53 protein-coding genes (2 of these 53 running past the window's edge) are annotated in these 56615 nt (G+C 64.5%); 36 read left to right on the forward strand and 17 right to left on the reverse strand.

Annotation, left to right across the window (positions count from 1 at the left end):
- The 3 genes in view from F0185_RS16735 to F0185_RS16745 are tightly spaced (each overlapping or abutting the next) and all read left to right on the forward strand, a layout consistent with a single transcriptional unit that may run on beyond the window.
- A protein-coding gene (locus F0185_RS16735) for an MFS transporter (protein WP_167226276.1) crosses the window boundary here: on the forward strand, window positions 1-1097 show its 3' portion. Its footprint begins 238 nt before the window's first position; only the last 1097 of its 1335 coding nucleotides appear in the window; the start codon falls outside the window, past its left edge; the stop codon is at window positions 1095-1097.
- Window positions 1094-2815 carry a glycoside hydrolase family 9 protein gene (locus F0185_RS16740; protein WP_167226278.1) on the forward strand — a complete coding sequence of 574 codons (1722 nt, stop codon included), beginning with the start codon at window positions 1094-1096 and terminating at the stop codon, window positions 2813-2815. Before F0185_RS16735 ends, F0185_RS16740 begins: the two co-directional genes overlap by 4 nt.
- Complete coding sequence (locus F0185_RS16745) at window positions 2812-3300, forward strand: heme-degrading domain-containing protein (RefSeq protein ID WP_370664025.1); 489 nt, start codon at window positions 2812-2814, stop codon at window positions 3298-3300. Before F0185_RS16740 ends, F0185_RS16745 begins: the two co-directional genes overlap by 4 nt.
- Window positions 3301-3490: 190 nt before the next feature.
- On the opposite strand, the gene F0185_RS16750 is transcribed toward F0185_RS16745, so the two are convergent.
- The 5 genes from F0185_RS16750 to F0185_RS16770 form a co-directional block, all read right to left on the reverse strand.
- Entirely contained in the window at window positions 3491-4552 is a 1062-nt protein-coding gene (locus tag F0185_RS16750; RefSeq protein WP_167226280.1) for an oxidoreductase, read from the reverse strand.
- A gap of 2 nt (window positions 4553-4554) precedes the next feature.
- Window positions 4555-6039 carry a S8 family serine peptidase gene (locus F0185_RS16755; protein WP_167226282.1) on the reverse strand — a complete coding sequence of 495 codons (1485 nt, stop codon included), beginning with the start codon at window positions 6037-6039 and terminating at the stop codon, window positions 4555-4557.
- Window positions 6040-6048: 9 nt separating this feature from the next.
- Entirely contained in the window at window positions 6049-6348 is a 300-nt protein-coding gene (locus F0185_RS16760; protein WP_167226284.1) for a hypothetical protein, read from the reverse strand.
- 289 nt (window positions 6349-6637) lie between these two features.
- Window positions 6638-7108 carry a tRNA (uridine(34)/cytosine(34)/5-carboxymethylaminomethyluridine(34)-2'-O)-methyltransferase TrmL gene (trmL, locus tag F0185_RS16765; protein ID WP_167226286.1) on the reverse strand — a complete coding sequence of 157 codons (471 nt, stop codon included), beginning with the start codon at window positions 7106-7108 and terminating at the stop codon, window positions 6638-6640.
- Window positions 7109-7136: 28 nt separating this feature from the next.
- Window positions 7137-7880 (reverse strand): ComF family protein, encoded by a 744-nt coding sequence (locus tag F0185_RS16770; RefSeq protein ID WP_167226288.1) that lies wholly within the window; start codon window positions 7878-7880, stop codon window positions 7137-7139.
- Between the two features lie 85 nt (window positions 7881-7965).
- Between F0185_RS16770 and F0185_RS16775 the strand changes: the two genes are divergently transcribed.
- The 7 genes from F0185_RS16775 (at window position 7966) to F0185_RS16800 (ending at window position 13988) form a co-directional block, all read left to right on the forward strand.
- Window positions 7966-8889: a methyltransferase domain-containing protein gene (locus F0185_RS16775; protein WP_167226290.1), complete on the forward strand. Its 924-nt coding sequence runs from the start codon at window positions 7966-7968 to the stop codon at window positions 8887-8889.
- 412 nt (window positions 8890-9301) lie between these two features.
- The gene (gene coxB / locus F0185_RS16780; RefSeq protein ID WP_167226292.1) at window positions 9302-10486 is read left to right on the forward strand and encodes a cytochrome c oxidase subunit II; all 1185 of its coding nucleotides are present in this window, start codon (window positions 9302-9304) and stop codon (window positions 10484-10486) included.
- Window positions 10487-10499: 13 nt separating this feature from the next.
- Window positions 10500-12095 (forward strand): cytochrome c oxidase subunit I, encoded by a 1596-nt coding sequence (ctaD, locus tag F0185_RS16785; RefSeq protein ID WP_167226294.1) that lies wholly within the window; start codon window positions 10500-10502, stop codon window positions 12093-12095.
- Between the two features lie 66 nt (window positions 12096-12161).
- Window positions 12162-12266, forward strand: a complete 105-nt coding sequence (locus F0185_RS34440; RefSeq protein ID WP_222852958.1) for a cytochrome oxidase small assembly protein — start codon at window positions 12162-12164, stop codon at window positions 12264-12266.
- Window positions 12267-12272: 6 nt separating this feature from the next.
- Entirely contained in the window at window positions 12273-12833 is a 561-nt protein-coding gene (locus F0185_RS16790) for a cytochrome c oxidase assembly protein (protein ID WP_370664026.1), read from the forward strand.
- 8 nt (window positions 12834-12841) lie between these two features.
- Window positions 12842-13054 (forward strand): DUF2970 domain-containing protein, encoded by a 213-nt coding sequence (locus F0185_RS16795; RefSeq protein WP_167226296.1) that lies wholly within the window; start codon window positions 12842-12844, stop codon window positions 13052-13054.
- A gap of 73 nt (window positions 13055-13127) precedes the next feature.
- Entirely contained in the window at window positions 13128-13988 is an 861-nt protein-coding gene (locus F0185_RS16800) for a cytochrome c oxidase subunit 3 (RefSeq protein ID WP_167226298.1), read from the forward strand.
- 136 nt (window positions 13989-14124) lie between these two features.
- Here the strand turns inward: F0185_RS16800 and F0185_RS16805 are convergent, their stop codons facing one another.
- The gene (locus F0185_RS16805; RefSeq protein WP_167226300.1) at window positions 14125-14325 is read right to left on the reverse strand and encodes a twin transmembrane helix small protein; all 201 of its coding nucleotides are present in this window, start codon (window positions 14323-14325) and stop codon (window positions 14125-14127) included.
- Between the two features lie 36 nt (window positions 14326-14361).
- Between F0185_RS16805 and F0185_RS16810 the strand changes: the two genes are divergently transcribed.
- From F0185_RS16810 to F0185_RS16845, 8 genes are all read left to right on the forward strand, one after another.
- The gene (locus F0185_RS16810) at window positions 14362-15090 is read left to right on the forward strand and encodes an SURF1 family protein (RefSeq protein ID WP_167226302.1); all 729 of its coding nucleotides are present in this window, start codon (window positions 14362-14364) and stop codon (window positions 15088-15090) included.
- Window positions 15068-15685, forward strand: a complete 618-nt coding sequence (locus tag F0185_RS16815; RefSeq protein WP_167226304.1) for a redox-active disulfide-containing membrane protein — start codon at window positions 15068-15070, stop codon at window positions 15683-15685. The genes F0185_RS16810 and F0185_RS16815 overlap by 23 nt, the downstream gene beginning before the upstream one ends.
- A gap of 3 nt (window positions 15686-15688) precedes the next feature.
- A complete protein-coding gene (locus tag F0185_RS16820) occupies window positions 15689-16831 on the forward strand; it encodes a COX15/CtaA family protein (protein WP_167226306.1) in 1143 nt (380 codons plus the stop codon).
- Entirely contained in the window at window positions 16828-17721 is an 894-nt protein-coding gene (gene cyoE, locus F0185_RS16825; RefSeq protein WP_167226308.1) for a heme o synthase, read from the forward strand. Before F0185_RS16820 ends, cyoE begins: the two co-directional genes overlap by 4 nt.
- Window positions 17718-18317 carry an SCO family protein gene (locus F0185_RS16830; protein ID WP_187362564.1) on the forward strand — a complete coding sequence of 200 codons (600 nt, stop codon included), beginning with the start codon at window positions 17718-17720 and terminating at the stop codon, window positions 18315-18317. Before cyoE ends, F0185_RS16830 begins: the two co-directional genes overlap by 4 nt.
- 28 nt (window positions 18318-18345) lie before the next feature.
- The gene (locus F0185_RS16835; protein WP_167226310.1) at window positions 18346-19407 is read left to right on the forward strand and encodes an AI-2E family transporter; all 1062 of its coding nucleotides are present in this window, start codon (window positions 18346-18348) and stop codon (window positions 19405-19407) included.
- Window positions 19408-19836, forward strand: a complete 429-nt coding sequence (locus F0185_RS16840; protein WP_187362565.1) for a GNAT family N-acetyltransferase — start codon at window positions 19408-19410, stop codon at window positions 19834-19836.
- Between the two features lie 452 nt (window positions 19837-20288).
- Window positions 20289-20678, forward strand: a complete 390-nt coding sequence (locus F0185_RS16845; RefSeq protein ID WP_167226312.1) for a pilin — start codon at window positions 20289-20291, stop codon at window positions 20676-20678.
- A gap of 32 nt (window positions 20679-20710) precedes the next feature.
- Here F0185_RS16845 and F0185_RS16850 read toward each other — a convergent pair whose 3' ends face one another.
- Together F0185_RS16850 and F0185_RS16855 are read right to left on the reverse strand one after the other, a co-directional pair.
- On the reverse strand, window positions 20711-22051 hold the full coding sequence (locus tag F0185_RS16850; protein ID WP_167226314.1) for a hemolysin family protein: 1341 nt from the start codon (window positions 22049-22051) through the stop codon (window positions 20711-20713).
- Window positions 22052-22109: 58 nt separating this feature from the next.
- Window positions 22110-23018, reverse strand: a complete 909-nt coding sequence (locus tag F0185_RS16855; protein WP_167226316.1) for a LysR family transcriptional regulator — start codon at window positions 23016-23018, stop codon at window positions 22110-22112.
- 105 nt (window positions 23019-23123) lie between these two features.
- On the opposite strand from F0185_RS16855, the gene F0185_RS16860 reads away from it, so the two are divergent.
- The 10 genes from F0185_RS16860 to F0185_RS16905 all read left to right on the forward strand — a co-directional run bounded on the left by F0185_RS16860 (window position 23124) and on the right by F0185_RS16905 (window position 36078).
- On the forward strand, window positions 23124-24161 hold the full coding sequence (locus F0185_RS16860) for a DUF475 domain-containing protein (RefSeq protein WP_166892813.1): 1038 nt from the start codon (window positions 23124-23126) through the stop codon (window positions 24159-24161).
- Window positions 24162-24270: 109 nt separating this feature from the next.
- Window positions 24271-24846, forward strand: coding sequence for a TerD family protein (locus F0185_RS16865; RefSeq protein ID WP_166892816.1), 576 nt, complete (start codon window positions 24271-24273; stop codon window positions 24844-24846).
- A gap of 57 nt (window positions 24847-24903) precedes the next feature.
- Window positions 24904-25599 (forward strand): TIGR00266 family protein, encoded by a 696-nt coding sequence (locus tag F0185_RS16870; RefSeq protein WP_167226318.1) that lies wholly within the window; start codon window positions 24904-24906, stop codon window positions 25597-25599.
- 18 nt (window positions 25600-25617) lie between these two features.
- Window positions 25618-26199 (forward strand): TerD family protein, encoded by a 582-nt coding sequence (locus tag F0185_RS16875; protein WP_167226320.1) that lies wholly within the window; start codon window positions 25618-25620, stop codon window positions 26197-26199.
- 362 nt (window positions 26200-26561) lie between these two features.
- A complete protein-coding gene (locus F0185_RS16880) occupies window positions 26562-31724 on the forward strand; it encodes a RecQ family ATP-dependent DNA helicase (protein ID WP_167226322.1) in 5163 nt (1720 codons plus the stop codon).
- Window positions 31725-31822: 98 nt separating this feature from the next.
- Entirely contained in the window at window positions 31823-32452 is a 630-nt protein-coding gene (locus tag F0185_RS16885; RefSeq protein ID WP_167226324.1) for a PEP-CTERM sorting domain-containing protein, read from the forward strand.
- A 285-nt stretch (window positions 32453-32737) separates the two neighbouring features.
- A complete protein-coding gene (locus tag F0185_RS16890) occupies window positions 32738-33136 on the forward strand; it encodes a GntR family transcriptional regulator (protein ID WP_167226326.1) in 399 nt (132 codons plus the stop codon).
- The gene (locus F0185_RS16895; protein WP_167226328.1) at window positions 33133-34011 is read left to right on the forward strand and encodes an ABC transporter ATP-binding protein; all 879 of its coding nucleotides are present in this window, start codon (window positions 33133-33135) and stop codon (window positions 34009-34011) included. The genes F0185_RS16890 and F0185_RS16895 overlap by 4 nt, the downstream gene beginning before the upstream one ends.
- On the forward strand, window positions 34008-35393 hold the full coding sequence (locus F0185_RS16900) for a hypothetical protein (RefSeq protein ID WP_167226330.1): 1386 nt from the start codon (window positions 34008-34010) through the stop codon (window positions 35391-35393). The genes F0185_RS16895 and F0185_RS16900 overlap by 4 nt, the downstream gene beginning before the upstream one ends.
- A 145-nt stretch (window positions 35394-35538) precedes the next feature.
- The gene (locus F0185_RS16905; protein ID WP_167226332.1) at window positions 35539-36078 is read left to right on the forward strand and encodes a PEP-CTERM sorting domain-containing protein; all 540 of its coding nucleotides are present in this window, start codon (window positions 35539-35541) and stop codon (window positions 36076-36078) included.
- A gap of 45 nt (window positions 36079-36123) precedes the next feature.
- Here the strand turns inward: F0185_RS16905 and ggt are convergent, their stop codons facing one another.
- From ggt to rpoH, 5 genes are all read right to left on the reverse strand, one after another.
- Window positions 36124-37872 (reverse strand): gamma-glutamyltransferase, encoded by a 1749-nt coding sequence (gene ggt / locus F0185_RS16910; protein WP_167226333.1) that lies wholly within the window; start codon window positions 37870-37872, stop codon window positions 36124-36126.
- A 6-nt stretch (window positions 37873-37878) separates the two neighbouring features.
- Entirely contained in the window at window positions 37879-38313 is a 435-nt protein-coding gene (locus tag F0185_RS16915; protein ID WP_167226335.1) for a hypothetical protein, read from the reverse strand.
- A gap of 155 nt (window positions 38314-38468) precedes the next feature.
- Complete coding sequence (locus tag F0185_RS16920; protein ID WP_167226337.1) at window positions 38469-39191, reverse strand: PEP-CTERM sorting domain-containing protein; 723 nt, start codon at window positions 39189-39191, stop codon at window positions 38469-38471.
- A 157-nt stretch (window positions 39192-39348) separates the two neighbouring features.
- Entirely contained in the window at window positions 39349-39840 is a 492-nt protein-coding gene (locus tag F0185_RS16925) for a PEP-CTERM sorting domain-containing protein (RefSeq protein ID WP_167226339.1), read from the reverse strand.
- A gap of 243 nt (window positions 39841-40083) precedes the next feature.
- Window positions 40084-40983 (reverse strand): RNA polymerase sigma factor RpoH, encoded by a 900-nt coding sequence (gene rpoH, locus F0185_RS16930; protein ID WP_166892849.1) that lies wholly within the window; start codon window positions 40981-40983, stop codon window positions 40084-40086.
- A gap of 485 nt (window positions 40984-41468) precedes the next feature.
- Between rpoH and F0185_RS16935 the strand changes: the two genes are divergently transcribed.
- Together F0185_RS16935 and F0185_RS16940 are read left to right on the forward strand one after the other, a co-directional pair.
- Window positions 41469-45962: a putative Ig domain-containing protein gene (locus tag F0185_RS16935; protein ID WP_167226341.1), complete on the forward strand. Its 4494-nt coding sequence runs from the start codon at window positions 41469-41471 to the stop codon at window positions 45960-45962.
- Window positions 45963-46135: 173 nt separating this feature from the next.
- Window positions 46136-46939, forward strand: coding sequence for a PEP-CTERM sorting domain-containing protein (locus F0185_RS16940; protein ID WP_167226343.1), 804 nt, complete (start codon window positions 46136-46138; stop codon window positions 46937-46939).
- Between the two features lie 194 nt (window positions 46940-47133).
- Here F0185_RS16940 and ftsX read toward each other — a convergent pair whose 3' ends face one another.
- The 4 genes from ftsX to F0185_RS16960 all read right to left on the reverse strand — a co-directional run bounded on the left by ftsX (window position 47134) and on the right by F0185_RS16960 (window position 50940).
- Complete coding sequence (ftsX, locus tag F0185_RS16945; protein WP_167226345.1) at window positions 47134-48054, reverse strand: permease-like cell division protein FtsX; 921 nt, start codon at window positions 48052-48054, stop codon at window positions 47134-47136.
- The gene (locus F0185_RS16950) at window positions 48051-48725 is read right to left on the reverse strand and encodes a cell division ATP-binding protein FtsE (protein ID WP_166892860.1); all 675 of its coding nucleotides are present in this window, start codon (window positions 48723-48725) and stop codon (window positions 48051-48053) included. Before F0185_RS16950 ends, ftsX begins: the two co-directional genes overlap by 4 nt.
- A 6-nt stretch (window positions 48726-48731) precedes the next feature.
- Entirely contained in the window at window positions 48732-49889 is a 1158-nt protein-coding gene (ftsY, locus tag F0185_RS16955; RefSeq protein ID WP_167226347.1) for a signal recognition particle-docking protein FtsY, read from the reverse strand.
- A gap of 109 nt (window positions 49890-49998) precedes the next feature.
- A complete protein-coding gene (locus F0185_RS16960) occupies window positions 49999-50940 on the reverse strand; it encodes a MerR family transcriptional regulator (protein ID WP_167226349.1) in 942 nt (313 codons plus the stop codon).
- Between the two features lie 302 nt (window positions 50941-51242).
- Between F0185_RS16960 and F0185_RS16965 the strand changes: the two genes are divergently transcribed.
- The 6 genes in view from F0185_RS16965 to F0185_RS16990 are tightly spaced (at most 17 nt apart) and all read left to right on the forward strand, a layout consistent with a single transcriptional unit that may run on beyond the window.
- On the forward strand, window positions 51243-52541 hold the full coding sequence (locus tag F0185_RS16965; RefSeq protein ID WP_167226351.1) for an NAD(P)/FAD-dependent oxidoreductase: 1299 nt from the start codon (window positions 51243-51245) through the stop codon (window positions 52539-52541).
- On the forward strand, window positions 52528-53334 hold the full coding sequence (locus tag F0185_RS16970; RefSeq protein WP_167226353.1) for a DUF1365 domain-containing protein: 807 nt from the start codon (window positions 52528-52530) through the stop codon (window positions 53332-53334). The genes F0185_RS16965 and F0185_RS16970 overlap by 14 nt, the downstream gene beginning before the upstream one ends.
- Entirely contained in the window at window positions 53331-54563 is a 1233-nt protein-coding gene (locus tag F0185_RS16975) for an SAM-dependent methyltransferase (RefSeq protein WP_167226355.1), read from the forward strand. The genes F0185_RS16970 and F0185_RS16975 overlap by 4 nt, the downstream gene beginning before the upstream one ends.
- Window position 54564: 1 nt before the next feature.
- A complete protein-coding gene (locus tag F0185_RS16980; protein WP_167226357.1) occupies window positions 54565-55107 on the forward strand; it encodes a chalcone isomerase family protein in 543 nt (180 codons plus the stop codon).
- On the forward strand, window positions 55104-56339 hold the full coding sequence (locus F0185_RS16985) for an MFS transporter (RefSeq protein WP_167226359.1): 1236 nt from the start codon (window positions 55104-55106) through the stop codon (window positions 56337-56339). Before F0185_RS16980 ends, F0185_RS16985 begins: the two co-directional genes overlap by 4 nt.
- Before the next feature lie 17 nt (window positions 56340-56356).
- Window positions 56357-56615, forward strand: partial view of a DUF3833 domain-containing protein gene (locus F0185_RS16990; protein WP_167226361.1) — the 5' end (the start) only. The gene runs 290 nt beyond the window's last position; 259 of the gene's 549 nt are visible here — the first part of the coding sequence; it begins with the start codon at window positions 56357-56359; its stop codon lies off the right edge, out of view.

A 56615-nucleotide genomic window follows, 5' to 3' on the forward strand; every position in this document is an offset into this window, starting at 1 on the left:
CGCAGACCATGCTCGGACTCGGTTTCATCGGCATCGCGCTGGTGATGGCGCTGCCGAACTACATGACGATCCTGATGGCGCTGTTCTGGGCCATGTCCTTCGTCGGGGCGACCCAGGACATCGCCAGCGACGGCGTCTACGTCACCTCGCTCGACTCGCGCGCACAGTCGCTGTACTGCGGAATCCAGAGCCTGAGCTGGAACGTCGGCCCGATCGTGGCCGCCGGCGGCATGGTGTACCTGAGCGGCTGGCTGCACGTGAACATGTTCCACCACGACGCCGCCGTGTTCGGCCCGGACTGGATCGAATCGTGGCGCATTATCTTCTTTCTGGTGGGCGGACTGACCGTGCTGATGGCGCTCTGGCATGCGCGCTTCATGCCCGACGGCGCGCGCGCCGAAAACACGCCGGCCAGCGTCCGCGCGGTCGGCCATTTTCTGGCCGACTCCTTCGTCACCCTGTTCCAGAAGCGCGGCGTGTGGCGCATGATCGCGTTTGCATTCCTGTTCCGCCTCAGTATCGGCTTCCTCGAAAAAATCGGACCATTTTTCATGGTCGATCCGGCCGCCAAGGGCGGCCTGGGGCTGAGCAACGAAAAGCTGGGCGTCATCTACGGCACCTACGGCCTGGCCGCGGTGCTGCTCGGGTCTCTGCTGGGCGGCTGGTACGTGGCCAAAAAAGGCTTGAAGCCGACCTTGTTCGTGCTGTGCTGCGCGGTTAACATCCCGAACGTGACATTCCTGATCATGGCGATCTACCTGCCGACGAACCTGTACCTGATCACGGCCGGTGTCATGATCGAGAAGTTCTTCTACGGCTTCGGTGCGGTCGGCTTCATGATCTACCTGATGCAGCAGCTCGCGCCGGGCAAGTACACCACCACGCACTACGCTTTCGGCACCGGCATCATGGGCCTGTGCGGGCTGGTGACGGGCGCGGTCAGCGGCCACCTTCAGGTCTCGATGGGCTACGTCAGCTACTTCATCTTCGTGATGGTCGCCACCATCCCCTCGTTCATCGCCACCTGGTGCGCGCCGTTCTATATCGATGAAGCGGCAAGCGACGACCCAAAGGGCGTGCAGGCGGTGCCGGCATGAGGCGCGCGCCGGCCGGCCTGCTCTGTGTTTTGCTGGCGGCCGGCGTGTGCGCCAGCGCGGCGCCCGACGCGATCCGCGTCAACCAGGTCGGCTTCGCTCCGCTGGCGCACAAGGTGGCCGTGCTGCCGGCCGGCGCCAGCGGCGAGGTGGAAGTGATCGACGCCGCCAGCGGCGCGGTTGCCTGGCGCGGCCGGGCCGGCCCCGCCGGCGCCTGGCGCGAGTCCGGCGAGTCGGTCAGGCTGGCCGATTTTTCGGCCCTGGCGCGGCCCGGCGAGTACCGCATCCGCGCCGCCGGCGTGGCGCCGTCGGAGCGCTTTGCGGTGCGCGCCGGCGTGTATGCGGAACTGAACCGCGCCGCGCTCAAGGCGTATTACTTCAACCGCTCCGGCACGGCGCTCGACGCTTCCCACGCCGGCGTATATGCGCGCGCCGCCGGGCATCCCGATACGCGGGTGCTGGTGCACGCCTCGGCGGCGTCGACCGCGCGGCCGGAAGGCACCGTCATCGCCAGCGCCAAGGGCTGGTACGACGCCGGCGACTATAACAAGTACATCGTCAATTCGGGTATCTCGACCTGCACTTTGCTGGCCGCGTTCGAGCACTATCCCGGCTATTTCGCGCGCCAGCGCAGCGCCATTCCCGAGAGCGGCAACGCGCTGCCCGACATCCTCGACGAGGCGCTGTGGAACCTGGAGTGGATGCTGACCATGCAGGACCCGCATGACGGCGGCGTCTACAACAAGTTGACCAACCTGCGCTTCGACGGCATCGTCATGCCGGCCCAGGCCGGGGCGGAGCGCTACGTGGTGCAAAAGGGAACCGCTGCCACGCTCGATTTCGCCGCCACCATGGCCACCGCCAGCCGCGTGCTCAAACCCTACGAGAAGCAGTTGCCCGGCCTGTCGGCGAAGATGCTGCGCGCGGCCGAAGCGGCGTGGGCATGGGCGCGCGCCAATCCGGCCGTGGTGTTCCGCAATCCGGCCGGCGTGCTCACCGGCGAATACGGCGACGCCACCTTCGACGACGAATTCGCCTGGGCCGCGGCCGAACTGTATATCAGCAGCGGCAAGGACAGCTACTACGCGGCCATGCGGCCGGCCGGGGTGACCGCCAGCGTGCCGCAATGGGCCGATGTGCGTGCGCTGGCCTGGATCTCGCTCGCGCATCACCGCAACAGCTTGAGCGCGGTGGCCGACCGCACGCTGATCGCCGCGCGCATCGACACCCTGGCGGCGGCGCTGGCGGCCAGGTGGCGCGCGTCCGCCTACGGGGTGCCGATGCAGGGCGACGATTTCGTCTGGGGCAGCAATGCGGTGGCCTTGAACCAGTCGATGATGCTGCTGCAAGCGTACCGCCTGAACGGCAAGCGCGATTACCTCGACGCCGCGCAGGCCGGCCTCGATTATGTTTTGGGGCGCAACGCCACCGGGTATTCGTTCGTGACCGGTTTCGGCGCGCGCCAGGTCATGCATCCGCATCACCGCCCGTCGATGGCCGACCAGGTGGCCGCGCCGGTGCCGGGTTTCCTGGCGGGCGGGCCGCATGCGGGGCAGCAGGACAAGGGCGACTGCAAGGGGCAATATCCGTCGGCGTTGCCGGCGCTGTCGTACATCGACGACGATTGCAGCTACGCCAGCAATGAAGTGGCGATCAACTGGAATGCGCCGCTGGTATACGTGTCGGCGGCGCTCGATGTGCTGGGCGGGACGGCGCCGTGAAGCGGGATGACCCGTATGTGATGCTGGCGATGCTGGTGCGGCAGGAGCGGTTGTTGCAGTTCGATGTATTCAACAGCGATATCGCGCTGGAAATCGGCCTGCGGCTGGTGCGGGCGGCGCGCGCGCGGAACCAGGCGATCACGGTGGACATTACGCGGCACGGGCAGCGCCTGTTTTATCACGCCATGAACGGCACGCCGGCCGATCACGCGCACTGGATCTGGCGCAAGAGTAACCTGGTCAAGCGCACCGGCCACAGTTCTTATCATGTGCATACCCAGGTAACCGTGGGCGGCGGTTCGATCCACGCCATTCCCACGCTCGATCCGCGCCAGTTCGCGGCGCTGGGCGGGGCGTTTCCGCTGACGATACGGGGCAGCGGCGTGGCCGGGACGATCACCGTGGCCGGCTTGCCGGGGGCCGAGGACCATGCGCTGGTGGTCGGGGTGCTGCGTGAATACCTGAAGGTCGATGAAATGCTGTAGCGTTGATAAGAGTACCCCAAACCCGAAACCGCAAACCGTCGAGCCGTCTTCCCCGCGCCAAGGCGGCCCTCGGCGGGGATCCATAGCCCCTATGATCTACGGTGCTATGGATCCCCGCCTGCGCGGGGAAGACGGTTCCAAAGTTGTTGGTCAAAAGGTCGGCCAACTTCGCGCTAAGGCCACGCCGTTCCTATTCGAACGTCACAGTGCGCTGCTGCGCGTGACTTTGCAGCGCCAGGTGGATGATCTTGATCACCGCCAGCGCTTCGCGCGCCGTCACCGGCGGGTTTTTGCCGTTGACGATGGCGTCGAACAGGCCCTTGTAGTAGTCCTGGTAGCGGCCGGGCAGGGAGGCTGCCTTGCCGCTCACCGTCAAACCACCTTTTACAAAACCGATGCGCGCATGCTGCGCTTCGGCTTCCACGCCCCAGCTGGGCGCGCCGGGACGCTCGCCGCGGATCAGCGCCGCCTCCTGCGGGTCCATCCCATGCTTGATAAAACTGCCGGTTTCGCCATGCACCGTGAAGCGCGGGCCGGCCTGCAATACCAGCGACGCCGCGTGCAGGATCACGCGCCGCGCACCGTAGCGCATGGTCAGGTGGAAGTAGTCGTCGGAGGCGCTGCCGCCCGCGGCGCCGCGCTGCACGCCCATGTCGCAGTTGACGCAATCGGGATTGCCGAACAAGACCAGCGCCTGGTCGATCAGGTGTGCGCCCAGGTCGTACAGCAGGCCGGAACCGGGCAAGTCCTGTTCGCGCCAGCGCCCGCGAACGTCCGGCCGATAGCGGTCGAAATGCGCTTCATAGGTGTTGACAGGCCCCAGCAGGCCCGATTCGATGGCTTGGCGCAGGGTCAGGAAATCGCTGTCCCAGCGCCGGTTGTGGAACACGCTGAGCACCAGTTGCCGCTCCTCGGCCAGTGCAATGAGCTCGGCGCCTTCGTCCAGGGTGATGGTGAACGGCTTTTCCACCACCACGTGCTTGCCGGCCAACAGCGCCTGCCTGGCCAGCGGCGCGTGGCTGGCGTTGGCCGTGGCGACCACCACCAGGTCGACCTCGCCCGACTCGATCAGCTCGGCCGGCGCGGCCACCACCGCCACGCCCGGAAAGTCGCGCAGCACGCGCTCGCCCTGGCTGGAGCACACGCGCGTGAGGCGCAGGCCGGGTGTCGTGGCGATCAGCGGCGCCTGGAAGGTGGCGCCGGAAAAGCCGTAGCCGATCAGGCCGACGCGCACTTCACGCGGTGCGTCCATGCTCACGCCTGCAGCCAGGCGGCGTGGGCGTCGACCAGGCCGGCCCCGGTGGCGCCGTCGACGCCCGGCCCGGCCTTCACGCCCAGCCCTTCCGGATCGCTGGACGGGCTGGCCGAGCCGTCATGCACGTCGATCGCGGTGCGCGTCAGCAGGCCCTTGATTTCGGCCGGCGTGAGCTTGGGATTTTTCTGCAGCAGCAGGGCGCACACGGCGGCGATCTGCGGCGCCGAGGCCGAGGTGCCGCTGAACACGGCCCAACCGTCGCCGGGACGGGTGCCGTCATGCGCGGCGTTGCCGGTATCGATATCGGCGCCGGGCGGCACCGGCAGCATGATGTAATCGGCGTTCGGCAGCATGCCGACCAGGCCGCATACATCGGGCACGTGGCGGCCTGAATAGATGCCGCTGGTAAAGGCGGAGGCGTAATCCGACGCTGTCATCGCGCCGTTTTCGGCCACGAAGGTGCCGCCGACGCTGAGCACTTCCGGCATCGAGGCCGGGAAAGCGTAGTGGCCGTTGCCTGCGGAGAAAACCACCACGATGCCGCTGGCAATCGCCGCCTGGATTTCGGCTTCCAGCGGTTTCAGGCCGTTCGGCAAGTCCCCCAGTTCGGAGACGCCATCGTCATCGCGCAAGTCGTAGCACATGCTCACCGTGATCACGTGCGGCTTGTGCTTGAGCGCTTCCTGGAAGCCTTCGAGGATGCTGGCGCCGCCGTTCGGGTCGGCGTCGTCGCCCAGCTTGACGCCGATGAAGGTCACTTTCGGCGCCACCGCGAACACATTGGCCGATTCGCCCGTGCCGTGGCTGCCGGGATCGGTCTGGCGGTTGGTGGCCGAGGGCGCCAGCACCACCGAGGAGGTAAAACCGTTGCGCGTGAAAAATGGGTGCGAATGGTCGAAGCCGGTGTCGATCATGGCCACGCGGATGCCTTCGCCATGGTGGCGTTCCTTGTGGATATTGGTGACGTTCAGCTTGGCCGGCACATCCTTGAGTACGTCGAGATGGTAGTAACCGACCGACGGCGGGCGCGCGCTGGCGCCGGGGTCGGCCAGGTAGATGTGCGGCCACTGGATATAGGCGTCGTCGATCAGCGCCTTGATCGCCGGATCGGGATTCCAGGGGGCGCCCTTGGCCGGGTAGAACACGCGGTCGCTCGAATAGCTTTGCTTCTGGCTCAGGTTGAACGGGGTCAGGCGCGTGCCGAACACTTGTTCGAACTGGGCCACGCTGCCGCGCACCGACACCGTCATGCGGCCGCGCCCGGAGACGATAAAGCCGCGCTGGCGCAGCGCCTCGATGGCCGTTTCCATTTCCCCCGGCGCTGGCTCGAAGCTGAGGATGCTGCGCGAGGACAGGCGCGCCGCCAGCTTGGTCGGGCCGGCGTTGGCGCGGCCCTTGAAGGTAATGGCGATGCGCAACTGCGCTTCCGGCGGAGCCGGTTCGCCCACGGCGGGACGCGGCTGGCTGGGTTTGAAAGGCTGCATGGAATCCCCCTAGGTAGGTTGGCCCGGCGTCGCGTGGCGCGGAGCGATGGTAATCAGGCTGACGGCGTGTTGCAGATCCGCCGGAATCGCGAGCTCTGGTGTAGATGGTATATCGGATGCGAACCCGGATCTTACATTTGGAATTGGTCCGAATAAATTTTCTGCCTGGGCCAGGGAGGTTTCGGCCGAGATGGTGGCCATGCCGCAGGCGGTCACATGCATGCCGTGCGCCTCGAGCAAGGCGCACAGGGCGGGGTCATCGCTGCGATCGCGGGCGCGATCGCGCAGCAGGAGCTGGAGCTTGATCATGACGGTGCGCACAAGGGGACGCTGATGTCATCATAGTAAGGCTTTGGGGAAATCTTTGCCCGGCAGATGCAATCGTGCGCGAGAGGCCGCTTGCCTGCGCCCTGCCCACCGCCGGTGTCAGGTCTGACATTCGGACACAGACTGAACAGGTCCCCGGTGTCTGTCATCCCCGGTGTCAGGTCTGACATTCGGACACAGACTGAACATTGGGTAAAGATTGTTGCCTGATACAGCCGTGCTCGTGTCCGAATGTCAGACCTGACACCGCCTGTGACACTGCCTGGGAGGATCAGGCGCCGCCGGCGTAGCCGTTCTGGCGCCAGGCTTCGAACACCACCACCGCGACCGTGTTGGAGAGATTCAGGCTGCGGTTGTCCGGACGCATCGGCAGGCGGATGCGTTGTTGCGCCGGGAACGATTCGCGCAGGGCCGGCGCCAGGCCGCGCGTTTCGGCGCCGAACACGAACACGTCGCCCGGCAGGAAGCTGGCCCCGGCGAACGGCGCCGAGCCGTGCGTGGTCAGCGCGAACATGCGCGCCGGGTCGGGCTGGCATGCGCTGATATAGGCGTCCCAGTTCTTGTGGACCCGCATGCTGGCGTAATCGTGATAGTCGAGCCCGGCGCGCTTCATCTTGGCGTCGTCCAGCGGAAAACCTAGCGGTTCGATCAGGTGCAGTTGCGCGCCCGTGTTGGCGCACAGGCGGATGATGTTGCCGGTGTTCGGCGGGATTTCGGGTTCGACCAGTACGACGTGAAACAATGTATTCTCCTTGGGTGGCATGTAGTCATTAGTGCGGCGGCGTGCGCGCAAACACCATATTGCTCACGCGCGCGGCGCCGAAGCGCTTGAGGGTGGCCGCCAGCGCATCGAGGGTGTGGCCGCTGGTCATCACATCGTCGACCACGCCGATGTGCCGTCCGCGCACCACCGCCAGCATGTCGGGCGCGACCAGGAATGCATGGCGCATATTGTGCTTGCGCTGGCCCGGCGCCACGCGCGATTGCGCCGGCGTGTCCAGCTGGCGCACGGCCAGCCGCGGGTACAGCGCAATGCCCAGCAACTTTGATAGCGGCCGGGCGATTTCGAGCGCCTGGTTAAACCCGCGCTCGGCCAGGCGCGCCGGTCCCAGCGGCACCGGACACAGCAATTCCGGCGGCGCGAAGCCGGGCGCGGCCAGCACGGCCCGGGCCAGCGCCCCGGCGCACCACGGCGCCAGCGCGAGCGCGCCGCCGAACTTGAGCCGCAGCACTAACTGGTCGAGCGGAACGGCATAGTCGCTCGCGGCCACGGTGGCGTCGTAGGCGGGCGCGTCGGCCAGGCAGGCGCCGCACAGGAGCCCACGGTCGGCGCTGCCGAGCGGATTGGCGCAGCAGCGGCAACGCGCGCCGCCGCCGCCGACGAAGCGGCGCGCGCACGGGGCGCAGACCGGCGCGTCGGCATCGCCTCCGCACAAGGCGCAGGCCGACGGTAGCCATGCGGCGGCGCATGCCCGCATCCGGGGCCGCAGCCAGCGGCGCAGAAATTCGCTCATCGGACAGCCCTTCCAAAATCGCATCGCTGCAAACGGCAAGACGGCAAACGGGTACACTGCCGGCATTATCTCATCTCACAGTCCTATGAACACGCCCGATACCTTGAGCGCGCCGATCGACCTGGCGCGCGTGCGTACCCTGTTCTCGCTCCCGCAGCGCGTGGAACGGTCCGATTTCCTGCGGCGCGAGATCGCCGCCCGCATGCATGAGCGGCTGATGTTGGTCAAAGTGGCACCCAGGCGCGTGCTCGACGCCGGCTGCGGCAGCGGCGCCGACCTGGCATTGTTGCAAAAAGATTATCCCGCTGCCCACATCGTCGGCCTCGACGCCGCCCTTGCCATGGTCGAGGCGGCCAAATCGCCGGCCTCGGCCATCAAGTCCCTGAACCAGCTGCTCAGCCGCCTGTTGCCCGGCAAGGCCGGGGTCGACCTGCTGTGCGGCGATTTCGGCAATCTGCCGCTGGGACCGAACTCGGTCGACCTGGTGTGGTCCAACCTGGCCTTGCACTGGCATCCGCAGCCCGACCGCGTCTTTGCGGAATGGCGCCGGGTGCTGCGCCAGGATGGTTTGCTGATGTTTTCCAATTTCGGCCCGGACACCCTGCGCGAGCTGCGCACGGCCTTTGCCGAGGCCGACGCCGGCGGCCCTGCGTCGCCGCGCGTGCTGCCGTTCGTCGACATGCACGACTTCGGCGACCAGTTGGTGGGGGCCGGGTTTTCCACCCCGGTCATGGACATGGAGGTCATTACCGTCACGTACGACACGGCCGAGGCCTTGCTGGCCGATGCGCGCGCGCTGGGCGGCAATCCGCTGGCCACGCGCGCGCGCGGCTTGCTCGGGCGCGCGGCGTGGAGCCGCATGCTGGCGGCGCTGGAGCGCCAGCGCCGGCCGGACGGCAAGCTCGGCCTGACCTTCGAAGTGATCTACGGCCACGCCTTCCGCCCGGCGCCGCGCGTGACGGCGGCGGGCGAGGCGATCATCCGCTTCGAGCCGCGCAAGGGGCGTTGATGCTCCGTCAATGGTTTTGGCGCCGCGCTCGCCACTTGTACCCCGCATGGTACACAACGGCCGCGAAAGCGGGGCAAACAGGGGGGCGCTGACCCGTTACGGGAGGATTTTCCCTTGATGACGTTGGGCATACTTGAGTATAATCAAGGACTAATTTTATCGGCTGTGTTGATTCTGGTGCCAAGCGCACGAGTTTTTCAACGGTGCAGCAGCCGAAAGCGATAGCAAGTCAGCGTTCATCAGTGTGCTTTATGCGCCAATGGCCGATGTCAGGGTTCCAGTCGGGTCCGCCGTGCCGTGAGCGCGCCGGGACGGTATGGGCCCTTTTTGTGCGATGGTTTCGGAGCGCCGGGATCCGATCAGGATCACTGGCGTAGAAAAAATATTTTAATTTTGGGTGGTTGGGGAAAACATGACATATGCAAAGCGACTTCAGGCCTTGATGTTCGGTCTGGCAATTTCGGCCAGCATCCCAGCGCTGGCCGCACCGGTGGAGGGACGTCCGGTGGATTACCAGCTGAACCTGCAAATGCCAGTGACGAAGATTGCGTCGGAAATCAACGACCTGCACACCTGGATGATGGTCGTCTGCCTGGTGATCTTCGTCGCGGTGTTCGGCGTGATGTTCTATTCGGTCTTCAAGCACCGCCGTTCGCTGGGCCACAAGCCAGCCACCTTCCACGAATCGACTGCCGTCGAGATCGCCTGGACCATCGTACCGTTCCTGATCGTCATCGTGATGGCGCTGCCAGCGACCAAAACAGTGGTCGCAATGAAAGATACCTCGAACGCCGACATCACCATCAAAGCCACCGGCATGCAGTGGAAATGGGGCTACGATTACCTGAAGGGCGAGGGCGAAGGCATTTCCTTCCTGTCGAGCCTGTCCACCCCGCGTTCGCAGGTCGGCGAGCCAGGCATTGCGCCAACCGCACCGCGCGGCGTGAACTACCTGATGGAAGTCGATAACGAAATCTACGTGCCGGTCAACAAGAAGATCCGCATCGTCCTGACCGCCAACGACGTCATCCACGCCTGGATGATCCCGGCCTTCGGCGTCAAGCAAGATGCGATTCCCGGTTTCGTGCGCGACACCTGGTTCAAGGCCGAGCAGATCGGTGTCTACCGCGGTCAATGCGCCGAGCTGTGCGGTAAAGAACACGCCTTCATGCCGATCGTGGTCAATGTCGTCTCCGACGCCGACTACAGTGCGTGGGTCGCCAAGGAGAAAAAGAAAATGGCTGCCCTGGCCGACGATCCATCGAAAGTATGGACCATCGACGAACTGAAGATCAAAGGCGAAAAAGTCTACGCCACCAATTGCGTGGTCTGCCACCAGGCCAACGGCAAGGGCGTGCCGAATGCGTTCGCCGCGCTGGACGGCTCCGCCGTTGTGACCGGTCCGAAAGCGGACCAGGTCAATGTGCTGCTGCATGGCCAGAAATCGGGCAAGTTCCCGACCGAGATGCCAGCCTGGAAACAATTGTCGGATTCCGATATTGCTGCGGTGATTACCTACACCCGCAACAACTGGTCGAACAAGGCAGCGGAAAATATCGTTCAACCAGCCGAAGTCCTGGCTGCACGTAACAAGTAATCGGGAGTAACTCATGAGCACAAGCACACTAGATCACGCACACGGCCATGACCACGATCATAGCCACGATCACCCGACGGGCCTGACCCGCTGGCTGTTCGCCACCAATCACAAGGATATCGGTACCCTGTACCTGTGGTTCTCGCTCATCATGCTGCTCTCCGGCGGCGTGCTGGCGCTGATGATCCGTACCGAACTGTTCAAACCGGGCCTGCAATTCTTCCAGCCCGAGTTCTTCAACCAGCTGACCACGATGCACGGCCTGGTGATGGTGTTCGGCGCGATCATGCCGGCTTTCGTCGGCTACGCCAACTGGATGATCCCGCTGCAAGTGGGCGCCTCCGACATGGCGTTCGCACGGATGAACAACTTCTCGTTCTGGCTGCTGCCGCCCGCGGCGATCCTGCTGGCGACCTCGTTCCTGGTGCCAGGCGGCGCAACCGCTGCCGGCTGGACCCTGTACGCACCGCTGTCGACCCAGATGGGACCGGGCATGGACATGGCGATTTTCGCGATGCACCTGATGGGCGCGTCGTCGATCATGGGTTCGATCAACATCATCGTCACCATCCTGAACATGCGCGCTCCCGGCATGACCCTGATGAAAATGCCGATGTTCTGCTGGACCTGGCTCATTACCGCCTACCTGCTGATCGCCGTGATGCCTGTGTTGGCTGGCGCGATCACCATGACCCTGACCGACCGTCACTTCGGCACCTCGTTCTTTAACGCCGCCGGCGGCGGCGACCCAGTCATGTACCAGCACATCTTCTGGTTCTTCGGTCACCCCGAGGTGTACATCATGATTCTGCCGGCCTTCGGTATCGTTTCGCAGATCCTGCCGGCGTTTGCCCGCAAGCCACTGTTCGGCTATGCCTCGATGGTCTATGCAACCGCCTCGATCGCGATCCTGTCGTTCATCGTCTGGGCCCACCACATGTTCACCACCGGCATGCCAGTGACCAGCCAGCTGTTCTTCATGTACGCCACCATGCTGATCGCGGTGCCGACCGGCGTCAAAGTGTTTAACTGGATCGCCACGATGTGGAAGGGTTCGATGACGTTTGAGACCCCGATGCTGTTCTCGGTCGGCTTCATCTTCGTGTTCACGATGGGTGGTTTCACCGGCCTGATCCTGGCTGTGACCCCGATCGACATCCAGCTGCAAGACACCTACTACGTCGTGGCCCACTTCCACTACGTGCTGGTCGCAGGTTCCCTGTTCGCCCTGTTCGCCGGTTTCTACTACTGGTCGCCGAAGTGGACTGGCCACATGTACAACGAATTCCGCGGCAAGATGCACTTCTGGCTGTCGCTGATCACGTTCAACATCACCTTCTTCCCGATGCACTTCCTGGGACTGGCGGGGATGCCGCGTCGTTATGCCGATTACCCGGCGCAGTTCACCGACTTCAACACGATCGCCACCATCGGCGCCTTCGGTTTCGGCCTGTCGCAGGTGTACTTCCTGTTCTTCGTGATCCTGCCGACCATCCGTGGCGGCGCCAAAGCGGCCGACAAGCCATGGGATGGCGCTGAAGGCCTGGAGTGGACCGTGCCGAGCCCGGCGCCGTTCCACACCTTCGAAGTACCGCCGACGGTTAAGTAAGTTAGTCATACAGCGGCGCGGGCAGCCAGCAAGGGGCCCGCGCTACTGAACTTGTAAGTAAATACCATGTCTGATCCAAAAAAGCCGAACAATGCACGAACGGGCCTGATTCTCGGCGCGCTGGCGGTATTTTTCTTCGCGATGGTGTTCATCAAACGCATCTGGCTGTGAGCTGACGTGGCTAAAGAACAATCCGGCACGTTGAAACTGAATCGCACCATGCTCGGCAAGCTGCTGGTGGTGGCGGTGCTGATGTTCGGTTTCGGTTACGCCCTGATCCCCGTGTACAAGCACATGTGCGAACTGCTCGGTATCAATGTGCTGACCCAGGCCGATGGCACGGTGGCGTACGACAAGAATACCCAGATCGACAAGTCGCGCACGATCACGATCGAGTTCGACGGCAATGCGCAGGGGCCGTGGCGGTTCCGCCCGACCAAGCGCTCGGTCGAGGTCCATCCGGGCGAGCTGACCACCGTGTTGTACGAAGTGGTCAATACGCAGAACCGGACCGTGCAGGCGCAGGCGATTCCCAGCTTCGCGCCGCAATTGGTGATGCAGCATTTTAAGAAGGTCGAGTGTTTCTGCTTCAAGCAGCAAACCTTGCAGGCGAACGAGGCCAGGCAGATGCCGGTGGTGTTCTACATCGATCCGGCCCTGCCGCAGAACGTGAAGACGATGACGCTCTCGTACACGTTTTTTGAAGTTGCCGGCACCCAGGCAGTGGCGGCGAAGTAGGGGCCGCCATGACGGAATTGAACAAAGGTCCCGAACGCAATGCGTCGTTCGGCGCCACCATGAAAGCGGTGTTCTGGTCCTTCCTGGGCATCCGCAAGCGCAGCGATTACGAAAAAGATTCGGCCAGCCTGAATCCGGTGCATGTGGTAATTGCCGGATTGATTGGGGTGATGTTGTTCATCGGCGTGCTGGTGGCATTGGTGAAATTTGCCGTGTCGTAAACCGGCCGCCGGATTGATGTTTTACAAAATTAGCAATAAATTCACCGCATACAGTTTGATTTAGGAGATGAAGATGAGTTCACCACACGCCGCCGCACCGTATTATTTCGTGCCAGGCCCGTCCAAATGGCCAATGGCCGCCGGCTTGTCGCTGCTCATGACGATGATCGGCGCCTCGGCCTGGGTCAATGACGTGTCCTGGGGTCCGGCACTGAATATCGCCGGCATCCTGTCGACCTTGCTGGTCTTCTACTTCTGGTTCGGCGACGCCATCGGCGAATCCGAAGCCGGCCAGTACGGCAAGCGCATCGACCTGTCGTTCCGCTGGTCGATGAGCTGGTTCATCTTCTCCGAAATCATGTTCTTCGGCGCCTTCTTCGGCGCGCTGTTCTACGCCCGCACCATCAGCACGCCGTGGCTGGGCGACCTCGATCACAAGATCATCTGGCCCGATTTCGCAGCCCAGTGGGGCGGCGCCAGCCCGGCCGGCACCATCGAGAGCTTCACGACCATGGGCCCGTTCCCGATCCCGACCATCAACACCTGCCTGTTGCTGCTGTCCGGCGTGACCCTGACCATTTCGCACCACGCCCTGCGCGCCGGCCACCGTGCCAAGACCGCCTTCTGGCTGGCCGCGACCATCTTGCTGGGCGCCGTCTTCATGGGCTTCCAGGCCTACGAATACATGCACGCTTACAGCGAGCTGAACCTGAAACTGACCTCGGGTATCTACGGTTCGATCTTCTACCTGCTGACCGGCTTCCACGGTTTCCACGTGACGCTCGGCGCCATCATGCTGTCGGTGATCCTGTACCGTGTCATGAAGGGCCACTTCACCGCCGACAATCACTTCGGCTTCGAAGGCGCCGCCTGGTACTGGCACTTTGTCGACGTCGTCTGGCTCGGCCTGTACGTCGTCGTCTACTGGCTGTAATGGCGGCAGGCGGGAGGGTGCGCCCTCCGGCAGGCTTGACATAAGAAAAACCGGGGACAGTCCACCAAGCGGTGGCCTGTCCCCGGTTTTTTGCGGCTGGGGTATAACCTTGCCGGGCGCAGGGTCGATCAGTGCGTCAGCGGATGCCGGTCGGCGCGATCCAGCCCATCTTGTAGCTGCCCAGCAGCATCAGGAACAGGGTGATCGACAAGCCCACGCGCAGCGCCAGCGCGTGCACCGTGCGGTTGCTCTTGCCCTTGTCGCGCATCAGGAAGAACAGGGCCGAGCCCAGGCTCCCGAGGATCAGGATGAAGGCACAGGCGACGAGGATTTTCATAATGAGCTCGACTTTTTTGAGTAAGGCACCATTGTAATGCGTATCGGCTTCCGCTTTCGGGCCATTCCCTTCGTGGCGACCGTGCTGCTGGTGGCCCTCGGCATCGTCCTGGGGCGCTGGCAGGATGGCCGCGCCGCCCAGAAAATCGCCCTGCAGCAGCAGATGACGGCGCGCGCCGGCGCCGCCCCGCAAGTCGTGGGCGCGGCCCTGCTGGCGGCGGCCGATGTCGAACTGCGCCCGGTCACGGTGACCGGCACCTTCGTGCGCGAATGGCCGCTGTTCTTGAACAACCGTCCGCAGGAAGGCAAGGCCGGCTTTTACCTGTTGATGCCGCTGCGCATCGACGGCAGCAACACCCATGTGCTGGTGGCGCGCGGCTGGCTGCCGCGCTACACCGGCCAGTTCGACCGCCTGCCCGAGTTCGATACGCCGGCCGGCACGGTGACGATTACCGGCATGGCGCGCGCCGGCATGGGCCATGTGATGCAGCTCGGTACGGCGGCGCCGGTGGCGCCCAAGGCCATCCTGCAAAACCTGGCCCCGGACGAATTCGCCCAGGCCAGCGGCCTGACGGTGCAACCGTTCTTTATCGAGCAAAGCGGCCCGGCGCCCGCCGGCGACAAGCTGGTGCGCAACTGGCCGGCTCCCTCCCTGAATGTGGAAAAACACCAGGGTTATGCATTTCAATGGTATGCGCTGGCGGTCATGGCGCTGCTCTTTTTCGTGATTACAGGATTTCGACGTGGAACAAAACAAAACGACTGAAGCAAATACGAACGCAAATCAGTGGAGCGGCCGCTGGAAACTGCTGGCCGTGGTCTTCGTGTGCGCGGCGCCGATGCTGTTTTCCTATCTCACCTATTACGTGATCAAGCCGACCGGGCGCACCAACTACGGCACCCTGATCGAGCCGCAGAAGCACCCGATCCCGGCCGCCCTCGGCGCCACCACGCTCGACGGCAAGCCGACCGCGCTCGACGCCTACAAGGGCAAATGGATCATGCTGCAGGTGGGCCCGGGCGAGTGTCCGCAAGCCTGCCGCGACCAGCTGGTCGCGATGCGCCAGCTGCGCCTGATGCAGGGCAAGGAAATGGAACGCATCGAACGGGTCTGGCTGGTGACGGACGCCAGCCCGATCGACACCATGCTCATGCGCGTGGTCGACGGCACCCACATGCTGCGCGTGCCGGCCGCGAATGTGGCGGCCTGGCTGCCGGTCGAGCCGGGCGGCAAGATCGAGGACCATACTTACCTGATCGACCCGATGGGCCACCTGATGATGCGCTTCCCCAAGCAGCCCGATCCGTCCAAGGTGAAGAAGGATATGTACAAAGTGCTCAAAGCGTCCGCGATCGGCTAAGCGATGCAGCTCTCGTCCATGGTGCAACTGGGCCTGACCGGCCTGCTGGCGGCCTGCCTGCCGCTGTCGATGGTGTGGATGTCGTCCGACCCGAACAAATACCGCAAGCTGGTCTGGATCACGGTCTTCCTCACGTTCGACCTGATCGTGTTCGGCGCCTTTACGCGCCTGACCGATTCGGGGCTGGGCTGTCCGGACTGGCCGGGTTGCTACGGCGCCGCCAATCCCTTCCTGGCGCACGCCGAGATCATCAAGGCCGAAACGCTGATGCCGAGCGGACCGGTGACGCTCGTCAAAGCCTGGATCGAAATGATCCACCGCTACCTGGCGATGGGCATCGGCGTGCTGATCGTGGCCCTGATGGGCACCGCCTGGAACCAGTGGCGCAAGACGCGCCGCGCCGAATACGCGCCGGCGCTGCCGACCATGCTGTTCGTGTTCGTGCTGGTGCAGGGCGCTTTCGGCGCCTGGACCGTTACGCTCAAGCTGCAACCGGTGATCGTCACCATCCACCTGCTGCTGGGGATGGGATTGCTGGCTATGCTGGTGTGGCTGGGCGCGCGCCAGAACCGCGCCAGCGCGCTGGCGCACGGACGCTTCACCGCGCCCGACGCCAGCGCGGGCGCCGCGCCCGGCATGCCGGGCCGCCTGGCGCTGGCCGCTGCCGTGGTGCTGGCCATCCAGATCGCCCTGGGCGGGTGGGTGAGCACCAACTACGCCACGATGGCCTGCCTTGATTACCCGCTGTGTAACGGCAAGCTGGTGCCCGAGATGGACTTCGGGCACGGCTTCCACCTGTGGCGCGAGCTGGGCAAGACCGCCGCCGGACACTACCTGCCGTTCTCGGCCCTGACCGCGATCCACTGGGTGCACCGCAACTTCGCCTTCGTGGTGCTGGCGGTGCTGGGCCTGGCCGCCTGGCGCGCGCGGGCCCACCCCGGCGTGGCGCGGCATGCGCGCGGGATCGGCATCGTGCTCGCCGTGCAAGCGGTGAGCGGGATCGCCACCGTCTATCTGAACTTTCCACTGACCATCGCCGTCCTGCATAACGCAGGCGCTGCGCTGCTGGTGCTGATGGTGACCATGTTAAACTACAAGATCAAGTACCCCTCCGGACCGGTACTGCAAGCAAGCCACCACCCATGACAACCCAGACCGCAACACATAAATCCGCCAACCGCGTCGCCCAGTATTGGGCGCTGACCAAACCAAGAGTAACCCAGCTGGCCGTGTTCTGCGCCGTCATCGGGATGCTGCTGGCCACCGAGGGCGTGCCGAGCTGGCGCATCCTGGTGCCGGCCACGATCGGCATCTGGCTGCTGGCCGGGGCCGCGTTCGCGGTCAACTGCCTGGTCGAGGCCGAGATCGACGCGCGCATGGCGCGCACCGCGCGCCGCGCCACCGCCATGGGCGAACTGACCAAGACCCAGACCCTGATCTTTTCGGCCATCATCGGCGGCGCCGGCATGGCCGTGCTCTATACGATGGTCAACGCGCTGACCATGTGGCTCACCTTTGTCACCTTTGTCGGCTATGCGGTCATCTACACCATGATCCTGAAACCGGCCACGCCGCAGAACATCGTCATCGGCGGCCTGTCGGGCGCGATGCCGCCGGCGCTGGGCTGGGCGGCGGTCGCCAACGACGTGCCGATGCAAGCCTGGCTGCTGGTGCTGATCATTTTCGTGTGGACCCCGCCGCACTTCTGGGCGCTGGCCATGTACCGGCGCGACGATTATGCGCGCTCGGGCTTGCCGATGTTGCCGGTCACGCATGGCATGAACTTCACCGGTTTCCATGTCTGGCTGTATTCCATCGTGCTGGCGGCGACGACCTTGCTGCCGTACGCGGTGCGCATGAGCGGGCACATCTACCTGGTGTCGGCGGTGCTGCTCAATGCCGTGTTCCTGTGGCATGGCTGGCAGGTGTACCGCCACTATTCCGACCAGGTGGCGCGTAAAGCGTTCACCTGGTCCATCATCTACCTGTCGCTGCTGTTTGCCGCGCTGTTGCTCGACCACTACGTCAAAATATGATCAAGAAACTGCTTGCCCTGTGTATCCTTCCTGCGATGCTGACCCTGGCCGCCTGCGACAAGGCGGCCACGCCGCCTGCGCCGCCGAGTTTCCAGAACACCGACCTGACGGGACTGGACTACGCGCGCGACTTCGCCCTGCTTGATCACAACGGCAAGCCGCGCACCCTGGCCGACTTCAAGGGCAAGGTGGTGGTGATGTTTTTCGGCTTCACCCAGTGTCCCGACGTGTGCCCGACCACCATGGCCGAAATGGCGGCGGTGATGAAGGAACTCGGTCCCGACGCCGACAAGGTGCAGGTGCTGTTCGTCACCATCGACCCGGCGCGCGATACCCAGGCGCTGCTGGCGCAATATGTGCCGGCCTTCGATCCGCGCTTCCTCGGCCTGTACGGCGACGCCGAAGCGACCGCGAAAGTGGCCAAGGAATTCAAGGTGTTCTACGCCAAGGTCAACGGCAAGACGGAAGGCAGCTATTCGATGGACCACACCGCCGCCAGCTATGTGTTCGACCGCAACGGCAAGATCCGCCTGTTCGTGCGTCACGGAAAAGGCCCGGCGCCGATCGTGCACGACATCAAGCAACTGTTGAACTGACCCGCAACACTGACCTGACTGGGTGACCATGGACCAAGAGCGCAGCGGCAAGAATTACGCATTCATGGGCGCGATCGCGCTGCTCACCATCGGTTGCCTGTATGTCCTGCGCCCCTTCCTGGCGGCGATCCTGTTCGCCGCCGCCATCGTCATTTCCTCCTGGCCGATCTACCTGTACGTGCTGGCGCGCATGCGTGGCCGGCGCACCCTGGCCGCGCTGACGCTCACCTTGACCCTGACCTGCCTGGTGATCCTGCCGATCGCGCTGGTGGCCTACAACCTGGCCGACGACGTCGGGCGCTTCTACGATCAATTGAAGGCCGCTGTCGCCACCGGGCATGTGGAGCCGCCGGGCTGGCTGCGCCAGGTTCCGGTGGTCGGCGAGACGCTCTACAGCTACGTGGGCAACCTGGTTTCGAGCCGCGAACAGATGATGGAACTGGCCCAGCGCCTGCTGGAGCCGGCGCGCCACTACCTGCTTGGCGGCGGCATCGTGCTGGGCGCGGGTGTGGCGCAGATGAGCCTGGCGGCCTTTGTCAGCTTCTTCTTGTACCGCGACGGGCCGACCTTGCTGGTGGCCATCGGGGTTGCCATGAAACGCATCATCGGCGAGCGCTCCGAGCGCATCGCCACCACCGTCAGCCAGACCGTGCGCGGGGTCATGTACGGCTTGCTGGGAACGGCGCTGGCGCAGGCCGTGGTGGCCGCGATCGGGTTTGTGATCGCCGGCGTGCCGGGGGTGCCGCTGCTGGCGGTGGCCACGTTCGTGATGTCGCTGGTGCCGGTGGGTCCGCCGATCATCTGGGGCGGGGCGGCGATCTGGCTGTTCAACCAGGGCCAGACCGGCTGGGGCATCTTCATGGTGGTGTGGGGGCTGGTGCTCATCAGCGGGGTCGACAACGTGGTCAAGCCGATGCTGATCAGCCGCGGCAGCAGCCTGCCGTTCTTGCTGGTGTTGCTGGGGGTGTTGGGCGGGGTGCTGGCGTTCGGTTTCGTGGGCCTGTTCATCGGCCCGACCTTGCTGGCGGTGGGCTACTCGCTGATGCGCGAATGGACCGGCATCGAACCGGCCATCGTCAACGATATTTAGATGGTGGAGATCAGGGCTGCCACCGTGGCCGACTATGAATTGCTGGTCGCGCTCGATACGGTGGCGTCCTGCGAACCTGGGCGACGTGCCCAGATAAGACAGTGGATCGACACAGGATGTTGCTATGTCGCCCGGACGGGCGAGTCTGTCGGCGCCTACGGCGTCCTGGGATACCATTTTTTCGGTAACGGCTTCATTGAGATGGTCATGGTAGGCGAAGGTTTCCGCCGCCAGGGATTGGGAATGGCGCTGGTGCGTGATTTTCAGGCGCGCTGCACGACGCCGAAACTCTTTGCCTCGACAAACCTGTCCAACCAGCGCATGCAGGAACTGCTGAAGTCGGCCGGATTTCGACTCAGCGGATTCATCGACAATCTGGACGATAACGATCCGGAAATTGTGTTCTTTTCACACTCCATGCATCATTGATCGCGGCGGGCATATTAATCCTCTAAAGAAATATCGTCTGTCACTATGGCTATTCATGATGATCGGAATGATCCTCATTGTCGCTATGCTCTATGTGCACAACGTGTTCATCGTTTTTTTTATTGCGCATCTTGTTTTCTCGTCGTGGTTTTTAAACAGCATCAAATGTGATCGATGCGGACACGCTTTAGCGCCCGCGATTGGCTCAACAGCGGTCGACGTATATAGGAGTTTTACCTCTTGCCAGTGTCGGAATTGTAAGGTGAACTTCACAGAAACCGACGTTTGACGAGTCATCGTGCAGAGCAATGATGATGGGAGCGTCGATTGCGGGCGGTCCGCCAGCAAGTCGGCCCTATCCAACGACATCACGGCTGCGGCGGAGGCTCGGAAGGTCCAGGCCTGGACCGGGCGATGGCGGTAATACACATCCTATTTCCCAAGGCAACAGCATGAAGTGTTTTCTGAAAGGGTCGCTGGGAGCGCTCTGCGTGCTTGTGCTGGCGGCAGCGCTAATTCCACAGTATTCGGATTATCGTGCGCGCGCAGAGACCAGCAAGATGCTTGCTCAGCTTGGCGCAGTGCAGCGCGCGATCGAGGCCGATGCCGTCAAGCGCGGCACTTTTGTCGGTACGGCAACAAAGCTCGCGCATGCGCTGCCGGTCCCAAGCAATGTCACGCTGTTCGAGGTGAACGACGCAGGCGTGATCGTCGCAAAAGGCGGCAGGAACGGACAGATGATTATTCTGTCGCCCTTATTCGTTGATGGAAAAATCCAGTGGCGTTGCATCGGGGCCCCCGACAAGGATATGCCCGACCGGTGCAAGGCCGTCGCGCGCTAAGCAGGACGCGACAGCCGATCCCCCCGCGACGATCAGTCCTGCTCGTCCGTATCAGGCGTGCGGTGCACCTGCGGAATCACCTTGATCAGCACGATGCGCGGACCGTTCATCTTCTTGACCACAATATCGAAGTGAGGAAACTCGATCCGCTGGCCCTGCTTGGGAATGTCGCCTAGCTTCACCATCAGCAAGCCACCGACCGATTCGACTTCATCCAGGCCGAGCGTCTCGTTATCGATATCGATCCCCAGGATCCGCTCCAGCGAGAAGATCGGCAGGCTGGCCTTGCCGATCAGGGTGCCGTCCGGCTGGCGCAGCCAATCGTTCTCGTTCAAGCGGAATTCGTCGCGGATTTCGCCGACCATGGCGCCGAGCAGGTTGTCGAGCGTGATAAACCCGACCGGGCGCTTGCCCTTTTCGCCAATCAGCGCAAAGTGCGGCGCGCCGTCGCGAAAGCGGCGGAACATCTGCTGCGCCGGCGTGCGCGCCGACATGGTCTCAACCGGGCGCAAAAACTGGGTCAGATCCTTGATCGGCCGCCCGGCCTGCTGCGCAAAGAACAAATCCTTCAAATGGATCACGCCCAGCACGTCTTCGCCATTGCTGTCGAAGTAGGGATAGCGGCTGAAACGGTTCCTCACCACGGTCTGCAAATTTTCTTCCAGCGATTTGTTCGCATGCAGCGCAATCACTTCATTGATCGGGCGCATCAGGTCGGCCACCGACAGCTGGCTGAAGTCGAGCGACTGGGCCAGGATATGGCGCTCGTCGCGGGTAAATTTTTCGCCAGGCTGGCTGGTACGCAAGATCAGCTTGAGTTCTTCAGTCGAATAATGCGCGTCATGCCCGCCCGAACCGGACAGGCCCGCCAGGCGCAGCACCAGGTTGGCGCTGCCGTTGAGCAGGTAAATCGCGGGATACATCGACCAGTAAAAAATATACAGCGCCGGCGCGGTCCACAAACCCACCACTTCCGGATTACGGATCGCCAGGGATTTCGGCGCCAGTTCGCCCACCACGATGTGCAGGAAAGAAATCACGCTGAAGGCGATGACGAACGACACCGTGTGGATGATCTTCACCGATTCGACGCCCAGCAGGCCGAACACCGGTTCGAGCAGGCTGGCAAAAGCCGGCTCGCCGACCCAGCCCAGGCCCAGCGACGCCAGGGTAATACCGAGCTGGCAGGCCGACAGGTAGGCGTCCAACTGGCCGTGGACCTTGCCCAGCAGGCGCCCACGCACCCCCTGGCTCTTGGCAATCGCGCGCACGCGGGTTTTTCGGAGGGTGACGATGCCGAATTCGGCCGCCACGAAAAAGCCGTTGAGCGCCACCAGGAACAGGGCGAGCAAGACCAGTAAGGCATTTTGCATAAAGAGTAGGGTTAGTTTTTCGCTTGGCCACATGGGACCGGGATGGACATTGTACCGTTCATGGCGTGCTGAACACACCTTGATGTACAGCCGAAAGGATTGCTTCGACGGCGGGATGCTTGATTTTGCGCTCGTTCGAGATGGCGTAGACGTGCTCGCGCACCTGCGGCACGTGGCCGGCCAGCACCGCGCCAAACTGGTCGGCCAGGTCGCCGGCCAGCGCCGCCGGCGCGAAAAACAGGCCGGCGCCGCGTCGCCCGAAAGTGTTGAGCAGGGCGTTATCTTCGAATTCGCCCACCACGTCCGGCCGCACATTGTGCAGCTCGAACCATTCGTCGATGCGTCCGCGCAAGGCGTTGTTGCGGGTGGGCAGCAGGAAGGGCGCGCCGTTCAGGCTGCCCGGAAAACCCTCGGCATAGGCCTCGGCCAGGGCCGGCGTGCCGACCACGATGGTGTCGCTTTCGAACAGCATGTGGCTGAACACGCGCAAAGTAGTGCCCGAGCGCACCGCGCGGTCGGTCAGCACCACGTCCAGCTTGTGCAGGGCCAGGTCGGCCAGCAGGGCTTCGAACTGGTCTTCGTAGCACACCAGGCGCACCGGGGTGGCCAGGTGCAGGGTCGCCTCCAACAGGCGGAAGGCGGTCAGCTTCGGCAAGGAGTCGGAAATGCCGACCGTGAGCCGGGTGCGCCCGCTGTCGGCTTCGCCCAGCGCTTCCTGCAGTTGCTCGCCCAGCAGGAAGATCTGGTCGGCGTAGGCCAGCGCCAGGCGCCCGGCCTCGGTCAGTTGCAGGCCGCGGCCCTGCTGCATGAAGAGCGCCTTGCCGACCGACTGCTCCAGCTGGCTGAGCTGGGTGCTGATGGTCTGGATCGCCAGTCCCAGCCGTTCGGCGGCGCGCGTCACGCCGCCCTCCTTGGCCACCACCCAGAAGTAGTACAGATGGCGGAAATTCATTCCAGTATTTTTCATGCTTCGGTTTTTCAGAAGTAATCCTCAGATTATCTCCTATTTTTAAAAGCATTGCTTGCGGCTACACTGCATCCATCAACAATAACAAATGAGGGAAATCAACACATGAAGCATTTCAGAATTTCATTTTTAGTCACCTTCGTCTGCCTTGCGGTGGCCGGATGGTGGGGCTACCAGCACCACGGGATCGGCGGCATGTTCTCGGCGCTGGGCGTGGCGGCCATCCTGGGCATCATGGAAGTGTCGCTGTCCTTCGATAACGCGGTCGTGAACGCCTCGGTGCTCAAGACCTGGGACGATTACTGGCAAAAGCTGTTCCTCGGCGTCGGTATCATCATCGCCGTGTTCGGTATGCGTTTGCTGTTCCCGCTGGTGATCGTGGCGCAAGCTGCCGACCTGGGCATTATTGAAGTGTGGAACCTGGCCCTGTCCGATCCTAAAGCGTACTCGGCGCACCTGACGGCGCACCATGCGGAAGTGGCGGCGTTTGGCGGTATGTTCCTGTTGCTGGTGTTCCTGAACTTCCTGCTGGACGATGAAAAAGAAACCCACTGGCTCGGCCGCATCGAAGAAAAGCTCGGCGCGCTCGGTAAAGTCGGCTCGATTTCGGTGATGATTGCACTCGGTACCTTGATGGCCAGCATGACGATGGTCGCCGAAGCGCAAAAGATGGTCGTGCTGATGGCCGGCCTGTGGGGTATCCTGATTTACGTTGGTGTCGACACGATCAGCAGCCTGCTCGAAGGCGATGAAGCCGAAGGCAGCAATGTCGGCGACATGGTCAAGCGCGGTGGTATCGGTGGCTTCCTGTACCTGGAAGTGCTGGACGCATCGTTCTCCTTCGACGGCGTGATCGGCGCGTTTGCGATCACCACCGACGTCGTGATCATCATGCTCGGCCTGGCGATCGGTGCGATGTTCGTGCGTTCGATGACGGTGTTTTTGGTCAAGAAGGGCACGCTCGACGAATTCGTGTACCTGGAGCACGGCGCACACTATGCGATCGGTATCCTGGCGCTGATTATGTTGGCAAGCATGAAGTTCCATGTACCTGAAATCTTCACCGGCCTGATTGGCGTGGCCTTTATCGTCGCCTCGCTGTGGTCGTCGGTGCAGCACAAGAAACTGCAGCTGGCGGCGTAATTGACGTCGTTAAGCGCTGAGTAATACAAAGGCGGCAAACTGAAGAACACCAGTTTGCCGCGTCATTCCCCCGGTGTTCATTGTCTTAACAACTTTTGGAGAATAAAGTATGCCTATCAGCTTGCAAAAAGGCGGTAACGTCAACCTGAGTAAAGAAGCACCCGGCCTGACCAAGATGATCGTCGGCCTCGGCTGGGACACGCGCGCCACCGACGGCAGCGCGTTCGACCTGGACGGCGCTGTATTCCTGCTCGGCGCCAGCGGCAAGGTCCGTTCCGACGCCGACTTCATCTTCTACAACAACCTGAAATCGGCTGACGGCTCGATCACCCACTCGGGCGACAACAAAACCGGCGCCGGCGATGGCGACGACGAAAACGTGACCATCGACCTGGCCAATGTGCCGGCCGATATCGACAAGATCGTTCTGGCCGTGACGATTCACGATGCCGAGACACGCCGCCAGAACTTCGGTATGGTATCGAAAGCGTTCGTCCGCTGCGTCAACGCCGCCGGCAACGCCGAAATCGCCCGCTACGACCTGTCGGAAGACGGCTCGACGGAAGCGGCCATGATCTTCGGTGAAGTCTACCGCGCAGGCAGCGACTGGAAATTCCGCGCCATCGGCCAGGGCTTCCAGGGTGGCCTGGGTCCTCTGGCAACGAGTTTCGGCGTCAACGTTTAACTTTGCATGGTGGTCCGCGCAGGTAAGCAGCGGCGCGGGCTGCGATAAGGAGCCAGCATGCCAGTTTTTACCATCACAGGCGATATCGATCCTTTCCTGCACGTGTCCATGACGCGCGGCGAGACGATTTACTGCGAATCGGGCGCGATGGTGATGATGGAGTCCGCGCTTGACCTCAAGGGCAAGATGCAGGGCGGCATCGGCAGCGCGCTGATGCGGCGCTTCGCCAACGGTGAATCGTTCTTCCAGCAGCACATCGAAGCGCTGCGCGGCGATGGCGATTGCCTGCTCTCGCCGACCCTGCCGGGCGCGATGCAGATCATCGACGTCGGCCAGCGCCACTACCTGCTCAGCGATGGCGCCTTTGTCGCGGCCAGCGCCAGGGTCGAACTGAAGGTGCGCACCCAAAGCCTCGGCAATGCGCTGTTCGCCGACAGCGGCGGCTTTTTCGTCACGGAAACCAGCGGTACCGGCCAGGTGGTCGTGTCCGGCTTCGGCTCGATGCATGAGCTGGTGGTCGAGAAGGGCAAGGACGTCACGATCGACAATTCGCACGTGGTCGCCTGGGACAGCAGCCTGCAGTACACGCCGTCGATCACCACCGGCGCCAGCGCCGGCTTTTTAGGTAATCTGATCAACAGCCAGACCAGCGGGGAGGGCATCGTGCTACGCTTCTCCGGCAATGGCAAAGTCTATATTTGTTCGCGCAACCGTGCCTCGTTCCAAGCCTGGGCGGCAGGCCGCGCGCGCTAAAAACCAAGGAGTCATACCATGTCAGTCAATCTGCAAAAAGGCCAGAAAATTTCTCTGGATAAAGAAGCCGGCAGCACCCTGACCCGCATTACCATGGGCCTGGGATGGGATGCCATCAAGACCAAGGGCCTGTTCGGCTTTGGCGGCAAGACCCAGTCGGTCGATCTGGACGCTTCCTGCCTCTTGTTCGACGAGAGCGGCAGCCCGGTCGATGTGGTCTGGTTCCGCCAGCTCAAGAGCAAGGATGGCAGCATCGTGCACACGGGCGACAACCGCACCGGCGCCGGCGACGGCGACGACGAGCAGATCCTGGTCGACCTGACCCAGGTGCCGGCCAATGTCAAGTCGCTGGTGTTTACCGTGAACAGCTTCACCGGCCAGAACTTCGCCCAGGTCGAAAACGCTTACTGCCGCATCATCAACGGCGCCGACCAGAAGGAAGTGGCGCGCTTTAACCTGTCGGTGCAGGGCGAGCACACGGCCCAGATCATGGCCAAGCTGTACCGTCACGGCGGCGAGTGGAAGATGCACGCGATCGGCGAAAACGGCAGCGGCCAGACCTTCGATGAGCTGATGCCGAAGATCACGCCGCACCTGTAATTGTTTGCGCCGGCCGGGTTCCATCCCGGCAAGGCGCCTTGCGCGACCGGCGCTCCGCACCAAGCCCATCCGTATGCGATACGGGTTTTTGGCGCGGGGTGCTTTTTTTGCGCATCGATCAACACCACGCTGCTAAGTAAGTGTGCAGAAATTATTGTGATTTATAGCGAACAGAAGCGGATGCCTTGCAAGGCGCACGCCGCGACGCAGTGCGAGCACTGCTAGCGGTGGGCAACACAGCAAGGCGCCGCTTATGGCAGCTATAAATTACAAGAATTTATGCGCACTTACTTAAAATCGCGCTCGGAACAGCAAGCGAGGAACACACCCGCGATGCGACCATTTTCATTGCAAAGCGTTGTATGACCCTTGAAACGATCGGCGCGCCCGCGCGCCAGGAATCGCCATCGACCGGCGCCGCCACCGCCATCGCCCCGCGCTGCCTCTCGATCGACCTGGAAGTGGGCTTGAAAGACGGCCTGATCCACCAGTTCGCCGCCGTGCGCGGCGAAACCGGCGAGGCCTTCGTCTTCACCAACGGTGATTTGGAGCAGGCGCTGGCGCGGCTCGACGACTTTGCCGACCCGGCCGCCTTCCTGCTCGGCCACAACCTGCTCGCATTCGACGCGCCGCACCTGGCCGCCGTGGCGCCGCCACTACGCTTGCTCAAGCTGCCGATGGTCGACACCTTGCGCCTCAATCCGCTCGCCTTTCCGCGCCATCCTTACCATCACCTGGTCAAGCATTACAAGCAAGGCCAACTGCAGCGCGGCAAGCTCAACGACCCGGAGCGCGACGCCCGCCTGACCCTGCAAGTGTTCACCGACCAGCTGGCCGCCTTGCGCGAGATGCAGGACAGCGCGCCCGCCCTGCTGTTGGCCTGGCACTGGCTCACCACTGATGCCGGGACGCTATCGGGTCTCAATTCCCTGTTCATGATGGTGCGCCGCAACACGCGCCCGAACGATGCCGATGCCATTGCCGCCATCCTGAGCCGCCTCGACGGCCAGGCCTGCATGACCGAGGCGGCGGCGGTCGCCGCTGACGCGCCCACCCTCGGTTGGGCGCTGGCCTACGCACTGGCCTGGCTCTCGGTGGCTGGCGCCAGCTCCGTCCTGCCGCCCTGGGTGCGCCACCAGTTCCCGCAAGCGGCGCAACTGGTGCGACGCCTGCGCGACAAGGCCTGCAGCGACCCGGCCTGCGCCTGGTGCGGCGCGCGCCACAACCCGCTGGCGGAACTGAAGCGCTGGTTCCCGAGGATGACCGCCTTTCGCCCCGAACCGTGCGACGCCCACGGCCGCCCCTTGCAGGAAGCGATCGTCGACGCCGCCATGCGCGGACGCCACGTGCTCGGCATCCTCCCCACCGGCACCGGCAAGTCGCTGTGCTACCAGATTGCCGCCCTGTCGCGCTACGACAAGACTGGCGCGCTGACGGTCGTCATTTCGCCGCTGGTGGCGCTGATGGCCGACCAGGTGGCGGGCCTGGAAGCGCGCGGCATCGGCTGCGCGGTGGCGATTAACGGCCTGCTGTCGATTCCCGAACGGGCCGCCGCGCTGGAGCGGGTGCGCCTGGGCGACGCCGGCATCGTCATCGTCTCGCCCGAACAACTGCGCAGTCCCGGCGTGCGGCGCGTGCTCGAACAGCGCGAGATCGGTGCCTGGGTGCTCGACGAGGCGCACTGCATCTCGAAATGGGGCCACGATTTCCGCCCCGACTACCGCTACGTCGGCCGCTTCATCCGCGAGCGCGCCGGGCAGGGCGACATTGCCCCGGTGCTGTGCCTGACCGCCACCGCCAAACCGGACGTGGTGGCCGACATGCTGGCCCACTTTCGCGACAAAGTCGGGATCGACCTGATGGTGCTCGATGGCGGTGCGCGCCGCGTCAACCTGTCGTTCTCGGTGGTGCCCACCACCCCGGCCGAAAAATTCGCGCACATCCATCAACTGCTCGACGCCGAACTGCCAGCGCATGCGCCCGGCGGCGCGATCGTCTACTGCGCCACCAAAAAACAGACCGAGGAAGTCGCCGCCTTCCTGCGCCAGAAAGAGGTAGGCGCGGCGCACTTCCATGCCGGCCTGCGCGGGCGCGACAAGAAAGACCGCCAGCAAGCCTTCATCGCCGGCGAGCTCAAAGTCATGGTCGCCACCAACGCCTTCGGCATGGGCATCGACAAGCCGGACGTGCGCCTGGTGATCCATGCCGACATTCCCGGCTCGCTCGAAAACTACCTGCAGGAAGCCGGGCGCGCCGGGCGCGATTGCGGCGCGGCCCAGTGCGTGCTGCTCTACACGGTGGAGGATGTGGAGCGCCAGTTCGCCATGTCGGCCCGCTCGCGCCTGTCGCAGCAGGATATCCAGGTGGTGCTCAAGGCGATCAAGCGCCTGGAGCGCAAAAAACACGGCGACGCCGACATCATCGCCACCGCCGGCGAGATATTGACCGAAGACGCCGACGGCGACTTTGCGCGCGACTCGGCCACCGACGACACCCGCGTGCGCACCGCCATCGCCTGGCTGGAAGAAGCCAGGCTGCTCACGCGCGAAGAAAACCAGGTGCAGATCTTCCCATCCTCGCTGCGCGTGGCCACGCTCGAGCAGGCGCGCGCGAAGCTGGCCGCCTATCCGCTGTTCCAGGAGCATCGCACGGCCTTGCTGGCGCTGGTGGAGGCCCTGATCGGCGCCGACGCCGACGAAGGCATCTCCACCGACGAATTGATGAACGCTTCGGGCCTGTCGGCCGAGAAGGTGCGCGCCGCCTTGTATGAGCTGGAGCAGTACAAGATCGCCAGCAACGACACCGCGCTGACCGCTTTCGTGCACGTGGCGGTGGAGATGTCGTCCAGGCGCCTGTTCGAACAAAGCTGCGCGCTCGAAGAAGCGTTGTTGGACGCCATGCGCGAAGGCGCGCCCGACCTGGCCAAGGGCGGCTCCTCGGTGCTGCACCTGCGCCACGCCAGCTCGCGCCTGAAAGACGCGGGCCTGGACTGGGCCTTGCCCGACAAGCTGCTGCGCATCGTGCGCAGCATCGCCAACGACGGCCATGGCGACGATGGCGTCGGCAGTGTGGGCGTGCGCCAGCTCGACGCCGAAAACGTGCAGGTCACCCTGCAACGCAGCTGGCAGCAGATCGCCAGCACCGCCGCCCTGCGCCGCGACGGCGCTGGCGCGCTGCTGCGGCACCTGCTCGCCAGCCTGCCGCCCAGCGCGCGCGGCAACGACCAACTGGCCAGCACCACGCTCGGCCAGCTGCTCGCGGCCATCGAGGGCGACCTGGAACTGGCGGGCCGGGCCAAGTCATGCCCCAGGCTGGTCGACCGCGGCCTGCTGTGGCTGCACGAGCAGGGCGTGATCCGCCTGAACAAGGGCATGGCGGTGTTCCGCCCGGCGATGACGATTCGCCTGGCGCCCGAACGGCGCGGCTTCTACAAGGCCGACTTCGCGCCGCTGCAGCTGCACTACAGTGAACAGGTGGTGCAGATCCACGTCATGGCCGAATACGTGCAGCGCGGCCTGCAAAAGATGGCCGACGCGCTGCAACTGGCGATGGATTACTTCGGCATGGAGCGCGATCAGTTCATCGCGCAATGGCTGCCGGCGCGCGAAAAGGAACTGGAGCGCCAGACCACGCCGGCCTCGTGGCGCGCGATTGTCGAGAGCCTCAATAACAGCGCCCAGCAGCGCATCGTGGCCGACGACCGCGAACGCACCAACGTGCTGGCGCTGGCCGGCCCCGGCTCGGGCAAGACGCGCGTGCTGGTGCACCGCATCGCTTACCTGGTGCGGGTGCGGCGGGAGAATCCGCGCGCGATCCTGGTGCTGACCTATAATCGCCACGCCGCCGTCGAAATCCGGCGCCGTCTGGCCGCCCTGATCGGGCGCGAAGCCGCCGGCGTGATCGTACTGACCTGCCACGCGCTGGCGATGCGCCTGGCCGGCATCAGCTTCGACAAGCACCCCGGCGCCGCCGACGACCTGCTCAGGCAAGTCATTCCGCAGGCGGTGGCCCTGTTGAACGGAACCGGCCTGGCGCCGCAGGAAGCGGACGAGCAGCGCGACCGCCTGCTCGGCGCCTTCCGTTGGATTCTGGTGGACGAATACCAGGACATCGGACCGGACCAGTACGCGCTCATCTCGGCGCTGGCGGGGCGCAACAGCGCCGACGAGGATGCGCGCCTGTCCCTGTTTGCGGTCGGCGACGACGACCAGAACATCTACGCCTTCAACGGCGCCTCGGTCGACTTCATCCGCCGCTTCGAACAGGACTACAGCGCCAGGCCGGCCTACCTGACCGAGAACTACCGCTCGACGCGGCACATCATCGACGCGTCCAACCTGCTGATCGCGCCGGCTTGCGCGCGCATGAAAAACCAGAACCCGATCAGCATCGACCGCGCGCGCAGCAAGCTTGACGCGGGCGGTGCGTGGCATGCGCGCGACGCGGTCGGGCGCGGACGGGTGCAGATCATCGACGCCGGCGTGGATAACGCCAGCCAGGCGCTGGCCATCATGGCCGAATTGCAGCGCCTGGCCGCGCTCGATCCCGGCTGGGACTGGGCCGGTGTGGCGGTCATCGCGCGAGAATGGAAAACCCTGGAACCGGTGCGCACCTTTTGCATGATGAACGCCATCCCGGTGCAGCTGGCCAACGAAGAAGCCGCGCAATTCTGGCGCCTGCGCGAAACCCAGGCGCTGGTGCGCTGGCTGCGCCAGGACGCCGCTGCGCTGGTCGACACCGCGGCCATCGAGGCCTGGCTGGACACCCAGCCGCACGGCACCTGGCTTGCCCTGTTGCTCCAGGCGGTGCAGGAATACGCGCTCGAGACGGGCGGCGCCGAACTGCCGGTGGCGCACTTCATCGAATGGCTGGCCGAATGGGGCCGCGAAGCGCGCCGGCGCCAGACTGGCTTACTGCTGCTGACGGCGCACCGCGCCAAGGGGCTCGAGTTCGAGCACGTCGCCGTGGCCGATGGCGATTGGACCGCGCTCAGTAGCAACGACGACGCCGATGCGCCGCGCCGCCTTTACTACGTGGCGATGACGCGCGCACGCCAGACGCTGACGCTGGCGCGCTTTGCGCCATCGCGCAGCCGTCCGGCCAGCCTGCTCGACGCACTGGACGACGCCCCATGCCTGCTGCGCCGCGCGCCAGTGGCGCTGGCTGCGCCGCCGGGTGCGCTGCGGCGCCGCTATCTGCAGCTAAGCTTGGAAGATGTCGACATCGGCTTCGTCGGCCGGATGGCGGCGGGCGACCCGGTCCACCGCGCCATCGGGGCGCTGCGGATCGACGATCCGCTGCTGCTACGCGAGGGCAAAGCCAAGTGGGAGCTGGTCACGCTCGATGGGGTGGTGGTGGGCCAGCTGGCCCGCTCATTCAAGCCGCCGCACAATCTGCGCTGGAGCGCGGGACGGGTCGCGGCCATCCTGGTACGCCAGGCTGCCGACGACGACACTGATTACCGTCGTCTGGCCCGCTGCGACCAATGGGAAGTGGTGCTGCCGGAACTCGTCTTCGACATCTGAACCGGCTGACGTCAAACGCCGGTGCCAGGCCTGACAAACGGACACGGCCTCTGCAGGAAGCCTCGGGCGCGCATTGCCACTGTTCAGCCCGTGGCGAAATGTTAACACCTGACACCAAATATGACACAGACAACGCATGGGTGCCGTGGCATCGTCGCTATAATGAATATTTTTACAACATTAAAGGATTGAAAATGTTACGTTATCTCGCGTGCGCAGCAACCGCTTTCATGTTCCTTAGCCCGGCCCAAGCGGCCCTGCAATCCTACGACTGGAGTTTCACTGGCGGCTTCTCCTATCCCGGCCTTGATGGATTTCCGCGCGACACCACGCTCAAGGGCACTTTCACGGTGGATGACTTGAACGCCGACGGCAAGTTCGACAAATCCGAATTGCAGTCGCTTTCCTATTTTGGCCACGAATATACGAACTGTGCTGAGTGCACAATCGACAGCTTCTTGTGGGTACCGGGCAGTGCGCCGAAGTTCGACCTTTCCCGTTCAAACTATACTGGGCCGTACTATTATTCCCATTCCTTACAAACGGGGGTCAAGTTCCGCGACTTCGGAGGCGTCTATGGTCAAGGCGAGCCGTACAGTAGCGGTGGTGACTGGACCCCGGACGTCACCTGGAAAGTGAGCGCGGTGCCCGAGCCGCAAACCTGGCTGATGCTGGGCGCGGGCCTGCTGGCCATTGGCGCTGCCGTGCGCCGCCGCAAGGTTGGTTGAGCCTTCCGGGCGCACTTGAAGAAGTTGCCGGCGCAATCCGGCAACCGGGTAAGGCCCCGACCGTGCGCTGCTGGCCGAAAGCGTTAGCGGTGTAGCGTTGCCTTCCCTGGTAAATCCGAACCCGCCGCCAGATCTGGCTTTCCGTGGGTTCGCCCCGCCTTCTGCTGCACGCGTGCGACAGAAGCGCCCCGTCAGGCCTGATACCAAACAAGAAGATTGCCGGAAACACTTGACCGGGCAGTTTGCTCCGTATACTGTATTAGTTAATTAATACACTAGACTGATATGACCAGCCCTTTAGCCCATCTGTTCTCGATCGCCACCGGGTCATCCGAGCCGATCTACCGCCAACTGGTGGACCAGGCACGGCGCCTGATCGCCGGCGGCCAGCTCGCTCCCGGCGACGCCATGCCGTCCGTGCGCGAAGTCGCGCTGGCCCTGGCCGTCAATCCCATGACGGTCTCGAAAGCCTGGGGCCTGCTCGAAACCGAAGGCGTGCTCACGCGCCGGCGCGGCCTCGGCATGACGGTGGCCGACGCGCCGCCGTCCGGCCACAGCCTGGCGCAGCGCGCCCAGTTGCTGCGTCCGACCCTGGAACGCGCCGCGCTCGAAGCGCGCCAGCTCGAACTCGATCCCGCTACCGTCCTTGCCCTGTTCACCCAAATAATGAAAGACACCCCATGACCGCCCCCATCCTGCACGCCTCGGCGCTGACCAAGCACGTCGGCGACCAACCCGTCCTCAATGCGCTCGACTGGCAAGTGCGGCCGGGCCAGGTGATCGGCCTGCTGGGCCGCAACGGCGCCGGCAAGTCGACCCTGCTCGAATGCCTGCTCGGCCTGCGCGAGAGCGATGGCGGCAACGTCACCGCCTTCGGCGAAGCGGTCGCCGACCTGTCGTCCGCCGCGCGCGCCCGCATCGGCTACGTGCCGCAGGCGAGCGACTTGTTCGAATGGATGACGGCGCGCCAGATGCTGGCGTACTTCGCAGCGCTGTACCCGCGCTGGAACGGGGCGCGCGTGACGCAGTTGCTGGCGCGCTGGGGTTTTGATGCGCCCATGTGCGACAAGGCGATCAGCACTTTGTCGGGCGGCGAGAAGCAGCGCCTGTCGATCATCCGCGCCCTGGCGCACGACCCGGACCTGCTGGTTCTGGACGAACCGGTGTCGGCGCTCGATCCGGTCGGCCGGCGCGACTTTTTGCGCGAGCTGGTCGACGATGTGATCGAGCGCGGCACCACGGTGGTGTTCTCGACGCACATTTTGTCGGACCTGGAACGGGTGGCGCCGGATGTGGCATTTCTCAAAGATGGAAAGATCGCGCTGCAGGGTGCGCTCGACGAGTTGCTGGAGAATGCGCGCCGGGTCAGCGGCCCGAGCGCACTGCTGGCATCGATCAAGGTCGACGGCGAACTGCGCCGCACCAGCACGCAAGATGGCTTCACCCAAGTCATCACAAGCACGGCCGGCGCAGGCTTGCAGGCCCGGGCCGCGCGCGAGCCGGCGCTGCGGGTGGAGGCGCTCAGCCTGGAAGACCTGTTCGTGGCGGTGACCCAATGAGCGCGCTGCGCATCGACGATGCCGGCGCCGAGTGGCGCGCCAGCGGCGCCATCGCGATGGCCGCCATCCGCGGCCGCACCAGCCTCGGCGGCAATGGGCTGAGCTGGCTGTTCCTGGCGGCGATGCTGGTGACGCCGCTCGTGGCCGGCGCGCTGAGCGGACAGTGGCGGCGCTCCATCGGACTGGGCGCGGGCATTCCGCTGGCGCTCCTGTCGCTGTTGTGGTGGGGCCTGCTGTTGGCGTCGATGGCCCAGCAAAACCATGTCGCGAGCAAGCTGGTGCCTGATCTGGCGCGGCGTTCGGTGCGCTTGCTGGCGCTGGTCTATCTGTCGGTCGCCAGCGTGCTGACAGGGCTGTTCGTGCTGGCCGGCGCCCCCCTGATTCCGACCCTGGTGATCGTCTGTACGGTCATGAGCTATTTCGCGCTCATGGTGGTGTTCCCGCTGCTGGGCTACCTCGTTTGCGCCACGCTGTTCCTGCCCGGCGTGGTGTCATGGCTGGTTCCCGGATTGCCGGAGCAGGTGTTGAGCGTGGACTTGCTGAGCGCCGTCGGGGCCCTGTTTTGTGTCGTCGTGGGGTACGCCTTGCCGCGCCGCCTGTTGCGCAGCCCATGGCCGCTGCGCGCGCCGGCGCTGGCCGGCCGCGCGCCAGTCGGGCGGGCCGGGGGCGCCTATGCGCGCGCACTGCGGCGCGATTGCGCACGCGGCGCGGCTGGCCCTTTGCTGTTGCATGCGCTCGGCCCGGCGCTGCGCCTGGAGCGCGGCTGGTTGATCGGGGCCGTCTGCGTCAGCGCCATCGGCGTGGTGGCCGGGGCGCTCGGCTGGTCAAAGGGAAAAACGTTCGTGCTCCCGATGCCGGCGCTGATGGCGGCCGCGCTGTTGTTGCAGGCGGCGGTGCCGCACGCCCTGGTGTGGGCGTTCCGGCGAACCCGCGCCCAACAGTCCTTGCTGCGCCTGGCGCCGCGCGCTCCCGGCGCCGCCGCCATGAACGCGGTGCTGGCGCGCGCCTTGCTCGGTCGCCTGGCCGGCTGCTGGGCCATCATCAGCGTGCTCACCCTGGCATTGGCGTTCGGTATCGGCGCCAGCCTGGCGGAAGTGGCGCGGCTGCTGCCGGCATGTTGCCTCGGTATTGGCGCCAGCGCCCTGGCCTTGCGTAACTACGCGGGGGACGCCGGTGCGCGGAACGGTGTGTTGGGTGCTTGCACGCTCTGGCTGCTTCCCGCCGCGGCACTGCAATACGCCGCCCTGAGCGGTCGCTTCGACAACGCCACCTGGTGCATGATCGGGGCCGTGACGCTGCTGGCCGGCGCCGCCTGGGCGCGCCATTGCTGGCTGCGCATGGTGACGGCGCCGCCCGCCTTCCCGGCCGGGCGCCTGGCCTGATTGGCGCTTTTCCGCACCAGCTCGCTCAGCCCATCGTGACGCAGGCCCAGGCGCGCGGCACCGCCCTGGCATCGCATTTATTGTTGCGTGTGCAATATATTTTCGCTGATATAATGTAAACTTTTACAATGTTATAGGAACAAAAATGTTACGTTATATCGCATGCGCAGCAACCGCTTTCATGTTCCTTAGTCCGGCCCAGGCAGCCATCCAGTCCTATGACTGGACTTTTACTGGCGGCTTCCTCGGTCTCGAAAGTGGCAGTCCTTTCGACAACACGCTCAAGGGCAGTTTTTCGGTGAACGACTTGAACGCCGACGGCAAGTTCGACAAATCCGAATTGCAGTCGTTGACCTATCTTGGTCACGATTATCCGAGCTGCGCTCAGTGTACGATCAGCAGTTTCTCGTGGGTGCCGGGCAGTGCGCCGCAGTTCGACATTCGCCGCTACGAAAGTACCGAGTCGTATTATTCTTCCGAGTCTGTCACCACCGGGCAAAGTTACGGATTCTACGCAAGCTATAATGGCGGCGGCGAGCCGTACATTGCCGGTGGTCGCTGGACCTCGGACGTGACCTTTACCGTGAGCGAAGTGAGCGCCGTGCCCGAACCGCAATCCTGGCTGATGCTGGGCGCGGGCCTGCTGGCCATCGGCGCTGTCGCGCGTCGCCGCAAGTCCGTTTAAGAGCTGAGGTCGGCGGCGGCCTGTGCGGCCGGCCGCCTGCCTGCGCTAGTTCGCGCTCTTCTGCACCAGCGCGCTGCCCACGCCGTGGCGCTTGCCTTCGCTCACGGCCGTCACGGTGCCGTCGGCATTGAACACGATGGCGTTGGCCGCGCCGATTTCTTCCGGCTTGGCGGCCCACTTGTAGCCGAGCTTTTCCAGCGCCAGCGCCTGCGCGCTGCCGGCAAAGCCCGGCTCGATCTCGGTGCTCGCATCGTTGCGCTGGCTCAGGCGCGCAGCGTTGATGGCCTTGTCCATCGGCATGCCGAAATCGATGTGGTTGACGATGGTTTGCAGCACCGTCGTGATGATGCTTGCGCCGCCCGGGCTGCCGACCGTAAAGGCCGGCTTGCCATTCTTGAACGCCATCGTCGGCGCCATGCTGCTGCGCGGGCGCTTGCCCGCTTCCGGCACGTTGGGGTGCGGGCCGCCGAAGTCGAAATCGGTCATTTCGTTGTTGAGCAAAAAACCATAACCGGGCACCACGATGCCGCTGCCGCCCCACGATTCGATGGTGAAGGTGTAGGCGACGATATTGCCTTCCTTGTCGGACACGGCCAGGTGGGTGGTGTGGGCATTCTCGGCCATCAGGCGCGCCGCTTGCGGACGCTGCGGCACGCTGGGGTCGCTCTGGAAGGGATACGGGTCGCCCGCCAGCACCTTGGGACCGGCGCGCTCGGCGTTCATGGCGGTGCGCCGGCGCGCCGCGTATTCCTTGCTGAGCAGGCCGGCCACCGGCGCGTCCACATACTCGGGATCGGCCAGGTAGGCGTTGCGGTCGGCAAAGGCCAGGCGGCTCGCTTCCATGTACAGGTGTTCGGCGCTGGCGCGCGGCAGTGTCTTGAGCTTGTAGCCTTCGAGCAGGTTGAGCGCTTCGCCGATGGCGATGCCGCCGCTGCTCGGCAAGGGCATGCCATAGATGTCGTAGCCGCGGTACGTGGTCTTGACCGGCTGGCGGATGCGCGCTTCGTAGTTGGCCAGGTCGGCCATGCTCATCGCGCCGGCGCGCACGCGCACCCCGGGGGCCACCGGCGGCCGGGCCACGGCCTCGACGATGGCGCGCGCCATCGGGCCCTGGTAAAACGCTTTCTGGCCTTGCGCGCCGATGTCGCGGTAGGCCTTGGCCAGGCCCGGGTTTTTCAGCACGGCGCCGAGCGCCAGCGGCTTGCCATCCTTGAAGTACAAGGCGCTGCTGCTGGTAAACATCTGGAGTTTTTTCTGGTTCTCGGCGCTGAGGCGCCTGAAGTTCTCGCTCACCGGAAAACCCTTGCTGGCCACGCCGATGGCGGGCGCCAGCACCTGCTTGAACGACATGGTGCCGTAGCGGCTCAGTGCTTCATGCCAGCCGCGCACGGTGCCGGGCACGCCGACCGAGGCGCCGCTGGCGATGGTGGTGTCGAGGTCGCTGTCCTTGCCGTTTTCCTGGAATACGCCGGGAGTCACGCTGCCTGGCGCCGATTCGCGGTGGTCGACCGTGATCACGCGCTTGTCCTTGGCCAGGTAAATCATCATGAAGCCGCCGCCGCCGATGCCGCAGCTGTAGGGATCGGTCACGCCCAGGGTGGCGGCCGCCGCAACGGCCGCGTCGACCGCGTTGCCGCCCTTGTCGAGGATCGCCATGGCCGACTGCGACGCTTGTTCGCTGATGGTGGCGACCGCGCCGCCGGTGCCGCTTGCCACCGGGGTCCTGGCATGGCCCAGGGGAATGATCAGGACGATGGTGCAGGCGAGGGCGAAGCGGCGGGCGGCGTGGCTCATGGGGACTTATCGGTTTTCGCTGGGTTGGCTGATGGTCAGGCGCACCGCTGACGGCGGGGCCGGCGGCGCATTGGTGGGCCGCGGTGGCGGCGGGGTCGTGGCCAGGGCAATGACCAGGTCGGGCCGCTGCACCGAGATGTAGGTCGGCTTGGCCGGTTCCAGGTCGAACGGTTCTTGGCCGGTGGGAAAGATCAGGGTGAAGTGGTAGACGATCTTTCCGGCCGTGATGCAGAACACGTCGGGCGGGCAACGGCTGTCATCGACGCGCTCGAAGCGCAGGACGGTGTCCGGCGCCAGCGTGGTGCTGGTCTGCGGCAGCAAGGCAACAGTCTGGTTGTTCTTGTGGTGCATCGGCGGTTCCTTGGGCGATTCCTTCATTGGCGCGGCGGTGCATCCGGTAAACACACAGGTGGCGGCGAACGCGAAAAGCAGCTTGTTCATAATGGGCTCCTCAGTAGTGGGAAAGCCGATCATAGATCATATCAATTTCGCCACTGTGTGGCCGCGCAATTGACGAGTCGGCGCGCGCCAGGGCTGCCGCGCGCTTGCCTTGCGATGGATAAACGCCGGGCCAGCCGGAGCTGGCCCGTGGGCAATTACGCCTGCGCGGCGCGGCCTTGCCGGCGACGGCGGGTCAGGCCGATCACGGCCAGGCCCAGCGCCAGCATGGCGTAGGTTTCCGGTTCCGGCACGGCGCTGGTGTAGATGGTCAGGGTCGGGTTCAGCAGGGTCAGGCCGGCCAGGGAATCCTGGCTGTGGACGACGCCGTCCGGCGTGGTCCAGCTGGCCGGCGTGGCGAACACGGTCATGCTGCCGTTCAGGGACATGCTCATCTGCGTGAGCATGATGTTGCCCGCGTTGAAGACGAAGGCGTCGTTCCCATTGAGCAGTTTGACCTGGCGGTTGCCGTTGCGGCTCCAGTTGTCGGCGCCGCTGGCGAACAGGCTGACCGAGCCGCGGTTGCTCGCTGTGCCGGCTCCGGCCAGTCCGCCCGGCGGCACGGCGGCGTCGAGCGTGCCGGCGAAGGTGGCGGAAAAGGAATAGCCGGTGATCAGGTAGCCCGAACGCGCGGCAAAGCTCATCTCGCCCGAGTAGTCAGTGCCGTCGGCCTCGCTGCTTTTGACGGCCATGCTGCTGGCAAAATCGCTGAAACGGATGGTCGTCGCGCTGCCGGTGTCGGATACCAGCACGTCGGCCAGCTGCGAATCAGGATTGCTGAAAGTGAAGGTTTTAGCTTCGATGACGGTCGGCGCCGCCGTTGCGGTAGCGGACGCGAAAGCCAGCGCGACCGCACCCAACTGCAATGTAATCAAGTTCATTGGTCCCATTCCTTTTCATGTCATCACATCGGTGAACGCCCCACGGCGTTTTCAGGTTGCCATCATAATCGAGGGCCACCCGCACGTCATAGGACAACATTGTAAGAAAGGTATTGGGGCCAACAGGCGCCGCCGGCAGGATCGCGGCGGCCCGGCCTTACGCGTCGAGACTGTCCTGCAGGCGCTTGCGGGTGCCGCGCGTGAGGACGATGACGGCCACGCCGACGGCGAGCATGACGTAGGTTTCCGGTTCCGGCACCGATTGCGAGGCCACGCTGGCGCGCGTGCCGGCCGTGTCGAAGGCGCTGCGCGCTTGCTTGTCGAAGCTGGTGCGCACGTCCGGGTAAGCCTGGCGCAGGGTGGGTGTGCTCCAGGCGCTCAGATTGCTGTTGGCAACCACGCTCAGGGCGCTGGCGACATCGTGATTGTTTTCGCCCAGCACGTCGCCCGGGCGCAGGTGCATGGCGCGGGTGACGTCGGCCAGTCCGCGGCTGGAACGCACGTCGGCCAGTTCGATGCCGGCATGGCTGGCATAGTGTTTGCTCACATTATTCAGGGCAGGGGACTCGATCAGGGCCGGAGCGGCGCCGGCCAGGCCGGGCGCCAGCAGCAGGGCGGCCAGAGGTCGTGTCCATGTTGAGTATTTCATTTGCAGACTACCTATTCATGTTGAGCTGTGAAAAAGGCTGTGACGGCGCGCAGGGCAGCGCTCGGGGCCCAGTATTGCCGCGCTAGCACATCGGCACGGTATGCATGATACGTCAAAGTCGAATTATAAATATGTAATCAAGTGTATTGACTTGTACAAGCTTGATGAATTGTACCGACAAAAAAAATGCCGCCTAGTCTACACCAGGCGGCATCGGCGCGGGGCGCCGGACGTGCACTGTTCTCAGATAAATGCGGAAAGCGCCGTTTTCATCTTCTTGAGCGCCGCGCTTTCGATCTGGCGGATGCGCTCGGCCGAGACGCCGAATTCGTCGGCCAGGGCGTGCAGGGTCGCACCCGAGCCGTCGTCGTTGGCCAGCCAGCGCGCTTCGACGATGCGACGCGAACGGGCGTCGAGCTTGCCCAGCGCGGTTTCCAGGCCTTCGGACTGCAATCGCGTGACCTGTTCGGCTTCGAGCACCTTGGTCGGCTCGGACAGGTCCGACGACAGGTAGGCGATCGGCGAGAACTTGTCGTCTTCGTCGTCGGTCGGCGCTTCGAGCGCGATGTCGCGGCCCGACAGGCGCGTTTCCATCTCGATCACTTCTTCGCGCTTGACGTCAAGCAGCTTGGCCAGCGCATCGATCTGGCTCGGGCTCATGGCGTCGAGCCCCTGCTTGTTGCTGCGCAGGTTGAAGAACAGCTTGCGCTGGGCCTTGGTGGTCGCCACCTTGACCAGGCGCCAGTTCTTCAGGATGTACTCATGCATCTCGGCCTTGATCCAGTGCATCGCGTACGACACCAGGCGCACGCCCTGGTCAGGGTCGAAACGCTTGACCGCTTTCATCAGGCCGATATTGCCTTCCTGGATCAGGTCGGCGTGCGGCAAGCCATAGCCGAGGTAACCGCGCGCGATCGACACCACCAGGCGCAGGTGCGACAGCACCAGCTCCTGCGCGGCGGCCAGGTCGTTGTTCGTTTGCAGGCGCTGGGCCAGGGAAATCTCTTCTTCGTGGGTCAGCATCGGCAGGCGGTTCACCGCCGAGATATAGGCGTCGATATTGCCCAGGTTGCCGGTGAAACCGAGTCCTAAAGCACGATTGCCGGTCGGAACCAATGCGGATTGTGCGGACAACGTCATCATGTATTTCCTCGTAGAGTTCTGTGCTGCATCATCGAATGCCCGGGCCGGAGACGGCTCCGGGGCGACTGTTGCGATCTGATGCCAGCGGTGGCTTCGGGTCTTCCCCGCCATGCAAGTCCCTATATTAGCACTCTCTGCGGAGGAGTGCCAATGTGCAGAATGTATGGCAGTGATAGCGAAATGTTATTACTTGTAGGCAACCATAAATTGGCAAGTTTCACTCTAGTGGAGGACTGCATTGACGTCTTGATACGGATCAAGCAAAGCCTGGGGCGGATCGCCAGTTGTTTGCGCCGGCGCAGCCCTCCCATGCCATGCACCAGTATCGCGCAGCGCGACGCGGGCCTCTGTACGGTCACACACGCTGGCGGCGCGCCGGCGTCGTTGCGTACCCGCGACGGATAAATCCAAATGTAGCAAGTTGTATTGACAGAGTGAAAGAATTTCTTTAAAACAATGACATCTCAACATTTTTGAAAGACACCATGACTCCGATCATCATCATTGACGGCGACGACAATAATAACCAACTGAATGGCGGATCGGGGCCGGACCTGATCAACGGAAAAGGCGGTGACGACTTCCTGTTCGGCGGCGACGGCAACGACACTCTCGACGGCGGCGCCGGCAAGGATATCCTGGACGGCTGGCTCGGCGCCAATACCTACCGCTGGGGGCGCGGCGCCGGCGAGGACGTCATCGTCCACGGGGGGCCGCGCGATGCCGGCATGAACGTGCTGCAACTGGGCGAGGGCGTGTCCGCGTCCGACCTGCGCCTGACCCGCTACAACGACGATCTGGTGCTCGGCATCGCCGGCACCGAGGACCGCTTGACAATGCACCGTTTTTTTGGTGTGGACATGTCGTACAACGGCGGCGTGACATGGGGCTATCCGATCAGCACCATCCGCTTCGCCGACGGCGCCGGCTGGGATATCCAGGCGATCCAGGCCAGGGTGCTGACGCAGGACCGGCCGATGCTGGTGCTCGACGAGCAGGATAATACGATGGGCGGCCCGTTCCTCGACGGCGCCGGCGGCAATGACACGCTGTACGCCAACGGCCCGTCCGTGCTGCTCGGCGGCAGCGGCAACGATACCCTGATGGGTTCCTACGGCAACGATGTGCTGCTTGGCGGTAGCGGCGACGACAGCCTGGCCGGCGGCTTCGGCAACGATATGCTCGATGGCGGCGCCGGCAACGACCTGCTCAACGGCGAAGGCGGGTACGACACCTACCGCTTCGGTTATGGCAGCGGCCAGGATACCGTCGTCGCGCCCAAGTACGGCCAGGGGGATGTGCTGACCATCGATATGACGGCCGGGGTCCAGGCCGCTACCCTGACGGTGCTGCGTACCAGCCCGGACAGCCCGGACCTGGTGCTGGAACTGCCGCTGAGCGGCGAGCGCCTGACGGTCAAGGATTATTTCATTGCGCCGCGCACGGTGAGCATCCACTTCGCCGACGGCAGCGTAATGAACAAGTCGATGATCGACATGCGGGCCTACGGCGGCATGCCGGTCAACACCGTCACCGGTACCGAGGGCGCCGATTCCCTGAATGGCACCTATGGCAGTGACATCCTGCGCGGCGGCGGCGGCGACGATACCCTGTCCGGCCAGAACGGCGACGACCTGCTGATCGGCGGCGACGGCAATGACATGCTCGATGTCTTCCAGGGCAACGATGTCGCCGACGGCGGCGCCGGCAACGACCGCATCATGCTCGGCGAGGGCAACGCCACGCTGCTGTTCGGCCGCGCCTCCGGGCATGACGAGCTGTTCCCGATGTACGGGGTCGGCGGCGTCACCACGGTGCTGCTGGAAGCGGGCATCGGCGCGGCCGATATCGTACTGACCCGCGGCAATGGCGGCCAGGGCCCCGAGTTGCTGATCAACGTAGGCGGCGCCGAGGCCAGCCTGCGGGTGGCCGCCTATTTTCCACCGATGGACATGCAAGGGCCTGCCATCGCGCTGCAGTTCGCCGACGGCACCCGCTGGGACAACGCAATCATCAACAGTGTGCTGCTGACCGGTAATGAGGAACGTAATGAGATTCGCGGCACCGCCGGCCATGACCGTATCGACGGTCGTGGCGGCAACGACATGCTCTATGGCATGCAGGGCAACGACCTGATGCTGGGCGGCGCGGGTTTCGATTTGCTGATCGGCGGCGAGGGCGACGATACCCTCAACGGCGGCCAGGACGACGACATCCTGGACGATAACTTCGGCAACAATACGTATGTGTTCGCGCGCGGCGACGGCCGTGACATGATCATCAACAATATGAGGACGCCGGAGCTGCGCTACCACACCATCGCGTTTGCCGACGGCATCCGCCCCGAGGAAGTGCATCTGCAGCGCATCAACCGCGGCGGCTTTGACGACCTGGTGCTGACGGTCGACGGCGCGCCGGGCCAGCAAATCACGCTGCAGGCCTACGTCTGGGCCGATCCGATGTACGACACCAATATGCGGTTGAAAGAAATCCGCTTCGCCGACGGCAGCAAGTGGGACGCGGCGGCCATCGCGCTGCGCTCGAACCAGGGCACCGACATGGGCGATACCATGAGCGGCGGCGAGGGCAATGACGTCCTCGACGCCCGGGGCGGCGACGACATCTTGTACGGCAAAGGCGGCGACGACACCCTGATCGGCGGACGCGGCAACGACCAGTTGTCCGGCGGCAGCGGCTCCGATACCTATGTGTTCAACCTGGGCGACGGGCGCGACTTGCTGATCGACACGCGCGAGACCAGCGGCGTGGGCAACACGCTGCGCTTCGGCGCCGGCATCACGTCCGCCGACCTGCGCCTGACGCCGATGGGCAACAGTCTCGAGCTCGCCTATGGCAAGCAGGGCGACGTCATCCTGCTCAGCACTGGTGGCGCGCCGGGCACGGAGAGCGCCATCAAGCGCATCGACTTTGCCGATGGCAGCGTCGGCTACCCAAGCGATTACCTCAACCAGGCGCCCCAGCTCAAGCTGCCGCTGGCCGACCAAGCTATGACGCCGGGCAAGTATTTCAAGCTGAACCTGCCACTGGGCATGTTCACCGATCCCAACGCGGGCGACGTGCTGAGCCTGATGATGGCGCAAAGCAATGGCCTGGCGCTGCCCGACTGGCTCCATTTCGATGCGGCCAGCGGCATCCTGGAGGGCATGGTCCCGCAGGGCGTGCAGTCCAGCTACCCGCTGCGCGTGACCGCGAAAGACCCGGCCGGGCTGCATGCCACGGATGACTTCATCCTGGCCGTGGGCGCAGGCAACAGGGCGCCGACCGTCGCGCTGGCGCTCAAGCCCGTCACGACCTACGAAAACAGCGGCTTCAGCGTGCGCACGCCGACCTTTGCCGACGCCGACATCGGCGACACCCTGAGCGTCAAGCTGCGCATGGCGGACGGCAGCGCGCTGCCCTCGTGGCTCTGGTTCGACGGCAAGGAAACGCTGAGGGCCGTGACCGATTACGACCGCGCCGGCAACTACCAGCTGGTGGCGACGGCCACCGACCAAGGTGGCCTGACGGTCTCGAGCAACATCGATATCGTCGTCAAAAATACCAACCGGGCGCCGCAAGCGACCGAGGCGCCCGGCACCCTCAACGCCGCGCTCGATACGGCGTTTTCCAGCGTGCTGCCGGCCCGCACCCTGGTCGACCCGGACGGCGATGCCGTCACCTACAAGCTGAGCCAGTCGGGCGGCGCCGCCTTGCCGTCGTGGCTCAGCTTCGATCCGCTCACCCGCACCCTGTCCGGCACGCCCCTGGCCGGGGCCGCGGCAAGCCTGTCGCTGGTGCTGGGCGCGACCGATAGTGTCGGCTTGACCGGCGCCATCGGCTTCAAGCTCAACATCGCGGCCGATGCGGTGCGCAACCTGGCCGGCACGATCGATGCCGATGTGCTCAACGGCTTGTCGGCCGGCGACACTTTGTCGGGCCAGGCCGGCAATGACCAGCTCAACGGCCTGGGCGGCAACGACGTGCTCGACGGCGGCCTGGGCGCCGACCGCATGGCCGGCGGCACCGGCGACGACCGCTACCTGGTCGATGCGGCGGGCGACCAGGTGGTCGAACTGGCGAACGAAGGGCGCGACACGGTGGTGGTCTCGGTCGGCTACACCCTGCCCGTCAATGCCGAGGTACTGGTATTGGGCGGCGCTGGCGCGCTGGCCGGCTACGGCAACGGCACCGACAACGTTTTGTACGGCAATAGCGGGAATAACTTCCTCAACGGCAACGGCGGCAACGACCTGTTGCAGGGCGGCGCCGGCAATGACAGCCTGGTCGATACGATGGGCAAGGGCTTGTTCGACGGCGGCAGCGGCGTCGACACGCTCAGCGGCGGTGCGGGTAACGAGATGTACATCGGCGGCGCCGGCAACGATATCATCACGACCGGCAACGGGATCGACATCATCGCCTTCAACCGTGGCGACGGCAGCGATACGGTCACCCCAGGCAGCGTTGCCGACAATGTGATTTCGCTGGGCCGCGGCATCACCTATGCCGATTTGACGTTCAAGAAAGTGGGCAGCGACCTGGTGTTCGGTACCGGCGCCGGCGAGCAGATCAACCTGAAGAACTGGTTCGCATCGGCCAGCAGCCACAGCGTGGGCAAGTTGCAGATCTTCATCGACGGCACCAGCGATTTCCTGGCAGCTTCACCGCTGGCCATGAACAGCCAGAAAATCCAGCTGTTCAACTTCGATGCGCTGGCCGCCAAGTTCGAGCAGGCGCTGCTGGCCGATCCGGCGCTGGTCAGCTGGAGCCTGGCGCCCGAGCTGGCCGGCGCCTGGATCAAGGCGAGCGGCAACATGGCCGTCGGCGGCGACCTGGCGCAGCAGTACGCCACGGCCGGCACCCTGGCCAACGTGGCCCAGGTACCGGCCTTGAACATCATCGGCAGCAGCAGCTTCGGCGACGGCCAGTACCTGACCTCGGCGATCAACCTGGCCGATGGTTCCGGGTTCCTGATCTAAGCCATGCAAAAGGGGCCGCATGGCGCGGCCCCTTCGATTGTCTTGATGGCCGCGCAAGCGGCCATTTTTTTCTTTTTCGTCTGCGTCTTTTATAGCCGCTCACGCTGCAAAAACCCGCTTTTTATGTGGCTTTTAACGTAAAATTGTCTCTAAGTTAATTTCAAGGAGGCATGATGTTGAAGCAAACCTGTATGTTTGGACTCATCTGTGGTCTGGTATCCGGCGCGGCCAGCGCCCACATGACGGCCACGAGCACCATTTCCAATTTTTCATATCAGTTGATTGATCTGAATCCCGACGACGGGGTTGTGGCATCGCTGAGCTGGCAAGCCGTAGCGCCTGCAGGGCACCGCATGGATTCCACGGTCTATGTGCTCGGCGACATTCCAGCACTGCAGGTTTACGATGAGGCATTCGCACGCGGAACCCGCCTGCTCGAACCTTTATCCGTGAGCATGACCAAGCTGCACGGCAGCGGATCGGCCAGCGTCACTGGCGCACTGGAGAAGGAACTGACACTGCACACGTCGGTGACGTCCGCGACAGAGGCACCGGGTACGGAAAGCCCCTCGCGCTGGACTGCAGAATCGTCGACTGGCGCGATTCCTTTCATATTGTCACCCAATACGGCTGTCATTTTTTCCGCCGACCTTAGCGGCGGTGGAACGCAAGGTATACCCGGGGGTATTTCGGACGGCGGCTTGGGAGCACGAACTAATCTGGGAGGCAACTGGCAACACCTAACAGATCGGGGAAGCTGGTATTCAGACTCAGGGCCAAGCTATATGAAGCGGCTTCAACTCACAGTATCGAATGCCTACGCCTACAGCACCACAAATTTCGTGGAGGTAAACGCCAGGAGTTTTCTCTACGACTCGGCGGGCGCGGTACCGGAACCGTCTTCCTGGATGATGCTTCTGGCCGGACTCGGCATTGCCGGTTTTGCAAGCCTCCGCGCCAGTCGGATGGGGCGATAAAGACGTCCTTGCCTGCTTCCAAACACTGTTTTTTTCTCAACGGCGCCTTCGATGCGTCTCAGGATAGTTGTCGCGTTCAATAGTTTGAAAGTGCGTTTTTCCTGCTGCTTAGACAGCAAGCTCCTGTTATCGTCAGGCTAGTCATAAGAGAAAGACCCGTGTGGGCAAAAGCCACGCGGTTCTTTTTCTTCGACTTAGCGCAGGCGCGCCAAATGCCTGCGCACCGACAGCACCGCCCCGGCCAGGCCGAGCGCGGCGCTGACCGCCAGCAGCAAGCCCATGAACACAGGATTGAGCGGCGCCAGCTGGAACGCGGAGCCGTACAGGCGCGCGAATTCGCCGATGGCCGTATTGAGCGGTTGCAGCGACAAGGTCACCGCGCCGAGCGCCACGGCGCCGGCGCACAAGCCCAGCAAACCGCCGGTGTAATAAAAGGGGCGGTGGATAAAGCCGTCGGTCGCGCCGATGAGCTTGCTCACGGCGATCTCGTCGCGCTGGGTCAGCACTTGCAGGCGGATCGTATTGAACACCACCGCAATGACCACCATCCCGAGCGTGACGGCCAGCAGTAGCAAGATCAGGCGCAGCACGCGCAGCAGGGCGGCCAGGCGCTTGACCCAGGCCGAATCGACCTGCACCGCGTCCACGCCGGGCAAGGTGCGCAGGCGCGCGGCGATGGCGTCGACGCTGCCCGCTTCGCTCACCGTCCTGAAACTGTCGAGTTTGAGCACATAGCCGTCCGGCAGGGGATTTTCGCCCAGGGTGGCCAGCACGTCGGTCAGCCCGGTTTTGCTGTTCAAGCTCTCGAGCGCCTGTTCGCGCGGCACGAACACGATGCGCGACTTGGGATCGGCCAGGATGGCGCGGATCGCCGGTTCCATGGCCAGCGCCTGCGCGCGCGTGGTCTCGGCTTTGGCGAACACGCTGATTTCGGGCTCGACCGAGAGCTGCTCGGACATCGGGCGCACATTGTCGAGCAGGGTCAGTCCGGCGAACGGGAGCGTGAGCGCGATGGCCACCACGATCACATTGAACAGGAAACTGAGCGGCGACTTGCCCAGCTGGCCGAGCGCCGAGCCGATGGCGAAACTGTGTTGGCGGAACCAGCGCTTCATGTGGCGTCTCCCACCACGGCGCCATGGTCGAGCCGGATCACGCGCGCGCTGTTCTGGCGCGCGGCGTCGTACAGCACCAGTTCATCGTGGGTGGCGATCAGGCAGGTCACGCCCACCGAATGAAAGGCGCGCAGGGCGTCGAGCACCTTGTCGGCGCTGGCGCGGTCCAGGTTGGCGGTCGGTTCGTCGGCCAGGATGATCTGCGGGCGGTTGACGATGGCGCGCGCGATCGCCACGCGCTGCTGCTCGCCGCCCGACAGTTCGAGCGGGCGCGCCAGCGCGCGTGCTTCCAGTCCGACTTTCTCGAGCGCGGCGCGGGCGCGCAGTTCGGCCTCGGCCTTCGAGGCCCCGGTCACCAGCAGCGGCAGCATGGTGTTGGCCAGGATCGAGCGGTCGGTCAGCAGGCGCTGCTGCTGGAAAATCAGGCCGAGGTTACGCCGCAGGTAGGGCAGGCTGGCGTTTTTCATGCGCCCGATATCCTGATCGTTGACCAGCACGCTGCCCGAGGTGGGGCGTTCCATGGCCGCGATCATTTTCAGCAGGGTCGACTTGCCGGCGCCGGACGGGCCGGCCAGGTAGACCAGTTCGCCGCGGGCGATGTTCAGGGTTACTTCGCGCAGGGCGATGGCGTCGCCCGGGTAGGTCTTGGAAACAAGCCGGAATTCGATCATGGATGCTTATCCCAGCAGCGCCTCGACGAATTCGTCGGCGCTGAACGGTTGCAGGTCTTCGATTTTTTCGCCGACCCCGATGAAGTACACGGGAATCGGGCGGGTGCGGGCAATCGCGGCCAGCACGCCGCCCTTGGCGGTGCCGTCGAGCTTGGTGATGACCAGGCCGGTCAGTTGCAGGGCGTCGTCGAAGGCCTTGACCTGGGCCAGCGCATTCTGGCCGGTGTTGCCGTCAATGACCAGCAGCACTTCGTGCGGGGCGCCATCCATGCCCTTGCCGATCACGCGCTTGATCTTTTTCAGTTCTTCCATCAGGTGCAGCTGGGTCGGCAGGCGGCCGGCCGTGTCGACCATGACCACGTCCATCTTGCGCGCCTTGCCCGACTGGACCGCGTCGAAGGCCACGGCGGCCGGGTCGCCCGACTCCTGGGCGATCACGGTGACGTTGTTGCGCTGGCCCCAGACCATCAATTGTTCGCGCGCGGCGGCGCGGAAGGTGTCGCCGGCGGCCAGCAGCACCGATTGCTCGTACTTCTGCATGTGCTTGGCGAGTTTGCCGATGGTGGTGGTCTTGCCGGCGCCGTTCACGCCCGCGATCATCATCACCAGCGGTTGGTGGCGGCCCAGTTCGAGCGGCTTGACCAGCGGGCGCAGCATGTCGGTCATGAGCACCTTCAGTGCCGCCTTCACGGCGGCGGCGTCGACCAGCTTGTCTTCCTTGACCTTGCGGCGCAGCTCGGTGAGCAGGTAATCGGTGGCGTCCATGCCGGCGTCGGACATGAGCAGCGCCGCTTCGAGTTCCTCGTACAGGTCTTCGTCGATGCGCGCGCCGACGAACAGCAGGCTCAGGTTGCTGGAGGTCTTGGACAGGCCCGCTTTCAGGCGCGCCATCCAGGAACTCTTGCTGTCGGCGTCGTTGCCGAGGCGTTCGGCGGTTTCGGCGATCAGTTCGGTGCCGAAGGCCGGCACCGGCGGCGCCACGAAGGTCGAGGTGGCGCCGTAGCGGCGCGTTGGCGCCGGGACGGGAGTGGCGGCGGGCGGCGACTCGGCAACGGCGGCGGCCACGGGCGTGACTGGCACGGCTGGTGCGGGCGGAGAGGGAGCTGCGGGCGTTGGCGGCGGAAGATCGGGAGCGGGTGGTTTTTTCTTAAAAAAACTAAACATGGGAATGTGGTGGAGGGCGCAGCATGCTGATGCCCGGCGGCGCCGGGCACGACGAAATCGATGCCGCGTATTTTACCAGAGCAGGGCGGGGTTTCCCCGGCCGGACTGCCTAACTCGCAACGGCCGTGTTTTGCGCCCGCCAGCGTTCCACCGCCGCATCGATATCGTGCAGGTCGAGCACCCGGTTCGGGCCGAGCTGGCGCCGCGCCAGCGCCGCGCAGCTGCCGCCGGCCCACACCTGCACCCGTTCGCCCAGCCGGCTTTGCAGCTCGATCACATTGTCGACCGCCGCGCGCGGCGACATCACGCTCGAAAACGACAGCGCCACGATGTCGGCGCGCTGCACCCGCGCCGCTTCGACGATGTCGGCCAGCGGGGTCTGCACGCCCAGCGAAACGCAGTGCGCTCCTTCCAGCGCGAACAGGGCCTCGGCCATCAACAGGCCCAGTCCGTGGCGCTCCTGGGGCACGGTGGTGAGCAGGATGCGCGGGGTGGCGTCGCTCTGGCCCACCTGCTGGTTGGCCGAAAAGATGGCATTTCTCATCACGCTTTGCAGCAATTCTGCGAACAGGTGTTCTTCGAAGATGGCCAGGCCGCCGGCGGCCCAGGTTTCGCCGACCAGCGTGGTCAGGGGCGCCACCAGTTCCAGCACGAAGCGGCGCAGCCCCAGTTGCAGCAGGGACTGGGCCATTTTCTGGCGCAGCTCGTGCATCTGGTGCGCCTTGATCATGGCCAGGCACTGGCGCAGCACCGGGTCGTCGGCGTCGCCGGCGATCGAGCCGGCGCCGGACTTGCTGGCCATGTCGCTCAGCTCATCGGTACTCAAATGCATGATCTTGCCGGGCCGGTAGCCCATGTCGAGCAGGCGCTTGACCACCCGCAGGCGCGCCACCTGGTCGAGCGGATACAGGCGCTCGCCGTTGGCGTCGCGCTGCGGCTGCGGAAAGTGATAGCGCCGTTCCCACACGCGCAGGGTTTCCTTGGGGATGCCGGTGTCCCGTTCCACGTCGCTGATGCTGCTGAAAACGGCAGTGGTCGATGCTTGGCTCATTGTCGCATTCATGGTTTGTTCAGGACATCGTCCTGATTGTAAGTTGAAATGATATACAGAAAACTACTCTTTGTATCAGCTTGTTTTCATGCCGTGACTCAGGCCCGACATGATGCCATGCCTCGCAATGTTGCGGCTTCGTACGAAATCGCATTTCTTGAATCCAATTTTCTACCCGCTGCGTATAAATCCATACTAACTCAGTTTGTCATGGACAAACAGTTGACATCGCTCATTATTTGCCGGATTATCCGTCAGGTGGCGAGTTTGTCCTAGACAAAACAAGAAAACAGGTGGATGTGATGAAGATAGCAGTGATTGGGGCGGGGATTTCCGGTTTGTCGTGTGCGTACCGGCTTGTCCATGGCGGGGCGGAGGTGACCCTGTATGAGGCGGGGACTTACTTTGGCGGCCACAGCAACACCGTGGACGTGACCCTGGACGGCGTCACGCACGGCGTGGACACCGGCTTTTTGGTGTTCAACGAGCGCACCTACCCGCAGCTGATCGCCCTGTTCGCCGAGCTTGGCGTGGAAACGGCGCCGAGCGACATGTCGTTCTCGGTCAAGCTGCCGCTCGGGCCGGAAGCCGGCGCGCGCGTGCTGGAATGGGCCGGCAGCAATCTCGACACCCTGTTCGCCCAGCGCGGCAACCTGCTGCGCCCGCGCTTTTTGCGCATGGTGCGCGACATCCTGCGCTTCAACCGCCAGGCCACCAGCCTGGCCACGGCCAATCGCATGCCGGCCATGTCGCTCGGCGAGTTCCTCGACCAGCACCATTACAGCGAGCAGTTCCGCGCCTGGTACCTGCTGCCGATGGCCGCCTGCATCTGGTCGTGTCCATCCGAGCAGATGCTGGCCTTCCCGGTCGCCACTTTCATCCGCTTCTGCCACAACCACGGCCTGCTGCAGGTGAGCGACCGCCCGCAGTGGCATACGGTGCGCGGCGGCTCGCGCAATTACGTCGACAAGCTGCTGGCCGCGATTGCCCAGCGCCGCCTCGGCACGCCGGTAACAAGCGTCACGCGCAACCCGGCCGGCGGCGCGCGTTCGGTGCGGGTCGATACGGCCAATGACAGCGAACAGTTCGACCATGTCGTCATGGCCTGCCACAGCGACCAGTCGCTGGCGCTGCTGGCCGACGCGCGCGACGACGAACGCTCGGTCCTGTCGGCGGTGCGCTACCAGCCCAACCGCGCCGTGCTGCACACCGACGCGAGCTGCCTGCCGCGCCGCCGCAAGGCCTGGTCGGCCTGGAATTACCAGAGCACGGCGTCGGCCACGCCGCAGGTGTGCGTGCACTACCTGCTCAACCAGTTGCAGCCGCTGCCCTTCAAGACGCCGCTGATCGTCTCGCTCAACCCGATCGACGAGCCGAATCGGGCGCGCATCATCAAGTCCTTCGACTATGCGCACCCGGTGTTCGACGACGCCGCCGTGGCCGCGCAAGGGCGCCTGGCAAGCTTCCAGGGCCGCCAGAACACCTGGTTCGCCGGCGCCTGGACCGGCTACGGCTTCCATGAAGATGGCCTCAAGTCGGGCCTGGCCGCCGCCGCCGCCTTGATGCGCCTGATGCAGGGCACGCAGCATGCGGCGGCCTGAACCCGCGTCCGAGCCGCGCGCGCAGCTGTGCTTCGGCCAGGTGCGCCACACGCGCCTGCGACCCGTCTTCAACGCCTTCGCCTACGCCACGTATTACGTGCGCCTGCCGCTGCGCGCGATGGCCGCGCAGGGCTTCGGCTGCGCGCTGTTCTCGCGCAACCGCTTCAATTTGCTGTCGTTTTCCGACGCCGACCATGGCGACGGCAAGGCCCCGCTGGTCGACTGGATCGACGCCCTGCTGCGCCAGGAAGGCATTCTCGACGCCGATGGCGAAGTCTGGCTGCAAACCATGCCGCGCGTGCTCGGCTTCGTGTTCAATCCGGTCTCGTTCTGGTTTTGCCACCGGCGCGACGGCGCCCTGCGCGCGCTGGTGTGCGACGTGCGCAATACCTTCGGCGAACGCCACTTCTATGTGCTCGATACCGGCGCCGACATCGCCAACGGCCAGGAACTGCACGCGCGCAAGGTGTTCCACGTCTCGCCGTTCTGCGAAGTGCAGGGCGGCTACCGCTTCCGCTTCACCCACCTGCTGCGCATGAACGAGGGCCAGGCCCTTGAGAGCACGCTGGCCTGCATCGACTACGACGACGCCGACGGCGCGCTGTTGCGAACGAGCCTGTCCGGCAGCGCCGCGCCGATCACCAGCGCCAGCGTGGCGCGCGCCTTCTTCGGCTTTCCGCTGATGACGGCCGGCGTGGTGGCGCGCATCCATATTCAAGCGCTGCGCCTGTGGCTGCGGCGCGTTCCCTTCTTTTCCAAACCGACTCCACCCCAACATAAGGTAACCCGATGAGCTCCCAATCCCTGCCATCGCTTGTTCCGGCCGCGCCGCGCCTGCGCGCCGCCACGCCCGCGCCGTCGTCCGCCAAAGTCATTCTCAAGCTGCTCGAGAACCTGAAACACGGCGCGCTGACCTTGATTACGCCTGACGGCGCGCAGCGTCACTACGGCGACGCGTCGGTGCCGGTATTGCTGGAGCTGAATAACTGGAACTGCTTTTCGGCGGCCCTGCGTTCGGGCGACATCGGCTTTGCCGAAACCTATATCGACGGCGACTGGCAGACCAACAACCTGACCGGCCTGATCGCGCTGCTGGCGCGCAACCGCGCCGCCATTGAAACGCTGGTTTACGGCAGCTGGTGGGGCAGCCTGGCGTACCGCATCAAGCACCTGTTGAACCGCAACAGCAAGTCCGGCAGCCGCAAGAACATCCACGCGCACTACGACATCGGCAACGCGTTCTACAGATTGTGGCTCGACCCGTCGATGACCTATTCGAGCGCCTTGTATACAGAGGCCAGTGGGCGCGACCTGGAACAGGCGCAGAAGGCCAAGTACCGCCGCATCCTGCACCAGCTGGAGGTTTCGCCCGGCCAGAAGGTGCTGGAAATCGGTTGCGGCTGGGGAGGCTTCGCCGAACTGGCCGCGCGCGACGGCGAGGTGCACGTCACCGGACTGACCCTGTCGGAGCAGCAGCTGGCCTACGCCAAAGCGCGCCTGGAACAAGCCGGCCTGGCGGAGAAAACCGACCTGCGCCTGTGCGACTACCGCGACAGCGACGGCCAGTACGATGCGATCGCCTCGATCGAAATGTTCGAAGCGGTGGGCGAGAGCTACTGGCCGAGCTACTTCGAGTGCATCGCGCGCAACCTCAAGCCGGGCGGGCGCGCCTGCATCCAGACCATCGTGATCGCCGACGAACTGTTCGAGCGCTATCGCAAGGGTACGGACTTCATCCAGCAGTTCATCTTCCCGGGCGGGATGCTGCCGTCGCCATCGGTGTTCGAGCGCATGGCCTTCGAACATGGCTTGAGCGTGACCAGCCAACACCGTTTCGGCATCGATTACGCCGACACCCTGGTTGAATGGCGCCAGGCGTTCCACGCGCGCCTGGACGAGGTGCGCGCGCAGGGTTTCGACGAGCGCTTCATTCGCACCTGGGAGTTCTACCTGTGCTACTGCGAGGCCGCGTTCCGTGAAAAGAACACCGACGTCATGCACTTCACCCTGACGAAAGCCTGAGATGCGGCGCCGCCAGCTCCTGCTGTCCGCCTGTGCGCTGATGGTCGTCAAGTCCGCCGGCGCCGCGCCGGGCCATATCGAAGAACACCTGGCGCAGGCGCGCGTGGCCGGCAAAGGCACCTTTACCTGGTTCGGGCTGGCGATCTACCAGGCCGAACTGTGGGTGGGCGAGAAGGGCTACCGGCCCGACGCTCCCGCCGCCGCGCCGTTTGTGCTCGACCTGCGCTACGCGCGCAAGCTCGATGGCGTCAAGATCGCCGAGGCCAGCGCCGAGCAGATGGAAAAAACCGGCGCCGGCACGCCCGCCCAACGCGCCCAGTGGCTGGCCACCATGAAGACCATCTTCCCGGATGTAAAGGAAGGCACGCATATCAGCGGCGTGTTCCTGCCCGGCGCCGGCGCACGGTTCTACCTCGATGGCAAGGCGCTGGCCACGGTGCCCGACCAGCAATTCGCGCGCGCGTTTTTCGGCATCTGGTTCGATCCCGCCACCAGCGCGCGCGCGCTGCGCACCGCACTGCTCAAAGACGCCGCCCCGCGATGAGCCGCCTGTCGCTGGCGAAGCTGCTCGCGTACGGCCTGTTCGGCCTGCCGCTGGCGATGGTCGCGTTGCCGATCTATGTTTACCTGCCCCAGTTTTACGCCGAGCGCGCCGGCCTGTCGCTGGCGCTGATCGGCGCCGTGCTGCTGGCCGCGCGCGTGGCCGCCGCCTTTATCGACCCGCTGCTCGGCTGGTGGATCGAGCGCGGGCATGGCGCTTACGCGCGCTACGTGGCGCTGGCGCTGCCGCTGCTGCTGGCCGGTTTTGTGGCGCTGTTCCATCCGCCGGCGCTGGGCGGGCTGGCGACCATGGCCTGGTTTCTCGGCACGCTGATGCTGGTCTACCTGGGCTTCAGCATCGCCACCATCGCGCACCAGAGCTGGGGCGCGGCGCTCACGCAAGCCCCGCTCGAGCGCGCGCGCGTGACCGGCGTGCGCGAAGCTTGCGGCCTGGCGGGCGTGGTGCTGGCGGCCGCAGTCACCGGCGCGGCCGGCTACGACGCATTGAGTCTCGCCTTCGCCGCAACGCTGGCGGCGGGCGGCGCGCTGCTGCTGGCCCGTTCGCCGCGCCCGCTGGTCAAGGCGGCGCTGGAAACGCGGCCCGGCTGGCGCGCCATGGCCGCGCCGTTTCGGGAAGCGCCGTTCCGTTCCCTGTTCGCGGTGTTGATCGTCAATGGCGTCGCCTCGTCGATTCCGGCCACGCTGTTTCTGTTTTTCACGGCCGACCGGCTCAAGCTGGGGGCCATGTCGTCCCTGTTCCTGATCATTTACTTCGCTGCGGCGGCCTGCTCGATGCCGCTGTGGATAGCCGCCGCCGCCCGCTTCGGCGAAGCGCGCGCGTGGGCGGCCGGCATGCTGCTGGCGGCCGCCGTTTTTGTCTGGGCGTTCGGGCTGGGCGCGGGCGCGAGCATCGCCTTCGGCGTCATCTGCCTGCTGTCAGGGCTGGCGCTGGGGGCCGACCTGGCGCTGCCGCCAGCGCTGCTGGCCGGCGTGATCGCCGGCGCCGGTCACGCGGGCGGACGCGAAGCGGCTTACTTCGGCGTGTGGAACTGGGGCGTGCAAATGACCCTGGCGCTGGCCGCCGGCATCGCCCTGCCGCTGCTGGCCTGGCTCGGCTACGTGCCCGGCGCGGGCGGCGGCACCACCGCGCTGGCGGCGGCTTACGCGCTGCTGCCGTGCGCCCTCAAATTGCTGGCCGCCGCCATGTTGTGGCGCGCGCCGCTGCGTCACTGTTAACCACCAAAGGATAGCCCATGAAACTCCACCAGATTTTTGCCGCCGGCGCCCTGGCGCTGGCCATTGCCGGCTGCAGCACGCCCACGCCCGAAACCTATGCAAAACAGACTCCGGCGCTCGACATCACCAAGTACTTCAACGGCACCCTCGACGCGCACGGCATGTTCCAGGACCGCTCCGGCGAAGTCATCAAGCGTTTCGTGGTGCAGATGCGCTGCACCTGGAATGGCGACACGGGCGTACTCGATGAAGATTTTGTCTACTCGGACGGCACGC

Origin of the sequence: Massilia rubra (assembly GCF_011682065.1) — a bacterium.
GTDB classification, from domain to species: domain Bacteria; phylum Pseudomonadota; class Gammaproteobacteria; order Burkholderiales; family Burkholderiaceae_D; genus Telluria_A; species Telluria_A rubra.

What these genes read in the sequence shown, in the direction of transcription:
- F0185_RS16740 (WP_167226278.1), top strand. Translation starts at nt 1,094, where the DNA reads ATGAGGCGCGCGCCGGCCGGCCTGCTCTGTGTTTTGCTGGCGGCCGGC.
- F0185_RS16750 (WP_167226280.1), bottom strand. Translation starts at nt 4,552, where the DNA reads ATGGACGCACCGCGTGAAGTGCGCGTCGGCCTGATCGGCTACGGCTTT.
- F0185_RS16755 (WP_167226282.1), bottom strand. Translation starts at nt 6,039, where the DNA reads ATGCAGCCTTTCAAACCCAGCCAGCCGCGTCCCGCCGTGGGCGAACCG.
- F0185_RS16760 (WP_167226284.1), bottom strand. Translation starts at nt 6,348, where the DNA reads ATGATCAAGCTCCAGCTCCTGCTGCGCGATCGCGCCCGCGATCGCAGC.
- F0185_RS16770 (WP_167226288.1), bottom strand. Translation starts at nt 7,880, where the DNA reads ATGAGCGAATTTCTGCGCCGCTGGCTGCGGCCCCGGATGCGGGCATGC.
- F0185_RS16775 (WP_167226290.1), top strand. Translation starts at nt 7,966, where the DNA reads ATGAACACGCCCGATACCTTGAGCGCGCCGATCGACCTGGCGCGCGTG.
- coxB (WP_167226292.1), top strand. Translation starts at nt 9,302, where the DNA reads ATGACATATGCAAAGCGACTTCAGGCCTTGATGTTCGGTCTGGCAATT.
- ctaD (WP_167226294.1), top strand. Translation starts at nt 10,500, where the DNA reads ATGAGCACAAGCACACTAGATCACGCACACGGCCATGACCACGATCAT.
- F0185_RS34440 (WP_222852958.1), top strand. Translation starts at nt 12,162, where the DNA reads ATGTCTGATCCAAAAAAGCCGAACAATGCACGAACGGGCCTGATTCTC.
- F0185_RS16795 (WP_167226296.1), top strand. Translation starts at nt 12,842, where the DNA reads ATGACGGAATTGAACAAAGGTCCCGAACGCAATGCGTCGTTCGGCGCC.
- F0185_RS16800 (WP_167226298.1), top strand. Translation starts at nt 13,128, where the DNA reads ATGAGTTCACCACACGCCGCCGCACCGTATTATTTCGTGCCAGGCCCG.
- F0185_RS16805 (WP_167226300.1), bottom strand. Translation starts at nt 14,325, where the DNA reads ATGAAAATCCTCGTCGCCTGTGCCTTCATCCTGATCCTCGGGAGCCTG.
- F0185_RS16810 (WP_167226302.1), top strand. Translation starts at nt 14,362, where the DNA reads ATGCGTATCGGCTTCCGCTTTCGGGCCATTCCCTTCGTGGCGACCGTG.
- F0185_RS16820 (WP_167226306.1), top strand. Translation starts at nt 15,689, where the DNA reads ATGCAGCTCTCGTCCATGGTGCAACTGGGCCTGACCGGCCTGCTGGCG.
- cyoE (WP_167226308.1), top strand. Translation starts at nt 16,828, where the DNA reads ATGACAACCCAGACCGCAACACATAAATCCGCCAACCGCGTCGCCCAG.
- F0185_RS16830 (WP_187362564.1), top strand. Translation starts at nt 17,718, where the DNA reads ATGATCAAGAAACTGCTTGCCCTGTGTATCCTTCCTGCGATGCTGACC.
- F0185_RS16835 (WP_167226310.1), top strand. Translation starts at nt 18,346, where the DNA reads ATGGACCAAGAGCGCAGCGGCAAGAATTACGCATTCATGGGCGCGATC.
- F0185_RS16840 (WP_187362565.1), top strand. Translation starts at nt 19,408, where the DNA reads ATGGTGGAGATCAGGGCTGCCACCGTGGCCGACTATGAATTGCTGGTC.
- F0185_RS16845 (WP_167226312.1), top strand. Translation starts at nt 20,289, where the DNA reads ATGAAGTGTTTTCTGAAAGGGTCGCTGGGAGCGCTCTGCGTGCTTGTG.
- F0185_RS16850 (WP_167226314.1), bottom strand. Translation starts at nt 22,051, where the DNA reads ATGCAAAATGCCTTACTGGTCTTGCTCGCCCTGTTCCTGGTGGCGCTC.
- F0185_RS16855 (WP_167226316.1), bottom strand. Translation starts at nt 23,018, where the DNA reads ATGAAAAATACTGGAATGAATTTCCGCCATCTGTACTACTTCTGGGTG.
- F0185_RS16860 (WP_166892813.1), top strand. Translation starts at nt 23,124, where the DNA reads ATGAAGCATTTCAGAATTTCATTTTTAGTCACCTTCGTCTGCCTTGCG.
- F0185_RS16865 (WP_166892816.1), top strand. Translation starts at nt 24,271, where the DNA reads ATGCCTATCAGCTTGCAAAAAGGCGGTAACGTCAACCTGAGTAAAGAA.
- F0185_RS16870 (WP_167226318.1), top strand. Translation starts at nt 24,904, where the DNA reads ATGCCAGTTTTTACCATCACAGGCGATATCGATCCTTTCCTGCACGTG.
- F0185_RS16875 (WP_167226320.1), top strand. Translation starts at nt 25,618, where the DNA reads ATGTCAGTCAATCTGCAAAAAGGCCAGAAAATTTCTCTGGATAAAGAA.
- F0185_RS16880 (WP_167226322.1), top strand. Translation starts at nt 26,562, where the DNA reads ATGACCCTTGAAACGATCGGCGCGCCCGCGCGCCAGGAATCGCCATCG.
- F0185_RS16885 (WP_167226324.1), top strand. Translation starts at nt 31,823, where the DNA reads ATGTTAACACCTGACACCAAATATGACACAGACAACGCATGGGTGCCG.
- F0185_RS16890 (WP_167226326.1), top strand. Translation starts at nt 32,738, where the DNA reads ATGACCAGCCCTTTAGCCCATCTGTTCTCGATCGCCACCGGGTCATCC.
- F0185_RS16895 (WP_167226328.1), top strand. Translation starts at nt 33,133, where the DNA reads ATGACCGCCCCCATCCTGCACGCCTCGGCGCTGACCAAGCACGTCGGC.
- F0185_RS16900 (WP_167226330.1), top strand. Translation starts at nt 34,008, where the DNA reads ATGAGCGCGCTGCGCATCGACGATGCCGGCGCCGAGTGGCGCGCCAGC.
- F0185_RS16905 (WP_167226332.1), top strand. Translation starts at nt 35,539, where the DNA reads ATGTTACGTTATATCGCATGCGCAGCAACCGCTTTCATGTTCCTTAGT.
- ggt (WP_167226333.1), bottom strand. Translation starts at nt 37,872, where the DNA reads ATGAGCCACGCCGCCCGCCGCTTCGCCCTCGCCTGCACCATCGTCCTG.
- F0185_RS16915 (WP_167226335.1), bottom strand. Translation starts at nt 38,313, where the DNA reads ATGAACAAGCTGCTTTTCGCGTTCGCCGCCACCTGTGTGTTTACCGGA.
- F0185_RS16920 (WP_167226337.1), bottom strand. Translation starts at nt 39,191, where the DNA reads ATGAACTTGATTACATTGCAGTTGGGTGCGGTCGCGCTGGCTTTCGCG.
- F0185_RS16925 (WP_167226339.1), bottom strand. Translation starts at nt 39,840, where the DNA reads ATGAAATACTCAACATGGACACGACCTCTGGCCGCCCTGCTGCTGGCG.
- rpoH (WP_166892849.1), bottom strand. Translation starts at nt 40,983, where the DNA reads ATGATGACGTTGTCCGCACAATCCGCATTGGTTCCGACCGGCAATCGT.
- F0185_RS16935 (WP_167226341.1), top strand. Translation starts at nt 41,469, where the DNA reads ATGACTCCGATCATCATCATTGACGGCGACGACAATAATAACCAACTG.
- F0185_RS16940 (WP_167226343.1), top strand. Translation starts at nt 46,136, where the DNA reads ATGTTGAAGCAAACCTGTATGTTTGGACTCATCTGTGGTCTGGTATCC.
- ftsX (WP_167226345.1), bottom strand. Translation starts at nt 48,054, where the DNA reads ATGAAGCGCTGGTTCCGCCAACACAGTTTCGCCATCGGCTCGGCGCTC.
- F0185_RS16950 (WP_166892860.1), bottom strand. Translation starts at nt 48,725, where the DNA reads ATGATCGAATTCCGGCTTGTTTCCAAGACCTACCCGGGCGACGCCATC.
- ftsY (WP_167226347.1), bottom strand. Translation starts at nt 49,889, where the DNA reads ATGTTTAGTTTTTTTAAGAAAAAACCACCCGCTCCCGATCTTCCGCCG.
- F0185_RS16960 (WP_167226349.1), bottom strand. Translation starts at nt 50,940, where the DNA reads ATGAGCCAAGCATCGACCACTGCCGTTTTCAGCAGCATCAGCGACGTG.
- F0185_RS16965 (WP_167226351.1), top strand. Translation starts at nt 51,243, where the DNA reads ATGAAGATAGCAGTGATTGGGGCGGGGATTTCCGGTTTGTCGTGTGCG.
- F0185_RS16970 (WP_167226353.1), top strand. Translation starts at nt 52,528, where the DNA reads ATGCGGCGGCCTGAACCCGCGTCCGAGCCGCGCGCGCAGCTGTGCTTC.
- F0185_RS16975 (WP_167226355.1), top strand. Translation starts at nt 53,331, where the DNA reads ATGAGCTCCCAATCCCTGCCATCGCTTGTTCCGGCCGCGCCGCGCCTG.
- F0185_RS16980 (WP_167226357.1), top strand. Translation starts at nt 54,565, where the DNA reads ATGCGGCGCCGCCAGCTCCTGCTGTCCGCCTGTGCGCTGATGGTCGTC.
- F0185_RS16985 (WP_167226359.1), top strand. Translation starts at nt 55,104, where the DNA reads ATGAGCCGCCTGTCGCTGGCGAAGCTGCTCGCGTACGGCCTGTTCGGC.